Consider the following 54,203-nt stretch of genomic DNA (forward strand, 5'->3'; position numbering starts at 1 on the left):
GCGAGAAGCTGTATGTGATCGCCGACAACTACTCGCCCCACAAACATCCCCAGGTCCGCGCTTGGGCTGCCGATAGTGATGTTGAGCTGGTGTTCCTGCCGACCTACGGTTCCTGGTTGAACTGGATCGAGTCGGAGTTCGCCGCGCTGCGCTACTACGCGCTGAACGGCACCGACCATCGCAGTCATGACGAGCAGAACGCGGCGATCGGCGCCTACGTGCGATGGCGCAACGCCCGAGCCGAGCCCAAGACCAACTTCGCCGCCAGCTCACCGATCAGAAGCTGGACCAGTTACCCGGCCAAGGTTGCGTGACGGGCCACTAGCTCACGGGTTGAGGTCGGCGGCAGAGCGCTCCGCGAAGATCTCCATGGCCTTCGTGGTGATCGGGCCGGGGGCGGCGGGCAGCTCGGTGTCGTCGACGAACCTGATCGGCTGGACGTCGCGGGTGGTGGAGGTGAGGAACGCCTCCTCGGCGTCGTACAGGGCGGACAGCGGCAGGTCGGTCTCCTCGCCGCCGGCCCACTCCAGCACCAGGCCCCTGGTGACGCCGGCCAGGCAGCCGGAGGCCAGGGTGGGGGTGAGCAGCCGGCCGTCGCGGACGACGAAGACGTTGGAGCCGGTGCCCTCGCACAGGTCGCCCGCGAGGTTGCCGAAGATCGCCTCGCCCGCGCCGCGCGCCTTGGCGTGGAACAGGGCCTTGGCGTTGTCGCCGTACGAGGTGCTCTTCACCCCGGACAGGGCGCCGCGCTCGTTGCGGGGCCAGGGGACGACGGCGACCTTGGCGGTGTCGGGGAACGGCTTCTGCTCGTCGACGATGACGACGGTCGTGGTGCCTTCGTTGCCGCGGTCGGAGCCGAGCGGCCCGGGGCCGCTGGTGTAGGTGATGCGGACGCGGCCGAGCTCCCAGGCGGGCGCGGCGGCCAGGCAGCGGGCGACCCCCTCGGTGATGGCGTCGAGGTCGGGCTCGGGCAGCTCCATGCGCCGGGCCGACAGCGCGAGCCGGTCGAGGTGCCGGGTGAGCGCGAAGGTCTTCCCCTTGACGATCTTGATGGTCTCGAAGACGCCGTCGCCGACCATCAGGCCGTGGTCGAACACGGACACGGTGGCCTGGGCGGGGTCGACCAGTTCCCCGTTGACCCAGACTGGGACGTTCATTCAGTTTCCTCCTGTGGATGCGAGTGAGATGAGTCTGGACGCCTTCAGCTCGGTCTCGAGCCATTCGCGCGTGGGGTCGCTGCCCCACGTGATGCCCGCGCCCGTGCCGAACCTGATCTCGCCTTCCGAGATCCAGAACGTGCGGATGCCCACGGCCAGCTCCGCTCTGCGCCTGTCGGCGTCGACCCAGCCCACGGCCCCACAGTACGGCCCCCGCGGCTCGGGTTCGAGCTCATCGATGATGCTCAGGGCCGACGACTTGGGCGCGCCGGTGACGGAGCCGGGCGGGAAGGTGGCGGCGAACAGCTCGGGCCACCCGGCGCCGGGCGCGAGCCTGGCCCGTACGGTGGAGACGAGGTGGACCAGCCCGGGGTGCGCCTCGACCGCGCACAGGGAGGGCACCTCGACGGAGCCGACGTCCGCGACCCTGCCGAGGTCGTTGCGGACGAGATCGACGATCATGACGTTCTCGGCGTAGTCCTTCTCCAGCAGGTCGCCCGCGGTGACGCCGGTGCCCTTGATCGGCCGCGACTCGACGACGTCGCCGTCGCGGGACAGGTACAGCTCGGGCGAGGCGGTCACCACGCTCAGGCCGGGGACGCTGACGATCCCCGCGTACGGCGCGGGGTTGCCCTCGGCCAGGCGGGCGGCCAGCGCGAGCGGGTCGGCTCCGGCGGGGAGAGGAGCGGTGAGGACGCGGCACAGGTTGGCCTGGTAGACGTCGCCGCGCTCGATGCGGTCGCGGATGGCGCGCACGCCGCGCTCGTAGCCGGCCTGGTCGAGGGAGCTGCGCCACTCCCCCGGGCCCGGACCGTGCCAGGCGGAGCGGGGCGTGGGCAGGGGCGACCTGCGCACCCGCTCGAAGCGGGCGCACGTCATCTTGCCCTCGAAGTCGGCGACCACGGCCCACCAGCCGCCGCCGTCGAGCGCGGCCAGGTCGCCGGTCACCTCACTCAGCTCGGTGGCGAGCGTATGCCCTAACCAGGCGAAACCGTCGTACACGCCTCCCATTCTCTCAGCAGGGCGGTGAACTCCAGCGCGGCGGGGAGGGCGGGGTCCGGCAGGGCGGCGTAGACCCTGCGGGCGGGGGCCAGCCCGCGCAGCGGGCGCAGCACCAGCTCGGCGGGCACCGCCGCGGCGGCCAGTTCGGGCACGAGGGTCACGCCGAGCCCGGCGGCGACGAAGGCGAACTTGCCCGTCCACTCGGCCACCCGCAGGCCGCCGCGCGGCGTGAACCCGGCCGCGGCGCAGGCGGCCACGAGCAGCGTGGGCTGCCCGCGCGGCGCGGCCTCGATCCAGCTCTCCTCCGCCAGGTCGCGCAGGTCCACGTCGGGCTGGCCGGCGAGCGCGTGGCCGCGGGGCAGGGCGACGAGCAGGCGGTCCTCGCGCAGCAGGACGGTGGTGGCGCCCTCGCCCGGCAGCCCGGCCGGGTAGTCGCTGATGACGGCGACGTCCAGCGCCCCGGCGCGCAGCCGGTCGACCAGGTGGCCGCTCAACCCCTCGACGAGCCGCAGCTCGACGTCGGGGCGGGCGGCGGCGAAGCGCCGCAGCGCGGCGGGCACCAGGCCCGCGTTGGCGGTGGCGAAGGCCCCCACCCGCAGCGTGCCGCCGCTCCCCGCGTGGATGGCGGCGAGCTCCTCCCCCGCGCGGTCGAGCCGGTCGAGGACGGCCACGGCGTGCCGGTGCAGCGCCGCGCCCGCCGGGGTGAGGCGCACGCCGCGGGCCAGGCGTTCGAAGAGCGGGCCGCCCGCGGCGCGCTCCAGCGCGGCGACGCGCCGGGAGACGGCCGACTGGGTGTAGCCGAGCAGCTCGGCGGCGGCGGTGAACGAGCCGCCGCGGGCGACCTCGTCGAACAGGCGCAGCGTGGCGGCGTCGAAGGCATTCACGTCAGTCATGGCTGGCATGCAATCTAGTCGGTGGTGGAATACCTCGCATCCCTGTTCACTGTGGGACATGATTGCTTTTCTCGGACAGGGACGCATGGGCGTCCCCATGGCCCGGCGACTCGTGGAGGCCGGGCACCAGGTGACGACGTGGCGGCGTGGCGGCGGCGTGCCGGTGGAGGCCGCCGTCGAGGGCGCGGACCTGGTCATCACCGTGCTGAGCGACCCCGCCGCCGTGCGGGAGGTGCTGACGGCCGCGCTGCCGGGACTGCGCCGGGACGCCACGGTGGTGGAGATGTCCACGATCGGCCCGGAGGCGGTGCGCGAACTGCGCGACCTGCTGCCCGCCTCGGTCGGGCTGGTGGACGCGCCGGTGCTGGGCAGCGTCGGCCCCGCCGCCGCCGGCACGCTGACCGTGCTGGCCGGAGGCGACGTGTCGGGGTGCCGCGACGTGCTGTCGGCGTTCGGCGCCGTGCGGGAGCTGGGGCCGCTCGGGACGGGCGCGGCGATGAAGCTCGCCGTCATGAGCGCTCTCGTGCCCGCCCAGGTGCTCCTGGCGGAGACCTTCGCGTACGGGGAGACGCACGGGGTGGACCGCGACGCCCTCGCGGACGTGCTCGCGGCCACCCCACTCGGCGGCCTGGCGGAGCGGCTGCGCGAGCCGTCCGAGGAGACCAGGTTCGCGCTCGCGCTCGCCGCCAAGGACCTCGGCCTGGCCGCGTGGGAGGGCGGCACGCTGGCCGCCGCCGCCCGGCGCAGGCTGCAGGAGGCGCAGGCGGCGGGCCTGGGCGACCGCGACCTGACGGCCGTCGCCGCGTACCTGCGCCCCGGCGCGGAACCGGCCGCGCGGCGGTCGCGGGCGGTGCCGCTCAACCCGCCCACCGTGCCCGCCACGAACGGCTTCTACTCGCACGCCGTCCGCGTCGGCGACATGCTCTACGTCTCCGGGCAGGCCGCCTTCGACGAGCAGGGCAGGCTGGTGGGCGAGGGGTCGATGACGGCGCAGGCCGAGCACGTCTTCCAGTGCGCGCAGCGCGTGCTCGCCGACCAGGGCGCCACGTTCGAGGACGTCGTGTTCATCCGTACGTACCTGACGGACATGGACGACCGGGTCGAGCTCGGTCAGGTGCGCAGGAAGTACATCACCGGCACGCCCCCGGCCAGCACGACCGTGGAGGTGTCGCGGCTGTTCATGCCGGGGCTGCTGCTGGAGATGGACCTCATCGTGGCCCTGCCCGCGACACTGGCCGCGACACTGCCCACGTCACGCTAGCGGGCCGGTGACCGACTCCGCCGCCGCGACCACGCCGCCGTCGGCGACGAGCCGCACGGCCGACTCGATCTCGGGGGCGAGGAACCGGTCAGGGCCCGGCGCGGGCACGGTCTCGCGCAGCGCCTCGACCACGGCGGCCGTGGCGGGCGCGGGCTTGAGCGGGGCGCGCAGGTCGAGCGCGCGGGCGGCGGTCAGCACCTCGACGGCCAGCACCCTGGCCAGGCCGTCCACGGCCCTGCGCAGCTTGCGGGCGGCGGACCAGCCCATGGAGACGTGGTCCTCCTGCATGGCGGAGCTGGGGATGGAGTCGACGCTGGCGGGCACGGCGAGCCGCTTCATCTCGGACACGACGGCCGCCTGCGTGTACTGGGCGATCATGTGGCCGGAGTCGACGCCGGGGTCGTCGGCGAGGAACGCGGGCAGCCCGTGGTTGCGCGCCACGTCGAGGAAGCGGTCGGTGCGCCGCTCGGACATCGACGCCACGTCGGCGGCCACGATCGCGAGGAAGTCGAGGACGTAGGCGAGCGGCGCGCCGTGGAAGTTGCCGTTCGACTCGACCCGGCCGTCGGCCAGGACGGCGGGGTTGTCCACCGCGCTGGCCAGCTCCCTGGTGGCGACGGTGGCGGCGTGCGCGATGGTGTCGCGGGCCGCGCCGGCCACCTGGGGGGCGCAGCGCAGCGAGTACGCGTCCTGCACCCGGGTGCAGGCGGACGGGTCGCGGTGGCTCTCCATGATCCCGGAACCGGCGAGGACGCGGGTCATGTTGGCGGCGGAGTCGGCCTGGCCGGGGTGCGGGCGCAGCGCCTGCAGCTCGGGCGCGAAGACGCGGTCGGTGCCGAGCAGCGCCTCGACGCTCATCGCGGCGCTGACGTCGGCGGTGCGCACCAGCCTGGTGAGGTCGTCGATCGCGAGGACGAGCATGCCGAGCATGCCGTCGGTGCCGTTGATGAGGGCCAGGCCCTCCTTGGCGGCCAGCTCGACCGGCTCGATGCCGGCCTGCTTGAGCGCCTCGGCGGCGGGCTGGAGGCGTCCGGACGCGTCGCGGACGACGCCCTCGCCCATGAGGGTGAGCGCGACGTGCGCGAGCGGCGCGAGGTCTCCCGAGCAGCCGAGGCTGCCGTACTCGTGGACCACGGGGGTGATGCCGGAGCTGATGAGCGCGGCGAGGGTCTTGGCGGTGACCGGCCTGATGCCGGTGTGGCCGGTGGCCAGGGTGTGCAGGCGCAGCAGCATGAGGGCGCGCACCACCTCGGTCTCGACCTCGGGGCCGCTGCCGGCGGCGTGGGAGCGCACCAGCGACCGCTGGAGCTGCGCGCGCAGCGCCGGGTCGATGTGCCGGGTGGCCAGCGCCCCGAACCCGGTGGAGACGCCGTAGGCGGGCACCGGGCTCTCGGCCAGCTCCTCGACCCGCTGGCGGGAGGCCGCCATGGCGGCGACCGCGTCGTCGCTGAGCCGCACGGCGGCGCCGTGGCGGGCGACGGCGATGACGTCGTCGAAGGACAGGGGTTCAGGGCCGACGGCCACGACTCCGTTGTCGCGCATGATGGGGCGCACCTCTCGCTCAGGTAACCGGCGTAAGCGATGTTAGCTCCTTACGGGCGAACAGCGACGCCAGCCCCTCCCTGCCCTCGTCCGTGACCGTCACCGCCCTGGGCAGGGCGCCCCTGCGGACCCAGCCGCGCGCGAACAGCGCGCCGGTGAGCGCCGCCCCGAGCGCGCCGCCGAGGTGGGCCCTGCGCTCGGTCCAGTCGAGGCATTCCGTGGCGAACCTCCGCCTGGACCCCCTGACCCGTTCCAGGTCCACGCCGAGGCTCGCGACCAGTTGCTCGCCCGAGGGGGTCAGCCCCGGGCCGTCGTAATAACCGCCCTGCCTGAGGTGGTCGAACAGCTCGACGCCGGCCCGCCCCGCGAGGTGGTCGTAGCAGGTGCGGGCCTCCTCCAGCAGCCGCGCCTGACGGGACTGCCGCAGCGACCGCACGGCGGGGCGCCCGCTGATCCTCGCCAGCACCTCCAGCACCTCCGCCACCTCGTGCCCGGCGAGCCGGTAGTAGCGGTGCCTCCCCTGCCGTACGACGTCGACGAGCCGTCCCTCCAGCAGGCGGGCCAGGTGGGCGCTGGCGGTCGCGGCACTGACACCGGCCAGCCCCGCCAGTTCCCCGGCCGCCAGCGCCCGCCCGTCGAGCAGCGCGGTCAGGATGGCGGCACGGGTCGGGTCGGCGATGAGCGCCGCGACAGGCGCGATGTCGGCGTCGGCGGCGATGTGCTGCGCGGTCATGCTCCGACGCTAGCTCACAGACATTTCGTCCCGTGCCGAAGGGTTCATGCATGGTGGCCGTCCGTGGCCTTCCTGATGAGGTCCCTGGCGCGGTCGGCCAGGGCGAGCGGCCCGCCCAGGAGCAGGTTCCTCGTCGCGGACTCGGTGCCCGGGTGGGGGTGGGTCGGCGCGAGCGCCTCGGCCGCCCTGACGGCGACCGCCATCGTGCGGCGCTCCACGGCGGTGGTGGCGGCGCGCAGCCTCACGAACTCGTAACGCTCCTCCGAGCGGGCGTGCACGGTGACCGCGCGGCGCAGCCGGTCCAGGTTGTCGTGGAAGTCGGGGTGGGCCACGCCCGTCCTGTCCAGGTGCTGGAGCAGGCGCTTGGCGCGCCGCTCCTCGTCGAGGCGGTCGGCCACCAGGCCGTGCCCACCGTCGAGCTTCAGCCGCGCGTAGGGGTGGACGATCTCCTCCTCGGCGGTCTCGTGCGCCGCCAGCAGCCGGACGAGCCGGTCGAACGCCTCGCCCCGCGCGCCCGGCTCCGCGTTCCCGACCTCGTCGAACATGTCCCTGATGCGGGCGTGCTGCGCCACGAGCAGGTCGAGGACGTCCTGTTCTGCCACGCCAGCGGCGTACCCCGGGCGTGTCGGCGCACGCGCCCCGTTACCCAACCCTGGGCGTTCCGGGACGGAATACGGAAATTCCCCGGGGTAGGTGCAGCACCATGACTTTCGATCCTCTGCAGGAGCGGGGCATCCCGCTGGACAGGCAAGTGCGTAACTGGCGCGAGCTCAACGTCACGCCGATCGATCCCGACCACGCCGACCCCTACACCCGGTGCCGCATCATCACGATGAACGGGATCGAGACCGAGGCGGTCCTGTTCAGCCACCACCTCGCCCGGCACTGCCAGGACCTGGACCTCAAGCGGCAGCTCGCGCGGGTGCGCTACATCGAGGCCCAGCAGCAGAAGGCCGTCAACTGGCTGCTGCCCGGCGTCTCGTCGGTGCTGGAGACCACCATCGCGTACGAGCAGGTCGCCGTGGACCTGACGGCCTGGGTGGCGAGGATGGAGCCCGACCCCTACCTGAAGAAGGCGTACGAGTTCGGCGTCCTGGAGGACTTCGACCACCTGTACCGCTACGCCAACCTGTACGAGATGATCGAGCACCGCAAGGCAGAGAAGATCGTCGACCAGCTCACCGAGGTGATGCCGGGCAGGCCCACGTACCTGCACCACCGCGACCCCTTCGACAACGTGCGCGAGCCGTACGACAGGGGCGGCACCGAGCCGATCTCCAAGCTGCACGCCCTGACGATCATGTCGGCCGAGCAGCAGACGATGAACTTCTACATGAACGTCGGCCCCACCTACATGGAGCCGATCGCCAGGCAGCTCTACCAGGAGATCGGCCTCATCGAGGAGGAGCACGTCACCCACTACGAGTCGCTCGTCGACCCGGGCGAGAGCTGGTGGGAGATGCTGCTCAACCACGAGTACAACGAGTGCTACCTCTACCACTCCTTCATGGAGACGGAGTCCGACCCGAAGGTGAAGGCCGTCTGGGAGCTGCACCTCAACATGGAGCTGGAGCACCTGCGCCTGGCCGCCGAGCTGTTCAAGCGGCACGACGGCCGCGACCCCGACCAGGTGCTGGCCCCGGCACTGCCGCCGCCCGTCACGTTCGAGCCGAACAAGGGCTACCTGCGCGAGCTCATCGCCACGCAGATCGACTACACCACCCTGGGCACCGGCTACGTGCAGGAGGCCCACGAGCGCTTCGAGAAGATGCAGGAAGCGGTCATGGGCGGCGAGAAGGCGCCGTCGGAGCGGGTCATCGAGGACAACAGGGCGCGCTCCGGCCAGGAGTACCGCCTGGAGACGGAGGGGCGGCACCCGGTCGGCAGCCTCCAGATGAGCCGGTAGCGCGGCGGGCGGCGGGTTCAGACGATCTTGCCGACCCCGCACAGGAAGTAGTTGCGCGCGCGGCCGAGCGCGGGCTCGGTCACGCGGGTGTCGGGCCGCCACTGGTGCAGGTTGACCATGCCGGGCTCGGCCAGCTCCAGGCCGTCGAACAGGGGCGCGATCTCCTCCGACATCCGCGACACGAACTGGGCGGAGGCGTTGTCGTAGACGCGCTCGACCTCGGGGGCGACCTGCGGCCGGTCGTCCACGGCGACGTGGGAGATCGCGACGTGGCTGCCCCGGGGCAGCGCGGCCCGGATGCGGGCGACGATGCCGGCGGGGTCGTCGGAGTCGGGGACGAAGTGGAGGATCGCGAGGAGCAGGACGGCGATCGGCTGGTCGAAGTCGAGGTGGGCGCGGATCGCCTCGTTCGACATGATCTCGTCGGGCCGCCGCACGTCGCCCTGCGCGACGAGCACCTCGGGGCTCTGCTGGAGCAGCGCGCGGGCGTGCACGAGCACCTGGGGGTCGTTGTCGACGTACACGGTGCGCGAGCCCGGCGCGTACCGCGCGGCCACCTGGTGCACGTTGTCCTGCGTGGGCAGGCCGGCGCCGATGTCGAGGAACTGGCGGACGCCCTGGTCGGTGAGGAAGCGGATGGCGCGGGCGAGGAAGGCCCGGTTCTCCCTGATGCCGATGGGGATCTCGGGGACGAACTTCAGCACCCGTTCGCCCGCCTCCCGGTCGACGGGCAGGTTGTCCTTGCCGCCGAGGAAGTAGTCGTACATGCGGGCGGCGTTCGGGATGGACGCGTTGAAGCCGCCGCCGATCGAGGCCGGGTTCATCGATGCTCTCCAGTGGTTGGCGCCAGGCGGTGATCTTAACAGCGAGCGGGATTTTCCATCCATAAAGGGAAATTCCTCGTTATTCGGTGATCACGGTGCCATGATCCACCCATGACCGCTACCTCCGCGCGCCGCGTGCTGGGTGCCGAGCTGGCCGACGGCATCACCCGAGGCAACATGTGGGCGCTGCTGTCCTTCTCGACGGCCGGCACCGCGGTGATCTCCTTCCTCCCCTCCACCCAGCCGCACATCCTCACCACGATCCTCGGGGTGCCCGAGTCCGCCCAGGGCCGCGTGGTGGGGCTGCTCGGCTTCGCCGCCGAGCTCGCCATGATCCTCAGCCTGGCCTGGTACGGCGCGCTGAGCGACCGCTTCGGCAGGCGGCTCGTCGTGATCGCCGGGCTGATCCTGTGCGCGGCGGGCGTCGCCCTGTTCCCGTTCGCCGGGAACCCGGCCGTGCTCGTCGCGCTGCGCGTGGTGTTCGGGCTCGGAGTGGCGGCGCTCAACGCCATGATGTCGACGATCGCCATCGACTACGTACGGGCCCGCTCGCGCGGCAAGTCGTACGGGCTCATCGGCGTCTTCGGCGGGCTCGGCGCGCTGGTCGCGGTGCTCGTCCTGGTGCGGCTGCCGCGCACGCTGGAGGCGCAGGGCCTGGCCCCCGTGGCGGCGGCCCGCGTGTCGTTCCTCATCATCGCCGCCGGTGTCCTGGTCATGGCCGGCGTGCTGTGGCTGACCCTCTCCCCCGCCCGCACCGGCGAGGCGGAGGCGCACGTCCCGCTGCCGCGCCTGGTGAAGGAGGGCCTGGTCCTCGTCCGCGACCCCGGGGTCGCGCTGTCGTACGCCGCCTCCTTCGTCGCGCGCGCCGACCTCGCCATCGTCGTCGGCTTCATGAGCCTGTGGATCACCGACCACGCCAGGGCCGGCGGGATGTCGGGGGCCGACGCGCTGGCGAAGGCCGGGGCCGTGGTGGGCGTGTCGCAGACCGTCGCGCTGTTGTGCGCGCCCGTCTTCGGCTGGCTCGGCGACCGGGTTCGCCGCCAGGACCTCGTCATCGGCTGCCAGCTCCTCGCGGCCTGCGCGTACCTGTCGACGTTGCTCGTGCGCGACCCCCTCGGCGCCGACATGATGATCGTCGCCGTGCTGATCGGCATCGGCGAGATCGCCGGGATCACCACCGCTGGCCCCCTGCTGGCCCAGCAGGTGCCGGCCGCCGTGCGCGGCACGGCGTTCGGGGTGCACACGCTCTGCGGCGCCGCCGGCATCATGATCCTCTCGGCGCTGGGCGGCCTGCTGTACGACACCTGGCGGCCCGCGGGCCCGTTCGTGGCGGCGGGCGTGGCCGGGCTCCTCGTCGCCGCCTTCGGCCTGGTCGTACGGCGGCGGGTGAAGGCGAGCGAGCAGGCCGACCTCGGCCGCGAGGCGATGCCGGAGGAGGGCCCCGTACGGGGCTGAGCCCGCCGCGGGCACACGTCGACAGGCACGTTTCGACCGGGCGTTGAACGAGCCTCCGCCACGATGAGCGGCATGCACACCAGCGAGAACACCAACCCCGCCCTCGCCGTCGCCGCGGCGGCCGAGCACTGCCTGGAGATCGCCGCCACCTGGCTGGCGTGGGACGGCCGCCCCATCGTGACCGACGGCGAGAACGTCTGGACGCCCGCCAAGGCCGCCCGCCGCATCCAGGACCACCTGATCGACCACCTGGCCGAGGTGGAGGCCCTGCTGGCCGGGGACGTCCCCGACCCCTCCCCCTGGCAGGGCCGCGCGGTCACGCTCGACTCCGACTGGGCCCGCTTCACCGAGTCAGACCTGTCCGAGGCGCGCGCCCGCTGGCCGCGCCTGGCCCGCTCGTACGTCAACCGGTACGCCACGGCCTCCGGCGAGTGGGACGTGCCCCGCACCCCCAACTGGACGCTGCGCGAGATCGCCGAGCACGTCTCCGAGATCACCTGGTACGCCGAGCAGGTCGGACGGCTCCGGTTTGGGGACTCGGCCGAGATTCGCTAGAGTTCTCTCGTCGCCCGGCGCGAGCGGGGCACACGCGGAAGTGGCTCAGTGGTAGAGCATCACCTTGCCAAGGTGAGGGTCGCGGGTTCGAATCCCGTCTTCCGCTCGGGGCTTCCGGCTCGGTGGAGTGGCCGAGAGGCGAGGCAGCGGCCTGCAAAGCCGTCCACACGGGTTCAAATCCCGTCTCCACCTCGCGAGGACGATTAGCTCAGCGGGAGAGCGCTTCCCTGACACGGAAGAGGTCACTGGTTCAATCCCAGTATCGTCCACCATTATGTTCGTTCAAGGCCTCGGGCTCTCAGGAGCCCGGGGCCTTTCCGCGTATCCGATGGGGTGGAATATCCGGGAGGGCGTTCGCGCTAGGGTACCTGTCAAACATTCAACTGTCATGGACGGTGACTAAAGTGCAGTTCGGGATCTTCAGCGTGGGTGACGTGACCATGGATCCCACCACGGGCAGGACGCCGACCGAGCACGAGCGCGTCAAGGCGATGGTGGCCATCGCGCTCAAGGCCGAGGAGGTCGGGCTCGACGTGTTCGCCACCGGTGAGCACCACAACCCGCCCTTCGTCCCGTCGTCGCCGACGACGATGCTCGGCTACATCGCGGCCAGGACCGAGCGGCTCATCCTGTCCACCGCCACGACGCTCATCACCACCAACGACCCGGTGAAGATCGCCGAGGACTTCTCCATGCTCCAGCACCTGGCCGACGGCCGGGTGGACCTCATCCTGGGCCGCGGCAACACCGGCCCCGTCTACCCGTGGTTCGGCCAGGACATCCGGCAGGGCATCCCGCTGGCCATCGAGAACTACGCGCTGCTGCACCGGCTGTGGCGCGAGGACGTCGTGGACTGGGAGGGCAGGTTCCGCACGCCGCTGCAGGGCTTCACCTCGACGCCGCGGCCCCTCGACGGGGTGCCGCCGTTCGTCTGGCACGGCTCGATCCGCAGCCCCGAGATCGCCGAGCAGGCCGCGTACTACGGCGACGGCTTCTTCGCCAACAACATCTTCTGGCCGAAGGAGCACTTCATGCGCCTGATCAGCCTGTACAGGCAGAGGTACGCGCACTACGGCCACGGCACGCCGGAGCAGGCCGTCGTCGGGCTCGGCGGGCAGGTGTTCATGCGCAAGAACTCCCAGGACGCCGTCCGCGAGTTCCGCCCGTACTTCGACAACGCCCCCGTGTACGGCCACGGGCCGTCGCTGGAGGAGTTCATGGCCGAGACCCCGCTGACCGTGGGCAGCCCGCAGCAGGTCATCGACAGGACACTCGAGTTCCGCGAGTTCTTCGGCGACTACCAGCGCCAGCTGTTCCTCATGGACCACGCGGGCCTGCCGCTGAAGACGGTGCTGGAGCAGCTCGACATCCTCGGCGAGGAGGTCGTGCCGGTGCTGCGGGCCGAGTTCGCCAAGGACCGGCCCGCCGAGGTGCCCGACGGGCCGACCCACGCGTCCCTGGTGGCGGCCCACGAGTCCGCCCCGGCCGGCGCCTGACCCGCCACGCCTGGCCCTCGCCCGCGCCCCGGGCCGCCCGGGGCGCCCGGGGCGCGGTGATCACCCCCTCCAACGGAAGGAGACCGACATGAAGCTCGTCGTCGTCGCGGCCGGGCTGACCCAGCCGTCCTCGACCCGCCTGCTCGCCGACCGCCTCGCCGAGGCGACGTCCGGGCTGCTGCCCGAGCCGCCCGAGGTGCGCGTCGTCGAGCTGCGCGAGCTGGCCGTGGACGTCGCCAACGCCTTCGTCACCGGCTTCCCCAACACCCGGCTGCGCGAGGTGATCGAGGCGGTGACGGCGGCCGACGGCCTCATCGCGGTCACCCCGATCTTCAGCGGCTCGTACAGCGGCCTGTTCAAGTCGTTCTTCGACGTGATCGACCCCACGGCGCTCGCGGGCAAGCCCGTGCTCCTCGCGGCCACGGGCGGCACCGCCCGGCACTCGCTGGCGCTGGAGCACGCGCTGCGCCCGCTGTTCTCGTACCTGCGCGCAGTGGTCGTGCCGACCGCCGTGTACGCGGCGGCGGAGGACTGGGGAGGCGGCGGCGACCCGTTCACCGACGGGCTTGGCGAGCGCATCGCGCGCGCCGCCGGGGAGCTCGCGGACCTGCTGGCCCGCCGCGCCCCCGAGCCCCGCGAGGGCACGCGGGCGGACGGGCGGCAGGTCGAGGACCTCGAGGACCTCGAGGACGTCGTGCCGTTCGAGCAGCAGCTCGCGGCGCTCCGCCCGCCCACCGCCTAGGACCTCCCCGTGGCTCCCCTGCCGGATCGGCCCGGTCACCGATGAGTTCGGCGGCCGGGCCCGGTCCACCCCTGCGAACCGCACATCGCGGACGCGACCAGTGAGGGAGCCATGAGCACGAACGCACTACCGCCCGTCGTCGACGCCGAGACCTGGCAGCGCCGGCTCGACGAACTGCGGGCCAGGGAGAAGGCCGCGACCAGGGAGCTCGACGCCATCGCCGCCCAGCGCCGCCGCCTGCCGATGGTGAGGATGCCCGACTACGTCCTGGAGGGCGAGGACGGGCCGGTCCGGCTGGCGGACGTCTTCGACGGCAGGAGGCAGCTGATCGTCTACAACCACATGTGGTTCCCCGGCAAGGAGTGGCAGTGCCCGGGCTGCACCGGGTTCACCTCGCAGTTCACCCGCCTGGAGTTCCTGGACGACTACGACGCCAGGTTCGTCGTCGTCACCCAGGGCCCGATCGACGAGGCGCTCGCCTACAGGCGGCGGGTCGGGAACAGGATGACCTGGTACTCCACCGCGAACAGCCCGTTCGGCGCCGACGTCGGCGCGCCATCCGGAGCGGGCTTCGCCGTCAACGTGTTCCTGCGCGACGGCGACACCGTGTACCGCACCTGGCACACCGACGGGCGGGGCACCGAGCAGCTCAGCCACACCTTCGCGCTGATCGACCTGCTGCCGTACGGACGGCAGGAGGAGTGGCAGGACGTTCCCGACGGGTGGCCGCAGTCGCCCACCTACAGCCGGTGGCCCGGCTCGGAGGACATCGCCGCCCTGTACGGCGAGGACGCCGCCCAGGGACGTTGAGGCGCCGCCCTCCCGCGTGAGGTGCGCCACGAAGCGGCCCGGTTCACAGCGCGCGCACGGCGTGGGGAGGTACGGTCCGTCGGAGATCATCCCCGACGGACCGTACCTCCCCTCGACAGGAGCCCGTGTGCTGACCGCCACCCTCGTCACCCTCTCCCTCGCCCTCTCGCCGGCCCCGTCCGGCCTGGCCGAGCCGCACAAGAAGGACATCGCGATGCGGCTGGTGTCGAGCGCGGAGAACTCCTCGCTGGACTGGAAGGCCCAGTACGGCTACATCGAGGACATCGACGACGGCCGCGGCTACACGGCGGGCGTCATCGGCTTCTGCTCGGGCACCGGCGACATGCTGGAACTGGTCGAGCGCTACACCCGCCGCAGGCCGGGCAACCCGCTGGCGGCGTACCTTCCCGCGCTGCGCGAGGTCGACGGCACCGACTCCCACAAGGGCCTCGGCAAGCCGTTCATGAAGGCGTGGAAGGCCGCCGCCGCCGACCCCGTGTTCAGGAAGGCGCAGGACGACGAGCGCGACCGCGTCTACTTCGACCCCGCCGTCGCCCAGGCCAAGAGGGACGGCCTGCGCACGCTCGGCCAGTTCGCCTACTACGACGCCATGGTCATGCACGGCCCCGGCGACGGCGCGCTGAGCTTCGGCGGCATCAGGAAGCGGGCCCTGGCCAGGGCGCTGCCCCCGGCGCGCGGCGGCGACGAGGTCGCGTACCTGAACGCCTTCCTCGACGCGCGCAAGGCCGCCATGCGGGCCGAGGAGGCCCACGAGGACACCAGCCGGGTCGACACCATGCAGCGGGTGTTCCTCAGGAAGGGCAACCTCGACCTGGAGCCGCCGCTGACCTGGAAGGTGTACGGCGACCGCTACACGATCAAGCGGTGACCACTCGCCCGGTCCCCGGCCGCGGACGTGATCCTGGCAGAATGCCGGGCATGCGCGACACGACGATCTCCGGTTTCCTCGACCGGCTGGCCGACCGGGTGCCCGCCCCGGGCGGCGGCGCGAGCGCGGCCCTCCACGCCGCGCAGGCCGCCGCGCTGCTCGGCATGGTGGCCCGCTACAGCACCGGCGACCGGTACGCGGCCCACGCCGCGACGATCGCGAGCGTCACCGCCGAGGCCGACGCGCTGCGGGCGCGGGCGCTCATCCTCGCCGAGGAGGACATGGCGGCGTTCGGCGCGGTGGCGGAGGCGTACGGGCTGCCGAAGGGCGAGGAGCGGTCGGCGGCGATCGGGCGGGCGCTGGCCGGCGCGGCCGAGCCGCCCGCCGCGGTGGCCGAGTGCGCCGCCAGGCTGGTGGAGCTGTGCGAGGCGCTGCTGCCGATCGGCAACCGCAACGTGATCACCGATGTGGCCGCCGCGGCCGACGCGGCGCGCGCGGCGCTCAGCACGGCGCGGGTGAACGTGGAGGTCAACCTGAGCGGCATCGCCGACGCCGGGGCGCGCGAGGCGCTGGCCTCCCGCCTGGCGGGCGTGGACGGCGCGCTCGCGCGGGCCGACCGGGTGACCGCCGAGGTGCGTGAGGAGATCGCCAAGTGACGGCGGCGACGCTGACCGGGAAGGACCTCGCCGCCGCGATCAGGGCGGAGACGGCCGCGCGGGCCGCCGAGGGGCCGCGGCCGCGGCTGGCCGTGGTGGTGGCGACGGCCGACGAGGCGAGCCTGTGGTACGTCCGCTCGATCGCCAAGGCGGCGACCGGCGCCGGCATCGCCTGCGACCTGGTGGACCTCGGCCCCGAGGCGGCGCCCGCGCACGTCGGGGAGACGCTGGAGCGGCTGAGCGGCGACCCCTCGGTGCACGGCGTGCTGCTGCAGACGCCGCTGCCCGCGGGCGCGTCCGCCCAGGAGCTGGCCGGCGCCATCGACCCGGCCAAGGACGTCGACGGCGCGAACCCGCTCTCGCTGGGCCGCCTGGCGGCCGGGCTGCCCGCGTTCGCCCCGGCGACGGCGGCGGCCGTCATGGCGCTGCTCGACCACCACGGGGTGGAGCTCGCGGGCCGGCGGGCCGTCGTGGTCGGCCGCTCGACCGTGGTCGGCAAGCCGCTCGCGCACCTGCTGCTCGACCGCGACGCCACCGTCACGGTCTGCCACTCGCGCACCCGCGACCTCGCGTCCGTCACCTCGCAGGCGGACGTGCTCGTCGCGGCGGCGGGCCGGGCCGGGCTGATCGGCGCGGCGCACGTCGCCCCGGGAGCGGTCGTCATCGACGTCGGCACCAACCCGACGCCCGACGGCGGCCTCACCGGAGACGTGGACGCCGGCGCAGTGCGCGACGTCGCGGGCGGGCTGAGCCCGGTGCCCGGCGGCGTCGGACCCGTGACCACGGCGCTGCTGCTCCGCCACACCCTGGAGGCGGCCCGCCGTGCCTAAGGTCCTCGTCGTGCAGAACAGCAGGAGCGGCGGCCCCAGCCGCTGGGGCGCCTGGCTGGAGGAGGCGGGGCTCACGCTCGACGTGGTGCACGGCCACAAGGGCGACCCGCTGCCCGGCGGCCTCGACGACCACGACGCCATGATCATGCTGGGCGGCGGGTACCTGCCCGGCGACGACGGGCGCGCCCCCTGGCTGGCCCCCGCGCGGCGGCTGGTGGGCGAGGCCGTGGCCGAGGGCGTGCCGCTGTTCGGCATCTGCCTCGGCGGCCAGATGCTGGCCGAGGTCGCGGGCGGCGAGGTGACGGGCGACGCGGGCGCGCCGGAGAACGGCAGCGTCCCCGTCACGATCAGGCCCGAGGCCGGGAGCGACCCGCTCTTCCACGGGCTGCCGCCCGTCGTGCCGGCGATCGAGCACCACAAGGACGCCGTCACCCGCCTGCCGCCCGGCGCGGTCTGGCTGGCCGAGACGGCCGCCTGCCCCTACCAGGCGTTCCGTGTGGGCGATCGGGCGTGGGGCGTGCAGTTCCACCCCGAGGTGCTGCCCGCGCGGGTACGCGAATGGGAGGCCGACGGGTTCGACCCGGCCGAGGTGTACGCGCGCGCCGTGGCCGACGAGCCGGTGTCCACGCCCGTCTGGCGGGAGGTGGCCGGGCGGTTCGCGCTCACCGTGCGTACGCGTCGTACCCCTGCTTGACCGCCACCGCCAGGCCGCAGGCCGCGGCGAGGTGGCGCAGGCTGTGGCCGGGCAGCCTGCGGGCGATCCCCGGGCCGATCCAGCCGCCCAGCGGGAAGCCGGCCGCCAGCGGCGCCGCGGCGGCCCAGTCCACCGGGCCGAACAGCGCGAACCCGGCCGCGGCGAGCGCCGTCAGCCGGCCGAGCCTGAGCACCCGGCCGCCCTGCCCGGCCGGCTCGGGACGCGACCCCGCCGCCGCGCCCAGCCCGGTGAAGACCAGGGCGACCGTGCTGACCACCCCGGCCGCCGTCCCCACGGCCGGCAGGCCGAGCACCTCCGCCACGATCACCCCGACGTGCTGGGGGCCGCCTTCCCGGCGGGCACCGGCCGGGGTCCGGCGTCCTCAGTCGTGTCCGGGCAGCCCCAGGAGCCCGGCCGCCCGCTCGCGCATCTCCACCTTGCGGATCTTCCCGGTGACGGTCATCGGGAAGGCGTCCACGACGTGGACGTACCGGGGGATCTTGTAGTGGGCCAGCCTGCCCGCGCAGAACTCCCTGACCCGCTCGGCCGTCAGCGGCTCCGCGCCCGGCCGCATCACGATCCAGGCCATGAGCTCCTCGCCGTACTTCTCGTCCGGCACGCCGATCACCTGGACGTCCGCGATGTCCTCGTGGCGGTACAGGAACTCCTCGATCTCGCGCGGGTACACGTTCTCGCCGCCCCTGATGACCATGTCCTTGATCCGGCCGACCACGTTGACGTAGCCGTCGTCGTCCATGACGGCCAGGTCGCCGGTGCGCATCCAGCGGGCCTCGTCGATGGCCTCGGCCGTCCTGTCCGGCTCGTTCCAGTAGCCCAGCATGACCGAGTAGCCCCGGGTGCACAGCTCGCCCGGCTCGCCGCGCGGCACCGTCAGCCGCGTCTCCGGGTGCACGATCTTCACCTCGACGTGGGGCATCACCCGGCCGACCGTCTCCGTCCTGCGGGCCAGGTCGTCGTCCGTCCTCGTCATGGTGGACACCGGGGACGTCTCCGTCATGCCGTAGCAGATGGCGACCTCGCGCATGTTCATCTCGCCGACCACCCGCTTCATCACCTCCACCGGGCAGGGCGAGCCCGCCATGATGCCGGTGCGCAGCGACGACAGGTCGTAGCCCGCCGCGATGGCCAGCTCCGCGATGAACATCGTCGGCACCCCGTACAGGGAGGTGCAGCGCTCGTCCTGGACGGCGCGCAGCGTCGCGTCCGGGTCGAAGCCCGGCGACGGGATCACGATGCACGCGCCGTGCGAGGTGGCGGCCAGGTTGCCCATCACCATGCCGAAGCAGTGGTAGAAGGGCACCGGCAGGCAGACGCGGTCCTCCTCGGTGTAGTGGATCAGCTCGCCGACGAAGAAGCCGTTGTTGAGGATGTTGTGGTGCGAGAGGGTCGCGCCCTTCGGGAAGCCGGTGGTGCCCGACGTGTACTGGATGTTGATCGGGTCGTCGAAGGTGAGCCGCGCCATGCGCTCACGCAGCGCGTCCTCGCCGGCCAGGCCGGCGCGCAGGGCGTCCCAGGTGGGGTCGTCGAAGTAGACGACGTCCCCGAAGCCGATCTCGTCCACCATCGCCCGGTAGTCGCTCGACTTGTGCGTCTGCGCGCTGACCAGCAGCCGCATGCCCGACTGCCTGACCACGTACTCCAGCTCGTGGGCGCGGTAGGCCGGGTTGACGTTGACGAGGATGGCGCCGATCTTGGCGGTGGCGTACTGGACGAGCACCCACTCCGCCCGGTTCGGCGACCAGATGCCCACCCTGTCGCCCTTCGCGACGCCCCGGGCCAGCAGCGACCTCGCGAGGAGGTCCACGTCCGCGTTCAGCTCCTCGTACGTCCACCTGCGGCCCGTGGGGACGTCCACGAGCGCCTCCCTGGCGCCGAAGCGGGCGGCGGTGCGTTCGAGGTTCTCTCCGATGGTCTCGCCCAGCAGCGGCGTGCCGGCGGTGGAGCTGGAGTACGACAGCATGCCCTCAGTGTCGGGCGGAGCGGGCCGCGGCACCACCCCCGTCCGGGGGTTGCGAAGGGTCAGCCGAGCGCTCGCATGATCGCCTCCGCCGTCGCCTCCCAGATGGGCGTGCCGGGGGTGATGACGTCGAAGTGGTCGCCCGCCGTCTCCAGGTACGTCACGTCGTCGCCCGCCTCCCGCGCGGCACGGGCGTGGCGGCGGCTGAAGTCGATCAGGTCGGGGTCGTCGCCCGTGCCCTGCACGATGAGCTGGGGCACGCCGAGCGGCACCCTGAGCAGGGGCGACGAGACGGCGTACGGCTCGGCCGCCCCTCCCGGCCGGACGCGGGTCCCGGCCGCGACCTCAGCGGCGCCGTCGGGCGGCGCGGGGGCGCGGGTGCCGTGCGGCGGCGCGGGGGCGGGGGTGCCGTGCGGCGGCGCGGGGGTGCGGGTGCCGACCTCGGGGGCGGGGCTGCCGTCCAGCGGTGCCAGGGCGCGGGTGCCGAGCGCGGCGGCGACGGCGCCCGAGCTGACCCAGCGCCTGTCGCCCTCGACCAGGTCGAGCACGCCCGCGAGCGACACGGCGAGCGCGACCGGCGCGCCGTCGGCCGCCGCCCGCAGGGCGAGCTGCCCGCCCGCCGAGTGCCCCACCACCGCCACCCGCCCGAGATCGAGCCGCGCCTGGAGCATGCCGTGCGACATGGCCTGGGGCTCGCCCGGCGCGCGGGGACCGGGGCGGTCCGGGATGTCACGGAAGTCCGGGATGTCGCGGACACCAGGGATGTCGCGGACGCCAGGGATGCGGCCGCCAGGGATGTCGCGGAGGTTCGGGAGATCGGAGAGGTCGGGGAGGTGTTGGAGATGGTGGAGGTGGTGGAGTGCGGAGAGTCCGGCGGCGACGTCGTCCGTGGTGGCGCGCCAGCCGTGCAGGTCGGGGCGGCGGTACTCCAGGTTCCAGACCGCCGTGCCGCGCGCCGCGAGGTCGGCGCACAGCGCGTCCATGACATCGGCCGCCCAGATGGACCGCCAGTAGCCGCCGTGCACCAGCGCGACCACCGGCACGGGCCCCTCAGCGGGCGCGGACGGCAGATGCAGCTCGCCCCACTGCTCAGGTCCGGGTCCGTACGGGATGCGCGAGGCCCGGCGCCGGGCGCGGTGCACGGCGTGCCTGACGCCCCAGCCGAGACCCGCCAGGCCCCGCCCGTGCAGGTGCGCGGCGCCCTCGGCGGGGACGACCCCGTCGCGGCGGTGCAGGTCGACCCAGACGACCGGGCCGAGCGGGCCGGTCACCAGCTCCCCCGCCTCCGGGCCCGGCACGGCGACCACCGCGGCGCCGCCCGCGAGCCCGTCGAGGACCATGGAGCGCAGGCCGTGGACGTCGGGCGCGTGGACCACCTCGCCGCGCACGCCGAGGGCGGCGAACTCGCGGGCCGCGATCTCGCCGAGCAGGCCGGGGTCGGCGACCACGGCCGGACCGATCACCACGAGGACGTCGCTCATGGACGCCGACCCTACAGGGAAGGGCGTACGGTGGGCCCGTGCGCGTCGATCAGCTCCACCCGTGGCCGTCCACCGCCGCCGAGGCGGAGGCCGTCCAGGACGCCCTGCGCGGGCGCGTCGAGCTCACCGGTCCCGAGGAGTTCGCGCTCGTCGCCGGCCTGGACGTGCACTACCACGGCGACGACGAGGTGACCGCCGCCGTGGTCGTGCTGGACGCCGCCACGCTCGACGTGGCCGAGCAGGCCGTCGCCCACGGCAGGGCGGCCTTCCCGTACGTGCCCGGCCTGTTCGCCTTCCGGGAGCTGCCCGCGCTGGTGTCGGCGCTGGAACGCCTCACCGTCACGCCCGACCTGCTGGTGTGCGACGGCTACGGGCTGGCGCACCCGCGCGGGTTCGGCCTGGCCTGTCACATCGGGGTGCTCACCGGGCTGCCGTCGATGGGGGTGGGCAAGACGCCGTTCGTCGGCGAGAGCGAGCCGCCCGCGCCGGAGCGCGGCTCGTGGACGCCGATCACGTACGGCGGGGCGACCGTGGGCAGGGCGGTGCGCACCCGCGACGGGGTCAGGCCGGTGTACGTCTCGCAGGGTCACCGCATCAGCCTCGACACCGCGACCCGGCAGGCGCTCCTGCTCGCCCCGCGCCACCGCATCCCCGAGCCGATCCGCCGCGCCGACCACCTCGCCCGCCACCCGCCGTCCTGACCCCGTGCCACCCCACACCGCCCGACCGCCGGGGCGGTGGCCAGGACCGCCGGGCGGTGGTCAGGACCGCCGAAGCGGTGGCGGGCAGCGCCAAGGCGGCGGCCGAGACCGCCGGGGCGGTGGTCGGGACCGCTCAGGCGGTGGTCAGCGGCGCCAGGCCCAGACGAGCAGCCAGACGTTCAGTGCGCACAGCGCCATCGCGAGCGGGACGTGCACCGTCAGCACGCCCGTGCCGCCCAGCGCCGACTGGACCATCCCGAGCAGCAGCACCACCAGGCTGACCAGCGCCGGCCAGCCCGCCTCGCGGCCTGGACGCCACAGCAGCACGGCCGCCACGAGCTGCGCGAGCCCGAGGACGTGCACGGCCGTCGCCCCCACGGCGTGCGTGGCCGCCGCGCCTCCGCCGAGCAGCTGCCCGGCCGTCACCCCCTGGGCGAGCACCGACAGCGTGCCGAGCGCGGCCGCGACCTTGAACGCGGTCGCGTACCCGCTCCCCTTGACGACCTGGGTGACCACTCGACTCTCCTTCGATCTCGGACTCCGGCTGAACCGCCGACCTCCACGATCGCGCCGCACGACGCCGGCGGCATCCGCCACGGGTCGTCATGGCTCGTACACCAGCGGGCGTATCCGAGAGGATGCGGGCCCCAGCGCCCCAGGAAGGCGGCCGACGGCAGCGCCACCGTCAGGCGCGTGCGGGGCTCAGCGTGCTGGGGCGGTCAGTGGGGGCAGGATGGCCTGGGCGTCCGCGCCGGCGAACCACAGGCCGATGACGAACGCCGCCGTCGCCTCCAGCAGCGCCGCCCGGTCCAGGCGGCCCGCGTGCAGCGGCGTGCAGCCGAGGTCGGACACGAGCGTGCGGGCCGCCTCCAGCGCCGCGGGATCGTCGCCGCACAGCGGGACGGCGACGGGCCGCCCGTCGAAGGCGGGCGGGGTCATGCGCCAGACGTCCACATGGCACAGGTTGAAAGCCTTAACCACGTGAGCGCCCGTGAGCCGGGACACCGTCTGGGCCAGTGGCTGAGCGGCGTCATACCGGTCGGGGACTCCGGGGGCGTTCATCACGTCGATGAGCGGCTTGCCGCGCAGGGCCGGGCCCGCCGCCTCCAGGACGTCCGGCGCGGCCTGCGCGAGCACCGCAGCAACCGCGACGTCGCCGAACGCGGCGGCCTGCGCGAACGTCCCCGGCCTCGCTCCCATGGCGGCGGCCCGCTCCGCCGTCCTGCGGGGGTCGCGGCCTGCGACCATGACCTCGTGGCCCGCTCTGATCCACTGGGTGCCGAGCGCGTCCGCCATGCCGCCCGCGCCCAGGATGCCGATGCGCATCCGTGTCCTCCTGACATTCGAGAGGTCCCCGTGAAGGGGCTTTACTGATAGGAGGACTGTAGGAAGCGCGTCACGCACCGATCGGTGCCTAACGGAGGGTTCCGGTGTTCCTCGCCGACTGCCAGGCCAGGCTGGCCTTCGACCTGCTCGCCAACACCTGGAACGCGGTCGTCGTGTGGTCGCTCAGGCACGGGCCGCGCCGTCCGGGCGAGCTGCGCGGGCAGATCGGCGGCATCAGCCACAAGGTGCTGACCGAGACGCTGCGACGGCTGGAGTTCAACGGGCTGGTCGAGCGGCACGCGTACGCGGAGGCGCCGCCCCGGGTGGAGTACGCGCTGACCGGTCTGGGCCGCAGCCTGCTCGCGCCGATCGAGACGTTCGGCGCGTGGGCCTTCGAGCACGCCGACGAGGTGCTGGCGGCACAGGACCGCTGGGAGGAGGAGACCATCGCCTCCCCCACGCCTCCCCGGGCCGAACGCCCCTCATGAAACCCCCACCCCCACCAGAACCACGCACGCTCCTCCGCGGTGTACGCGGCGGTGCGGGGGGCGCCGCGCCGTCGCCTCCTTCAACGGGAAAGGCATGCCCAGCACAATAATAGAGCGCGCGCTCTGAAACTGTGTATGTTGGTACCAGGTCCCGGGACGTCGATCACCCACCATCAAGGAGGTTCCATGCGGAAGGTCGTCATCACGCTCATGGCCGGCATCGCCGCCGCCGTCGTACTCGCGCAGCCCGCCCTGGCAATCTGCATTCCGTACTGACGTCTCACCAGGCGGCCCTTGGAACGGGCTCCCCGTTGACGCGGGAGCCCCTTCCTCGCCGCCGGAAGCACCCCCGCTCGATGCGGCCCGGCGCCGCCCGCGCCGCCGATCTTCACTGCGCCCCCATCGCACACCTCGCGGGGCCGGTGCGGGGCGGCGCCGACGGTGAGGTCTGCCCATGCCACGGCGATGACCTCCCGGGGTCGGAGGCCGGAGCGGAGGTGAATCCCCCTGATCTCAACTCCGTACAGGCGCCGGAGCCAGGCAGCCTCCTTGGAGCCAGGGGCGCGCCTGAACCGGCCCTGGCCGAGCCGAAGGCTCGCTTGTGTCACCCGCCCGCCTGAGTCGGGGGCGCGCTTGGGACGGCGGCTCTCCCGAAGGCGGGAGGGCTTCCCGAGCGTGCCGCCCGCCGCAGTCGCGGCCTGGTCCTGGTGACGTGCCGCGGGTCACGTGGCGTGGGCGGCCTGTTCCTCCAGCCAGTCGCGTAGCACGACGGCCTGGTTGTGCTCGGTGTCCTTGGCGCCGTACAGGAGGGTGACGCGGCCCTTCCTCGCGGCGTCGAGCAGCGGGCGCACAACCTCCGGCCGGTCGGCGAGCTCGGCCCGGTACCGCTCGGCGAACGCCTCGAACCGCTCGGGCCGGTGGCCGAACCACAGCCGCAGCTCCGACGACGGCGCGACGTCGCGGGCCCACCCGTCGAGGCGCAGGTCGTCCTTGCGGATGCCGCGCGGCCACATGCGGTCCACGAGGAACACCGTGCCCCGCACCGGCTCCTTGTCGTAGACGCGCTGGATGACGATCGGTCCCATATCGGGGCCCCTACCCCGGGGCGGGCCCGGCACCCCTCAGCCGAACAGCCGCTCCAGCACGACGGCCACGCCGTCCTCGTCGTTCGACAGGGTCCGGAACGCGGCCCCGGCCAGGACGAGGTGGTGGGCGTTGGCCATGGCGTACCCGGCTCCGGCGAAGGCGAGGACGGCGAGGTCGTTCGGCATGTCGCCGAACGCCACCACCTCGTGGGGCGCGACGCCCCGCTCGGCGCACAGGCGGCCGAGGGTCCCGGCCTTCGTCACGCCGGCGGCGCTGATCTCCAGCAGCCCGGCGACGCCCGAGTGGGTGATCTCGGCCAGGCCGCCGACGGCGGCCGTCGCCGCGGCCAGCATCTCGTCGGACGTGTGCGCCGCCGACCTGGCGAGCAGCTTGACGATCGGCTCCCCCGCGCCGCACGCGGACGGGACGCGGCGGAAGAGGTCCTCCTGGTGGAGGGTGTACCGGGCCTCGGCCAGCACCTCCCAGCCGGTCTCGACGGCGAACGCCACGCCGGGCAGCGCAGTGGCCAGGGTCTCGGCGATCCGGGCGCCGAGGTCGGGGGCGAGCGTGTGCGCGGCGGCGACGTCGCCGGTCGCGAGGTCGTACAGGATGGCGCCGTTGCTGCAGATCGCGGTGCCGGCGACGCCCGCCTGCACGGCCACGGCGCGGACGGCGCGAGGCGGCCTCGCCGTGACGAAGACGATCTCCGCTCCCCCGGACGCGGCGCGGCCGAGCGCGTCCCGGGTGCGCGGGGTGATCGCGCCCGTGGACGACAGGAGGGTCCCGTCGAGGTCGGTGGCCACGATGCGAGGCGTCACGCTGCCGAGTATGCCCCGTTGTGTCCGGGTGTAAGGTGCCCCGGTGTCCTCCAATGACCGTCCGGACGATCGCGTCCCGTCCGTGTTCCGCTTTGCCACCGAGCTGGTGGCCTGGGTGGCCACCCCCTGGGCGCTCGCCCCGCACAGCGTGGCGCTGGCGGTGCTGTCCGTCGTGGTGCTGATCGGCCTGCCGACGGTGTTCGCCACGCCGGGCGACAAGCGGAACGTCCTCGTCGCCGTGCCCGGGTACGTGACGATCGCGCTGGTGGTGCTGCAACTCGTGGCGGCGGTGGCGGCCTCGTGGGCCGCGTGGCCCACGGCGGCGGCCGTCGCCGTGTCGGTGCTGGCCGCGGTGTCGGCCGTGCTGGAACTCCCCCGCTGGCGGTGGCTCACCTCCCGCTGACCGCCTTCACACGCGCCCGGCCCGTGGTGCTCGGTGCTCGGGTGCTTGGTGCTTGGGGTGCCGGCTCGCCTCCTGTTCGCTGCCGGTCGCTCAGACGCGTAGTTCGGGTGGCAGGAGGGTGGCGGCGTTGAGCAGCTCCAGGCCGAGGAGCCGTCCGGACTCGCCGAACTCCAGCACGACGTCCTCCACCGCCGCCCGGCGAAGCGCCTCACCTGGCGCGATTTCATGCTTCATCGCGATGTAGGCGACGTCATGCCGCCTGTCCAGCGTGACGTACACCGTCTGGGGCCGGCCGCCCGGCGGCGGCTCCTCCCAGACGAGCAGGCCCTCACGGGCCTCGTGCGACCCGGCGAGCGCCGCCCGCGTCACCGCCAGCGCCAGCTCCAGCGCCTGGAGCGAGTCGGGCCCGGTGACCTTGCGCTCGTGCTCCCACCCCGCGAGCCCGTCGATCCGGTACGGGCACGACCACTCGCCCGTCGGCTCCTCGTAGGGCACGCCGAGGGTGACGACGACGTCACGCGGCGGGTCGGTGCGCAGGCTCAGCACACGGTGGGCGATCTCGTACATGCCCGTGATCTACCCCGGGGCGCCGGGCGGGAAGACGAGCCGTCCCATATCGGGTGGGACGGAAACCCGGTGCCACGGGCGGGCGGGAGCTGGTCTGCCTACGGTCGTGAGGGGGCCGGGGATGGACGAGTCGTTCGGGAGGCGCCTGCGTGACAGGCTCGGCAAGCACGGGCCCCTGTGCGTGGGGCTCGAACCCGCTCCCGCGCTGCCGGCCGCCTGGGGCCTCGACGACTCCCCCGCCGGTCTCGAACGCTTCAGCCGCACCGTGATCGACGCGGTGGGCGACGTGGCGGCGGTGGTCGAGCCGCACGCGGCGTGCTACGAGCGCTGGGGCAGCCGGGGCGTCGCCGTTCTGGAACGAGCCGTCGCGGGGCTGCGGGAGTGCGGCGCGCCGTTGGTGCTCGACGCCGGGCGCGGCGGGGCGGGCGGCGCCATGGCGGCGTACGCGGAGGCGTACCTCGACCGGGGCAGCCCGCTGGCCGCCGACGCGGTGACGCTCATCCCGTACCCGGGGTTCGCGTCGCTGGCGGGCGCGATCACCTCGGCGGTGGCCGACGACGCGGGCGTCTTCGTCCGGCCCCGCACCGCCGCCCCCGCACGGCCGGCCAGGTCGCGGCGGGCGCGGCGGGCGCGGTCGGCCTGGTGCTGGACACCGGGCTCCCCGTGCTGGACGCCGCGCTCCCCGCCGCCCCGCCGCCCCCGGCCAAGAGGCAGTCCGAGGGGCCGGCCGAGGGCTGACTGAGGGGCCGGCTGAGGCGCTGGCCGGGCTCAACGGCCCCGTTTCCCACGCGACCGGTCAAACGGCGCCACGAGTTCCCGCGCGACCGGTCAAACGGCGCTGCGGGTTCCCGCCAGGCCGGTCATGTGGTGCTGCGGGGTTCCGCGCGGGCCGTGGCGGCCAGTAGGGCGCGGGCCGACGCCTCCGCGGGTGTGGCGGCCAGTCCCGCTCCCCAGTACGTGGCGCCGTCCACCCTGGCCTCGACGTACGCGACGGCGCTGCCGTCCCGTTCCGGCGCGGGCGGCTGCTCCGCGTGGGTGATGACGTCCACGGGCGTGCCACCGGCGGCGAGCGCGGCCGCCACGGCGGGCAGCGGGCCGTCGCCGGTGCCGTGCAGGTGGCGGCCCGAGGGCAGGTCCGCGGTGCACGCGTGCACCCCGGGCGTGTCCTCCTCGACGCGCCACGGCCCGGGCGGGAACCGCTCGCCCGGCGTGACGTACGTGGCGTGGAAGAGCCGCCACAGCTCCTCGGCGGTCACCTCGGCGCCGGTGTCGTCGGTGGCCTGCTGCACGACGGCGGAGAAGTCGATCTGCAGGCGGCGCGGCAGCTCCAGCCCGTACCGGGTGCGCAGCAGGTACGCGATGCCGCCCTTGCCCGACTGGCTGTTGACGCGGATCACGGCCTGGTAGTCGCGGCCCACGTCGGCGGGGTCGATCGGCAGGTACGGCACGTCCCACGGCGCCTGCTCCGGCGGCACGCCCAGCTCGGCGGCGCGCTTGGCGTGGTGGGCGAGACCCTTGCTGATGGCGTCCTGGTGGGTGCCGGAGAAGGCGGTGTGGACGAGGTCGCCCACGTACGGGTGGCGCTCGGGCACCGGCAGGCGGTTGCAGTGCTCGACGACGCGCCTGACGCCGTCGATGTCCGAGAAGTCGATCATCGGGTCGACGCCCTGGGCGTAGAGGTTGAGCGCCAGCGTGGCCAGGTCGACGTTGCCGGTGCGCTCGCCGTTGCCGAACAGGCAGCCCTCCACCCGCTGCGCCCCGGCCAGCACGGCCAGCTCGGCGCAGGCCACGCCGGTGCCCCTGTCGTTGTGCGGGTGCACGGACAGGATGACCGCGTCGCGGCGGTCCAGGTGGCGGTGCATGTACTCGATCTGGTCGGCGTACACGTTGGGGGTGGCGATCTCGACGGTGGCGGGCAGGTTGTGGATCACGGGGCGGTCGGGGGCGGCGTCCCAGAGGGCGGTCAGCGCGTTGCAGACCTCCAGGACGTAGTCGGGTTCGGTGAGGTTGAAGACCTCGGGCGAGAACTCGAAGCGCACCGGCCTGCCCTCCGCCAGCCGCGCCATCCGGGAGGCGGCGCGCAGGATGGTGCCGCGCAGCTCCTGCCTGTCCTGTCCGAGGACGACGTCGCGCCAGGTGGGCGCGGTCGCGGTGTACAGGTGGACGACGGCGCGCGGGATGCCCTCGATGGAGGCGAAGGTGCGGTCGATGAGGTCGTCCCTGGCGGCGGTGAACACGACCACGGTCACGTCGTCGGGCACGGCGCCGGGCGCGGCCAGCTCCCTGACGAAGTCGTGGTCGAGGCGGCTGGCCGAGGGGTAGCCGATCTCGATCTCCTTGAAGCCGATGCGGGTCATGAGGTCGAACATGAGGCGCTTGCGGGCGGGGTCCATCGGCTCGGCCAGGGCCTGGTTGCCGTCGCGCAGGTCCACGGGCACCCACAGCGGGGCCTGGGTGATGCGGCGCGCGGGCCAGGCGCGCTCGGCGAGCGGCAGCTCGACCCGCTCGTGGGCGGGACGGTAGCGGTGGTACGGCATGCCGCTCGGGCGCTGCCTGTTCCAGTGGTGCACGGGTCTCCTCCTCGTGGGGGCGACCGGCCGCGGGGTGGCGTCCGGTCGCGGGGCTCAGGGCCGGGAGGACCGGCGGGGACAGCTCGGCACCGCGGCGGGGTGCCGGTCCGGTCAGGCCCCGCCGCGGCGGCCGAGAAGGAGAGCCCGCGACGACATGGCGGCTACACTAACCACATCACAGGTCCTCAGACAACCTGAGAGGTTTCGATGCCCCTCGGCGCCCTCCGTCCCAGCCCGCTCGTCGAGCAGGCCACCCGGCACCTGCGCGAGCAGATCACCGACGGCCACTGGCCCGTCGGCACCCGCCTGCCGGGCGAGAACGCGCTGGCCGCGACCCTGGGGGTGGGCCGCTCGACCGTGCGCGAGGCGCTGCGGGCGCTCGCGGGCGCCGGCCTCGTGCAGGCCAGACAGGGCTCCGGCGTGTACGTGATCGCCGACCGCCCCGCCGATGACTGGCCCGCCCGGCTGCGCCGCGCCGCCATCACCGACGTGTACGAGGTCCGCGTGATGGTCGAGACCCAGGCCGCCAGGCTGGCCGCGGCCCGGCGCACCGCCGAGGACGTCGCGGCCCTGGAAGCCGCGCTGGAGGCGCGCGGCAGAGCGGCCAGCGAGGGGGACGCGGCCTTCGTCGACGCCGATGTCGCGCTGCACGCGGCCGTCGTGGCGGCGGCGGGCAACCCCGTCCTCGACGGCCTGTTCGCCGAGTTCGCGCCCCTGCTGCGGGAACGGCTCGTCGACCTGGTCCAGCTGCTGGGGCTCCGCGCCCACGACGCCGCCCCTGGCCAGGATGCCCACGCCGCGCTGGTGGACGCGATCAGGCGCGGCGACGCCGAGGCGGCCGGAGCCGTCCTCCAGGAGGAACTGGAGCAGACCCTCGCCCACCTGCACCGCGCCTGAGCGCGGGCCGAGATCAGCGTCGTCGGCGCACGGCCGGAGCCAGCCGGCCGGAGCCAGCCGGTCGAAGTCAGGCGGCCGGAGCCAGCCGGTCGAAGTCAGCCGGTCGGGCCGGCGTCGGGGCGGATCACCTCGTCCTCGGGCTGCTCCCCGCGCGCGGCGGCCTCCTCCGCCCTGCGTTCCTCTGCCCTGCGTTCCTCCGCCGCCCGAGCCTCGCCCGGCTCGTGGTCGAGCTCGTCCGGGAGGTCGGCCGGGACGGGGCGGCGGGTCCTCCGCGTCTCGCAGCCCGCGCGTTCCGCCACGACGTCGCTCTCCCCCTCCACGCCTCCGACCGCCTCCGGCAGGTCCTCGGTTGGTTCGCTCATGCCCTCCACCTGCCCGGACATCGTCCGCCGAAGCCCCGGAGGCCGCGTCCGAGAACTCCCGGAAGAAGATCCGCGATGTCCGGCCACCGGCCGGACGCCGAGTCGATCCCGGACGACCCGCGCGACCTGACGTTCGCGCCCGTCTGGAGGGAGACCGCGAAGATCGCGTTCTCCACGACGCTGCGGGAGGCGGGCTGGAACACCAGGCTCGCCGGGGGCGACCTGGCCGAGGAGGTGGCCGAGCTCAAGGCGCGGCCCGCCCAGGACATGCCGCTGCGCGGCGGAGCCCGCCTGGCGAGCGCGCTGGGCGCCCTCGGGCTGATCGGCGAGTACCACCACCCGGTGGTGCCGGGCGGGGGCCGTCCCGCGTTCCCGCCCCGCGCGGAGCGGCTGAACCTGCGCCTGGCGGAGCCGCGCACGTTCGATTCGCGCGCCGTCCTCCTCCGGTACGACCGAGCCTGAGACGCCCCGCCTGAGGCGGCCCCGCTGGGGGCGGCCCGCCCGCCCTTCATGGGGACGCAGGGATGCGCGGTGCGGGAGGACGGGCTCGTCCCAGGCGGCGGGCGGGGTCAGACCAGGCGGCGGGGCGGGGTCAGATCAGGAGGGCGGCGTCGATCTCGGCGCGGGTGGGCATGGAGGTGCTGGCGCCCTCGCGCTGCACCGACAGCGCCGCCGCGACCGACGCGAAGCGCAGCGCCTCCGCCGGAGGCAGGCCCTCGGCGCGGGCCACCGCCAGCGCGCCGACGAACGTGTCGCCCGCGGCCGTCGTGTCCACCGCCCTGACGGGGAGGGCGGGCACCCGCAGCCGCTCGCCCGAGCGCGAGCCGTACAGCGCGCCCTCGGAGCCCAGGGTGATGACGACCTCCTCGACGCGTTCGAGCAGCACGTCCAGAGCGGAGTCCGGGTCGGGGGCGGCGGTGATGGCGACGGCCTCGTGCTCGTTGGGGACGATCAGGGTGACGGCGTCGAGCAGTTCGGCGGGCAGGGGCTGGGCGGGGGCGGGGGTGAGGACGACCTGCACCCCCGAGGCGCGGGCCGCGCGGGCGGCGGCCACGACGGCCTCCAGAGGCAGTTCGAGCTGGAGGAGCAGCGCCTGCGAGGCGGCGATCGTCCGCACGTCGTCCTCGGACGGCCCGGTGACGGCGCCGTTCGCGCCGGGCACGACGATGATCGAGTTGCCGCCCTCGTCGTCGACCACGATGTGGGCGATGCCGCTGGGGCCGGGCACCTCGCGCAGGCCGCGCACGTCCACGCCGGCGGCGGAGAGCGTGGCGCGCATCTCGGCGCCGAACCCGTCGTCGCCGACCGCGCCGAGGAAGGCCACCGGCGCGCCCGCGCGGGCGGCGGCGACGGCCTGGTTGGCGCCCTTGCCCCCGGGCACGGTGCGGAAGCCGTGACCGGTGACGGTCTCGCCGCGTTTGGGGGCCTGGGCCACGTACGCGACGAGGTCCATGTTGGCGCTGCCGAAAACTGAGATCATGGCCTCATCCTCTCCTGCGTGCGTCGGGCCAGCTCACCGAGCCCCACGCCATCGAACCCGGTCAGGCTACTGGCGAGGCTGTCACGTATCCGCCACGGGTCCGGCACTCCGCCGCCGAGCGCCCCGGCGACGGCGCCGGCCGTGGCGCCCGCCGAGTCGGTGTCCCAGCCGCCGGCCACCGCTCCTGCGACGGTCGCGGTGAAGTCGCCCCTGCCGTGGACGAGCGTCGCGGCGACGAGGGCGGCGTTGTTGATCGTGTGCACCCAGTGCAGGGCGCCGTGACGCTCGTGCAGGAGGTCCACCACCCGTTCGAAGTCGGGCTCGCGGTCGGCGTCGTCGGCGGCCCGGCGTACGGCGTCGTACAGGCGGGAGCCGCGCGGCACCACCGACAGGCCAGCCTCGACCACCTCGCCGGGGGTCTCCGCGACGAGCGAGGCGGCGCACATGGCCGCCGCGAACATCGCGCCGTAGACGCCGTTGGCGGTGTGGGTGAGCGTGGCGTCGCGCCAGGCGTGCTCGGCGGCGGTGGCGGGGTCGCCCGGGTTCACCCAGCCGTACACGTCGGCCCTGATGAGGGCGCCGATCCACTCGCGGAACGGGTTGCGGCGGGTGGCGGTGCGCGGCGGCTCCACGCCGTCGAGCAGGTTGCGGTACGCGACCCGCTCGGCCGTGAACGTCCGGCCCGCGGGCAGCTCGTCCAGCCACAGCCTGGCCACGTCGTCGGTGGTGAAGCCGCGGCCGTGCCGCTCCAGCACCGACAGCGCGAGCAGCGGGTAGTTGAGGTCGTCGTCCTCGGGGATGCCGTCGATGTTCTCGGCGAGCGAGTTGACGGCGCTGCGCCGGTTCCATGGCCAGCGGCGGGCGACGTCCTCCGGCAGGCCGCGCGCGGTGAACCAGCCCTGGATGGGCCAGTTCCCGGTGGCCTCGGCGATCTCCCTGATGCCTTCGCGGGGGATCTTCTCCACCGGCTTGCCGAGGACGCACCCGGCGGCCCGGCCCTGCCAGGCGCCCAGCACCCTGGCGGGGTCGGGACGCACCGGGGCGGCCGGGGGCGCCGGCCAGTCGGGGCAGGCGGCGATGATCTCGGGCAGGCCGGTCGGCTCGTCCAGCGGCGAGGGGATCTCGGCCAGCTCGTCCAGCAGCCGTTCGGCCAGGGGCCGCAGCGCGGCGGCACCCGGCTCGGAGGCGCCGGCGCGGGGCGGGGCGTCGTGCCCGCCGGCCGCGTGCCAGCGCGCGGCGATGTCGCGCACGGCCGGGCCGTCCCTGCCGTCCTCGGCGGCCTGGCGGAGCTCGTGCCCGACCAGGTCCTCGGGCTGCACCCAGGTGAGGCGGATCATCAGCCGTCCAGCTCCGCGAACGCCGCCTCGTGGGCGCGCCGCCTGGCCACGTCGCCGGCGTGGACGCGGCGCGCCACCTCGGCGATCGCCAGGCCCGGGGCGACCAGGTCGGTACGGCTGGCCGCCGCCACCTGCTCGACCCATTCGGCGGGCACGGCCCGCAGCCCGTTCAGCGCGCCCGCGATGGCGCCGCCCATGGAGGCGATCGAGTCGGCGTCGCGGCCGTAGTTCACGCCGCCGAGCACGGTGTCGCGGTAGCCGCCCTTGGCGATGACGAGGAAGCCGAGCGCCAGCGGCAGCTCCTCGATGCTGTGGACGCGGCTGGGCCGCCGCGCGCCGAGGCCCTGGTCGCGGTAGGTGTCGGCGACGGTGTCGTACGGGCGGACGGCGGCGCGCAGCGCCTCGAACGAGCCGTCCCAGTGGCCGAAGCGGGACGCGGCCTCGCAGACCGCCTCGATCGCGGCCCTGGTGCCGTCCTTGGCGAGGCGCAGGCAGGCGGCGACGACGGAGTCGGCGGTCGCGCCCGGCCGCATGGCCTCGGCGACGGCGGCGGCCATGACGCCGGCCGCCTCCCTGCCGTAGCTCGACTGGTGGGCGCCCGTCAGGTCGATGGCCTCGGCGTACGCGGCGTCGGGGTCGGCGGCGTTGACGATGCCGACGGGCGCCACGTACATGGCGGCGCCGCAGTTGACGATGTTGCCGACGCCGGCCTCGCGCGGGTCGGCGTGGCCGTAGTGCAACCTGGCCACGATCCACTTCTCGGCCAGGAAGATCCGCTGGAGCGGCAGCGCCTCGGCCTCCAGCTCGGGGATCCAGCGCCGCTCGCCCATCAGCTCGGGCACCAGGTGCTCGGCCATCGCGTACGCGGTCAGGTGGCCGCCGGCCTTCTCGTACACGCGGATGAGGGCGTGCGTCATGAGGGTGTCGTCGGTGATGTGGCCGTCGCCCTTGTGGTACGGCGCGATGGGCCTGGCGTTGCGCCAGTCCTCGTTGAACGGCGGGACGATGCCCTCGACCTGGCCGCCGTACCGCCGCACGATCTGCTCGGGGGTCCAGCCCTCGGTGGCGCCGCCCAGCGCGTCGCCGACCGCCGCCCCCGCCACGCAGCCGGTCGCCCTGTCCTCAAGCGGCGTCATGCGATTCCCTCCGTAGATACACCCGTGGATTCACCCGTGGTTTCGGCCGTGAACCGGCCGGTGAGTTCGATGAGATCGGTGCCCGCGAGCTCGGGCAGGCAGCAGCCGGCGAGCGTGCGCGAGGCCGCCACCCAGCCCGGCGGGATCGCGGCGAGGCCGCCGCAGGCTCCCGTGAGCGCGCCGGTCAGCGCGGGCGCCGAGTCGGCCAGCGTGGACAGGCAGGCGGCGGCGGGCACGGCGGCGCGCAGGTCGCCTCCGGACGCCGCCGTCAGCGCGAGCGCGACCGGCACGGTGTGGGCGGCGCCCACGCCGTAGCTGTAGACGTGGTCGAGCAGCGCCGCGTCGAGCGCGGGGACGGCCCCGAACGGGTCGCCCGCGGCGCGGGCCGCGTCGAGCGCGACGCGGGCGTTGTGCCCGATCGCGGTGTCGCGGGGCAGCACGGCGAGCGCCGCCTCGACGGCCGACGCGGCCGAGCCCGAGGCGACCGCCTCGGACACGGCGGCGGCCATGGCGAGCGCGCCGAGCAGGCCGTCGCCGGCGTTCGTCACCTGCGCGTCCTGCGTGGGGTCGCGCCCGAGCACGCCGTACGCGACGGCGCGCACGGCGGCGGAGTCGTCGAAGTGGTGGGGGTTGTCGTGCCCGGACGCGGGCGGTTCGACCCCCTTGGTCAGGTTGTCCAGCGCGGTCGCGACCGAGATGCGCGCCCTGATCTCGGCGCGTCCCGCGAGCGCGCGGAACGCGTCGGCGCGCGGCGTGCCGATCGTGAGCGCCGTCCAGGCGAGCCATTCGGCGTCGTCGGACGGGCCGACGGCCAGCGGCGCGACGGGCTGGTTGAGCGCGAACGGCACTGGCAGCGTGGTGACGCGGTGCTCCTCGGCGAACGCGTCGAGCTCGCGGTGCAGCCTCCTGCTCCAGGGCGCGTGCAGGGCCGCGCGGTGCCTGGCCGCCGGCCAGCCCGCGGCGTCGCCCACGGCGAGCCCGGCGAAGGCCCCCCGGATTCTCTCCCCCGACATCGTGTCCTAACGTCCTCTCGCCCGCTCTCCGGCGGGATCCGGCCTGCTCGGCGGCCCGCCGGCCTCCTGTGGCCCCGGTGCCAGCTCGTCCGCGACGTCGAGGACGTGCCTGCCCGCCACCACCGGCAGGCACTTGCCGGTGACGGGGCCGATCCGCTCGGCCCAGCGGGCGGGCACGCCGCGCTCGCCGCGCATGGCGCCCGTCACGGCCCCGGCGATGGCGCCGATCGTGTCGGCGTCCCTGCCGAGGCTCACGCCGAACGTCACCGACGCCTCGACTTCGCCGCCGCCCGCGAGGACGGCGGCCAGCGCGAGGGCGACGGCCTCGGGCGCGATGTCGGTCCAGGGGTAGTGCCTGACGACCACGGCCTCGTGCAGCGCCTCGACGAGAGCATCGGCGGCGTCGTTCTCTGCCGCGTCGGACGGTCCTGAGGCGGCGACGACGTCGCGGGCGCGGGCGAGGTTGCGTGCGGTCCACGAGTCGGCGGGCACGGCGGACAGTGCCGCCCGCACCGCCTCCTCAGGTCCGGCGCCGCCCATCGCGGCGGCCACGGCGGCGGCGACCGCCCGGCCGCCGAGCACGCCCTCGCCCGACTGGCTGACGATGCCGTCCTGCTCCACCAGGCGGGCCGCCTCGGCCGGGTCGCCGGGGCAGAAGATCCCGTACGGGGCCGCCCGCATCGCCAGGCCGTCCGACCAGCCGTGCTGGTGGACCAGCCCGGTCAGCGGCGGCTCCAGGCCGCGGCGCAGCGCCTCGACCGTGCCCAGCTCGGAGAAGCCCGCGCCGCGCATCGGCCCCGTGATCGACGGGATGATCTCCTCGCGGTAGGCGGCGGCGACGTGCGCCGGGGTCAGCGCGTGCCCGTGCCGCACGAGCAGGGACGCGGCGAAGACGGCGTACTCGGTGTCGTCGGTGCCGCCGCCCTCGATCTCGGTGAGCCGTCCCCACCGCCGCCGGATCTGCGACGGGGTCAGGTTCTCGGCAGGGGCGCCGAGGGCGTCGCCGGCCGCCAGGCCGAGCAGGCACCCCCGGGCCCTGTCGTTGACCGGAATCACCGCTGGTAACGCTCCAGAACCTTGTTGCCGTCCTCGACGAGCCGCTTGGCGACGTCGTCGATGCTGATCTTGTTGGCGTAGTACTCCTGGAGCACCGGCGTGGCCACCTTGCTCTTCCACTCGTCGAAGCCCTTCACCTTGAGGAAGGGGGCCACGACCAGGTTCTTGGCGGAGGCGGTGGCGACGTCCCAGCCGTTCTCCTTGCCGGTGATCGACGGGTCGGCGGCGGCCTTCTGCGAGGTGGGCAGCAGCCAGTCGCCCTTGGCCAGCTTGGCCTGGTTCTCACCGTTGAGGAAGTAGGCGATGAACTTCATGGCCTCGTCCGGGTGCTTGCTGTCCTGCGCGATCGACAGCGTCTGCGAGACGGCGCCCTGCTCGGCCGTGGTGCCCTTCGGCGCGGGCAGCGTCACCCACTCGAAGCCCTTGGGCGCCTGCTCGGCGACCTGCTGGCGCAGGTAGACGCCGGCGGGCAGCATCGCGAACTTGTCCTGGAAGAAGGCGGGCAGCGGGTCCGCGGTGCCCTGGCCGAGCGCGGCCGGGTCGGCGGACTTGTCCTTGTAGAGCTGGTCGTGGATGCGCTGGAGCACCTCGCGCTCCTCGGGGCCGACCTTGACCGTGGTCTTGCCGTCGGCGCCCGTCTGGAAGAACGTGCCGCCGAAGTTGAGCGCCAGGTTGAGCGTCTTGTTGACCGGCGACTTCATCGCCCAGGCCACGCCGTAACCCTGGCCCGTCTCGGTCCCGGAGCCGCTGGAGGAGGTGACGATGGGACGCTTGGCGGTCATCTTCTTGGCGGCCTCGGAGAACTCGTCCCACGTCCACGGGTTGTCCGGGGTCGGGACGCGCACGCCGGAGGCGTCGAGCAGCTTCTTGTTGGCGATGATGACCTGCGACTCCTGCAGGAACGGCACGCCGTAGACGCCGTTGCCGCCCTTGCCGTCGTCGAAGGTGACGGTGTCCCAGGCGGGCTGCGGGATGTCGCTCTTCAGCTCGGCCGGCAGCTTGCCGGTGAGGTCGAGCAGGTAGCCGTCGGCGGCGAAGCCGGACAGCGCGGGCGACTCGTTGTGGATGACGTCGGGGGCGGTGCCGCCGGCGAACTGGGTGACGAGCTGGTCGTTGACGTTGTCCCAGCTCCCCTGCACGTACGTGACCTGGATGCCGGGGTTGGCCTTGTTCCAGTCGTCCACGATCTGCTTGTTCGCGGCGACCGACTCCTTCTGCCAGGCCAGGCTGAGGAAGTTCAGCTTCACCGCCTCGCCGGGAGCGGAGGACGAGGAGGAGGACGACTGGCCTCCGCCGCCTCCACTGCCGCACGCGGCGGCGAGCGCCAGCACCGCCGCGGCCGCCAGAGCGGACTTGATACGCATACGAGCCTCCTAGCCCTTCACGGCGCCGGCCATCAGGCCGGACTTCAGTCGCCGCTGGATGATTGCGAAGAAGATCAGGCTCGGGATCGTCGCCATGAGCGACGCCGCGGCCAGCGGGCCGAGCCTGGCCACCCCCTCGGGGCCGGTGAACCTCACCAGCGTGAGCGGGAGTGTCATGACGTCGGGATCCTGGAGGACCACGAGCGCGAAGAGGAACTCGTTCCATGACGAGATGAACGAGAACAGCAGCGTCGCCACCACGCCGGGGGCGAGCAGCGGCGCGACCACGCTGACGATCGAGCGGAACCGGGTGGCGCCGTCCACCGACGCGGCCTCCTCCAGCTCGGGCGGCACCGCGCGCACGTACCCCTGCAGCATCCACAGGGCGAACGGCAGCGTGAACGTCACGTGCACCGCCACCAGGCCGGGCAGCGTGTTCACCAGCTCCAGGTCCCGAAGGATCATGAAGAGCGGGATGATGATCAGGATGAACGGGAACACCTGGCTGACCAGCACCCACCCGAGCGCGATCCGGTTGAGCAGGCTCCGGTAGCGGGCCATGGCGTACGAGGCGGGCAGCGCGACCAGCACGGTGATCACGGCGCTGGCCAGGGCCACCACCAGGCTGCGCCCGGCCGCGCCGACGAGGTCCTGCTCGCCGAACGCGTCGGAGAAGTTGGAGAGGGTCGGGTCCCTCGGGATCCACGTCGGGTCGGCCAGCGCCATCTCCTGCGGCGTCTTCAGCGCCGTCGACAGCAGCCAGACCAGCGGGAACGCCAGGAAGACGATGTAGGCGGCCAGCGCCAGGTACTGCGGGACCCGTCGCGCGACGCCCTGCCTCTTCTCCCGGGGCTCCTTCTCCCCGGGCCGCGCGGTGCCCTTCATCGGGTCTCCCTCATCTGGCGCCACAGGTACAGGCCGAGCACCGCGAGCACGACGATCGCCATGGCGACGCCGAGCATCGAGGCGTAGCCCGCGAACCGGTACCTGAACGCCTCCTCGTAGGCGAACAGCATCGGCAGCCGCGTCTGGCCGCCGGGGCCGCCCTGGGTGAGCACGTACACCAGGCCGAACTGGTTGATGTTCCACACGAAGTCGAGCGACGTGATCGCCACGATGACGGGCCGCAGCTGCGGCAGCGTGATGTGCCAGAAGCGCCGCCAGGGGCTCGCGCCGTCCACCTCGACCGCCTCGTACAGCTCCTTCGGCACGCCCTGCAGGCCCGCGAGCAGCACGACCGTGGTCTGCGGCATGCCCGTCCACACGCCCACGACGATGATGGCGGGCAGCGCGAGCGAGAAGTCGGCCAGCCAGTTGACGTGGGTGCCGAGCACGCTGTTGAGGATGCCGGCGTCCGGGTGGTAGACCAGGCGCCACATCAGGCCGATGACGACCGGCGGCATCGCCCACGGCACCACCGCGAGCACCCTGGCCACGCCCCTGAAGCGCAGGTCCTGGTTGAGCAGCAGCGCCAGGCCGAGCGCCGCCGCGAACTGCAGCGCCGTCACCGAGAACGCCCAGATCATGCCGATCCTGAACGACGACCAGAAGTCGCCGTCGCTCAGCAGGTCGGTGAGGTTCTGCAGGCCGACGAAGCTCGTCTCGTGGTTGCGGGTGTTGCGGGCGTCGGTGAACGCCAGCCCGATGCCGTACAGCAGCGGGCCGACGCTGAACAGGGCCACCGGCACCAGCGCCGGCAGCATGAGCAGCCACATCTCCCTGGTGCGCCGGGCGCCCGCGCGCCGGCGGCGGCGCGTGCCCCGCCTGGGCGACGGCGGCGACGGTCTCGTGGCGGTCGCGGTCACGCGCCGTCTCCCTTCCCTGCCGCGTCCCGGCCGGCGTCGGCGCCGGGGGGCACGTTCCGGGCGGTCCGCGCGGCCTGCTCGCCCGCCGTGGAGGCGCGCACCGACAGGCGCGGCGGCACCGTCACCAGGCGGGGCTCGCGGTCGCCGTTCTGCAGCCGGTCGAGCAGCAGCTCGGCGGCGGCCTTGCCGCGCTCGGCCGAGCCGAGCGAGACGCTGGTCAGCGACGGCCACGAGGCGGCCGCCAGGTCGGTGTCGTCCATGCCGACCACGGCGACGTCCTCGGGCACGCGGCGTCCTGCGGCGCGCAGCACGTCGAGCGCGCCGAGCGCGATCAGGTCGTTGGCGCACATCAGCGCGTCCACGTCGGGGACTCGCTCCAGCAGCGCGGCCACCGCGCGGCCCCCCTCCGCGCGGTAGAAGTCGCCGATCTGGACGAGGTCCTCGTCGTAGGGCAGGCCGAGCTCCTCCAGCGCCTCCCGGTAGGCGGCCCCCCGCGAGGCGCCGGGGACGGTGTCGAGAGGGCCGTTGATCATGCCGATCCTGCGGCGGCCCAGCCCGTACAGGTGGTCGATGGCGAGCTTCACGCCGGTGCGCGAGTCGGCGCGGACGTTGTCCACGCGCGTCCCCTCGGGCACCGAGCCGATGATCACGACGGGGGCCCTGGCCGCGGACAGCGTCTCCAGGTGAGCCTCGGTGACGCGCAGCGGGCTCATGATCAGCCCGTCCACGTACCGCTCGCCGAGGCTGTGCAGCACCTCGATCTCGTCGGCGGCCACCGCGTCGGTGGAGTGCAGCACGAGCCGGTAGCCGGCCGCCTTCAGCACCGGCTGGATCTCGCGCAGCATCGCCAGGTAGGCGGGGTTGCCGACGTCGGCCATGGCGAACGCCACCTGGTGGGTGCGGCGCGACTTGAGCGACCTGGCGACGGCGTTGCGCACGTAGCCGAGCTCGTCGGCGGCGGCCATCACCTTGCGCACGGTCTCTTGCCTGGTCGGCAGGCCGTTCAGCACCCGCGAGACCGAGGCGATGGAGACGCCGGCGCGCTCGGCGATCGTGTTGATCGTGGGTCCTTGGGCCAAGGCTGTCCTTCCGTGTTCGTAAACGTTTTCAGGAAAAACTCTGTAAACGTTTACGGCGTTTGGCACATGAAATCGGTACGAAACGTTCAGGGTCAAGTCACGATCACATAACGCCAGGTCAGGCCCGGTCTCCCTGTGTGACCACACAGCCGCCGGGGGAAGACGCAGGGGGCGGACGCGCGAGAGGAGACCCCGCGGGCCCGCGCGCCGTCCGGACGCCCCCAGGAAGGCGCCCCTCCTCCCGGGAGGCGACAGGAGCCAGGAGCGTGCCGCGGGTCCTGCCGCCAGGGGGGCGGGTCAGTCGGTGGTGGCGGGCTGGGGGCACGGGGTCCGGGGCGCGGCGGGGGCGGTGAGGGCGCGGACGGCGGGGACGCCGGTCAGGGCCACCGCCGCCGCCATCAGGCACGGGATGACGAGGGCGATCTCCAGCCGCCAGTGCTGGGCCACGTACCCCAGCACGGCCGGCCCGAGCAGCAGCCCCGTGTAGCCGAACGCCGTCACCGTCGAAAGGGCCCGTCCGACCGAGCCGCCCGCCGCGCCGACGGCGCTGAAGATGACCGGCACGACGGTGGCCAGCCCGACGCCGACGAGCGCCCAGCCGGTCCAGGCCCACACGACGCGGATCGTCCCGTCCGCGAGGGGCGCGGCCAGCACGAGGACGTACCCGAACGTGGCGAAGCCCCCCGCGAGCTTCATCGTGAGGACGGGGCCGAGCCGCCCCCTGATGGGGTCGCCGAGCAGGCGGACGGTCGTCATGGCGACCGCGAAGACGGTGTAGGCGAGCGGGGCGGCGGCCGGGCCGGCGTGCAGCACCAGGCGGGCGTGCATGGCGGCCCAGTCGATGGCGGCCCCCTCGGACAGGTGCCCGGCGAACGCCGCCGCGCCGAGCAGCGCGACCAGCCCCCAGCGCAGCGCGCCCCCGCCGCCGGTGCCGCCGCCGGTGCCGCCCTCGGGGGCGCCCGCGGCGGCCTGCCGGGCACCGGCGGGCGCGGGCGGGTCGGGCAGCAGCATCCGCGCGGCGGGCAGGTACAGCAGCGGCACCGCCAGCGCCGCCACGACGAGCAGGGCCTGCGCGTGGATCCCTGCCGTCAGGACGATCGAGGTCAGCCCGCCGCCCGCCGCCCCGCCGAGGCTCCAGGCGCCGTGGAACGCCGAGATGATCGGACGCCCGTAGGCGCGCTCGACCTCCACCGAGTGGGCGTTCATGGCGACCTCGGTGACGCCGAGCCCGAGCCCGAACACGACGGCGAGCCCGGCGAGCACCGGGTACGAGGGCGCGAGCGCCGGTCCGAGCAGCACCACGGCGGAGACGGGCCCGGCGAACCAGCACACCGCGCGGCTGGAGAAGCGGTCCACGATCCGCCCGGCCAGCAGCATGGACACCAGAGCCCCGCCGGAGACCAGCAGCAGCACGGTGCCGAGCCGGCCGGGTCCGAGGCCGAGCCGGTCGTTGAGTGAGGGCAGCCCGGCGGCCCAGAGGCCCATCACGAAGCCGCTCAGGACGAAAAATCCGAAAACTCCGACACGGGCACGCCTGGCGTCTCTGAGGCTTTTGTTCACGGCTAGAGCATAAACTGAGACCGTGAACGGTGCCACGACGAGCGGCGAACTGCGCGCGCACAACCGGGTGAGGCTCCTGCGGGCGGTCCACGACGGCGGCGCGACGCGCACCAGGGCTCAGCTCACCCGCGATCTCGGCCTGGCCAGGGGCACGGCGTCCGTGCTCGTCGCCGGGCTGGCCGAGGACGCGCTGCTGCACGAGGAGCCCGCCCCCGAGCACACGCGCGGCAGGCCCACGCAGGTCGCCCGCCCCCACCCGGACGGGCCGCTCGCCCTCGCCGTGGACGTCCGCGAGGACGCCTGGGAGCTGGCGGCCTGCGAGCTGGGCGGCGACGCCCACGTCCTGGAGGTCCGGCCGCACGACGGCACGCCGCGGGGCGCGCTCGGGCCGCTCGGCGAGGCGCTGGCCGAGCAGACGCGGCGGCACGGCCACCGGGTGGTCGGCGTCGGCGTGGCGCTGGCGGGACCGGTCCGTCTCGGCGGGCTCGTGGACGTGGCCCACCTGGGCTGGCGCTCGGTGGACGTGCCCCGCCTGCTCGACCTGCCCGCCCCCGTGCCGGGAGGCGCGCCGATCGTGGGCAACGACACCGCGTTCGCGGCGCTGGCCGAGGCGCGGCGCGGGCTGCTGCGCGGCGTGCGCGTCGGCCTGCACCTGCACGTGGACTTCGACCTCGGCGGCGTGCTCGTCGTGGACGGCCGCCCCCTGGACGGCGCCAACGGCACCGGGGCGGAGTTCGGCCACATGCCGCTCGGCGGCGGCGGCCGGCCCTGCGCGTGCGGCGCGACCGGCTGCTGGGGCATGGACGTCGGCGCCAACGCGCTGCTGCGCCAGGCGGGCCTGGCCTACGGGGGCGGGCAGGGGCGGGAGCAGGCCGCGCGGGTGCTGGAGGCGGGCGGGCCGCCGCTCGCGGCCGCGGCGAGGGCCCTGGGGCGCGGCATCGCCGCGCTGGTCAACGCCCACGACCCCGAGGTGGTGACCCTGTCGGGCCTGGGCGTCGACGTGCTGGCCGCGGGCCGTGCGGCGCTGCTGGAGGCGTACGGGCCGGGGCTGATGGCCATCAGGCGGGACCGGCCTCCGCGCGTCGAGCCGTCGGCGCTGGGGTGGCGGGGCGCGCTGCTGGGGGCGATGGAGTCGGTGTTCGACGCCTTCCTCACCCCTGAGGGGCTCGATCGATGGCGCCTGTCACGGGCCTGACGGGGCGCCGACACGCCCGAACCGCGAAATGTGACGCATTCCACCCGGGACGGCGAAACCCCTCATAGATCACCGAGCGGGGACATGGCCGGGCGATCTTGCGAGGCGCCGGGCGGGCGCGGTACGGATGGAAGGGTCCGATGGGTGGTAGGCCCCGGCGATCCGAGGGGTGGGCCCGGTGAATCTCGACATCGCGTTGAGGATGACGGAAGCGGCCCTGCGGCAGGCGTCGCGCGAGGGGGCGGCGATCTGCGTGGCGGTCGTCGACGCGGGAGGACATCTGGTGTCTTTCCAGCGTATGGCGGGTGCGGGCGTCGCCGGGGCGGTGCTCGCGCCCCGCAAGGCGTACACGTCGGTGGCCCTGCGCGCGGCCACCGCCGGCCTCGCGCCGCTGCTCGCGCCGGGCGGCGAGCTGCACGGACTGAACGATGATCGTTTCGTCTTCTCGGCGGGCGGCCTGCCCCTGTGGGCGGACGACGGCGAAGGGGAGCGCGTGGCGGGCGCGGTGGGGGTCAGCGGAGGCGCCAGGGCGCAGGACGAGGCGTGCGCCGAGGCGGCCGCGCTGGTGTGGCGCACCCGCTGAGCGGGCGCTTTCAGCGACACGACCCGCGCGCATCCGCCATGATTAGCCACTGCACCACGGGTAACAGAATCCCGTCCGTCAACTCCCCGAGGAGAGAAACCGAGATGGCACTACCCACCCTCACCCCCGAGCAGCGGCAAGCGGCTCTCGCCAAGGCGGCCGAGGCCCGCGCCGCGCGCACCGCGCTGCTGGCCAAGGTCAAGGCCGGCGAGCTGACGTTCGCCCAGCTGCTGGAGCGCGACGACGACATCGCGAAGAAGATCAAGGTGTCGCAGGCGCTGCGCGCCGTCAAGGGCGTCGGCCCGGCCAAGGCCACCGCGCTCATGGAGGAGGCGGGCGTCGACGAGAAGCGCCGTCTCGGCGGCCTGGGCGCCCAGCAGCGCAAGAAGCTGGTCGACGCGCTCGGCTAGGACCGGGCGGCCGGGTCCGCGCGCAGCCCGCGCGGACCGGCCGGCGACCCGGCCGACCGTCCCGCCGCCCCGCGGAGCCGTCCGCGACCCCCACGGGCGGGAAGGTCATCTGGCCGGGAACGGGCCCGGGCGCCCTCGGCCCACCTCGGCGGCCGTCGACGCGCCCCACCCTCCGCCCGCACCCCGGAGGCGCCCCACCCCTCAGGGGCGCCGCCTCCCCCACGTCAGCCGACGCCGCGATCAGCCGACGCCGCGATCAGCCGGCGCCCCCATCGGGCGACGCCCCCAGGAGCCGGCTCTCAGGAGCGCAGGTAGGCGAGCACGGCGAGGACGCGGCGGTGCTGGTCGGAGTCCTCGGCGTACAGGCCGAGCTTGTTGAAGATGCTCCTGATGTGCTTCTCCACCGCGCCGTCGCTGATCACGAGCTGGCGGCCGATAGCCGGGTTGGACTTGCCCTCGGCCATCAGCCCGAGCACCTCCCGCTCCCGTGGCGTGAGCTGGGCCAGCGGGTCGTCCTTGCGTCTGCGCACCATCAACTGCGACACCACCTGGGGATCGAACACGGTGCCGCCCGCGGCCACGCGCCGCAGGCCCTCCAGGAACTCGTCGACGTCCACGACGCGGTCCTTCAGCAGGTAGCCCACGGCGCCCCGGGCGTCGGCGAGCAGGTCGTCGGCGTAGGAGACCTCGACGTACTGCGACAGGATCAGCACGGGCGCGCCGGGGACGCGCCGCCGCGCCTCCACCGCCGCCCGCAGCCCCTCGTCGGTGAAGGACGGCGGCATCCGCACGTCCACCACCGACACGTCGGGCCGGTGCTCGGCGATCGCCTCGACCAGGGCGTCGCCGTCGCCCACGGTCGCGACCACCTCACAGCCGAACTCCTCCAGCAGCCTGACCAGGCCCTCCCTGATCAGCACCGCGTCATCGGCCACCACTACCCGCACGGAACCTCCGCCACGATCACCGTCGGCCCGCCGTCGGGCGAGTCGACCGTGAGCTCCCCGTCGACTGCGCGGAGACGGTCGGCCAGCCCGGCCAGGCCGTGTCCCTTGGCGACGTGCGCGCCGCCGACCCCATCATCCCCGATCGTCAGCATCAGCGTGTTCCCGGTACGGGTGAGCTGGATCGTGCAGACGGTGGCGCGGCTGTGCTTGGCGACGTTGGTCAGGGTCTCGGCGACGACGAAGTAGATCGCGTTCTCGACGGCGGCCTGGTACCGCTCGGCGATCTGCACGTCCAGCTCGACGGGGACGGTGCAGCGCCCCGCCAGGGCGGCCAGCGCGGGGGCGAGCCCGCGGTCCGACAGGATGGGCGGCGCGATGCCGCGCGAGAGCGCGCGCAGCTCGTCGAGCGTCTCGCGGGTGGCGGTGATGGCGGAGCCGATCGTGGCCTGCGCGGCCTCGGGGTCCTTGGCGAGCTGGCGCTGGGCCCTGGACAGCTCCATCGCCAGCGAGACGAGCCGCTGCTGCGGGCCGTCGTGGATGTCGCGCTCCAGCTTGCGCAGCGCGTTGGCCTCGGCGGAGACGGCGGCGGCGCGGCCCTCGGCCAGGTCGTCAATGCGTTCCTGCAGCTCGGCGACGCCGGTGAGCAGTGCCCTGCCGAGCCCGGCCCGCACCAGCGCGGCCCCGCGGATCGCCACGGGCATCAGCGCGACGAAGACGACGCCCAGCGTGACGTAGAAGATCGAGTTCGCCACGTAGCCCTGGCCGATGCCGAGCAGCTCGGGCAGCCCGACCTGGCCGGGGATGCGCGAGGTGACGATGCCGTACACGGGGTACAGCAGCGCGGTGATCGGCACCGCCCAGAACACCAGGGTCAGGACGAACGCGAGGATCGCGAACGGCAGGTTGAGAATGCCGTGCAGCAGGTCGAGCCAGGACTGCCCGCTCGTCATGGGGTTGACGAGCCGGCGCACCCGCCCCGCCCCCTCGGGGGCGGGGCGGTAGCGGGGGCGTACGGGCGGGCGCTTGAGGACGTCCGACAGCCAGCCGCGCTCCGCGTCGGCGAACCCCCTGGCCAGCATGAGGGTGCCGGCCAGTATCGGCAGGCCGAACCACACGACGGACGTTCCGACGCCGGCGGAGAAACCCACGGTCAGCACCACGAAGCCGATGAGGGTGGTGGGGAAGCCGACCAGGGTGTAACGCGTGTCCAGGAGGACGCGCCTGATGAGGGAGCGCATGGCATTCACGGTAGGACGTCGGGCGGGGTGCGACGAGCAGGTGCACAGGTGTGCGGTAGTAGGGACAGCCCTACCACGCCCGGTGGTGCGATCTTGACCTGAAGAGGGAGGCTCGCGGCAGTGTGCCGCGAGCCGCTCGCGAGGAGCCTTGAGTCACCCCCTCCGACACGAATCGAGGCCCTCCATGACCGTCCTGCTGGACCGCCCGGCCGTCGCGGCTCCGCGCCGCACGACCGCGCGGGACCCGTTCATCGACCTGCTGCGGGTCGCGGGCATGGCGCTGATCGTGCTGCAGCACTGGACGATCCCGGTGCTGGCGTTCGACGGGGCCCGCCTGACGACGGGCAACGCCCTGTCCACGCCGGGCGCGTGGGTGGTGACGTGGCTCAGCCAGGTGATGCCGCTGGTGTTCTTCGCGGGCGGCGCGGCCAACGCGATCAGCCACGGCCGCTCGGGCGCGGACGGGCCGCGCTGGCTGGCGGTGCGGGTGCGGCGGCTGGCCTGGCCGCTGCTGCCGCTGGCGGCGGTGTGGATCCCGCTCCCCCACCTGCTGCTGACGCTGGGCGTGCCGGAGCAGCCGCTGGAGACGGGGGCGCGGCTGACCGGCCAGCTGCTGTGGTTCCTCGCCGTGTACCTGGTGGCGGTGGCCGCGACGCCGTGGCTGCTGCGGCTGCACGCGCGGCACGGGCTGCGGGTGCCCGCGCTGCTGGCCGCGGGCGCGGCGCTGACGGACGTGGTGCGCTTCTCCACCGGGGTCGAGGCGATCGGCTACCTGAACGTGGCGTTCGTGTGGCTCGCGGTGCACCAGCTCGGCTTCTGGTACGCCGAGGGCCGGCTGACCCGTCCGCTGCCGCTGGCGCTCGGCGGGTTCGGCGCGGCGGCGCTGCTGGTGGCGTTCGGCCCGTACCCGGGCAGCATGATCGGGCTGCCGGGGGCGGAGGTGTCGAACATGGCGCCGCCCACGCTGGCGATGCTCGCCGTCGGCGCCGGGCAAGCCGGTCTGGCCGTGCTGCTGCGGCCGCTGCTGCTGCGGCTGCCCACGGCGCGGCTGCTGGACTGGGCCGGCCCGCGGATCATGACCGTGTACCTGTGGCACATGCCGGCGCTGTTCGCCGTCACCGGGGTGGTCGTGGTGGGCCTCGGGATCGACACGCCCGCGCCGGGCAGCCTGTGGTGGTTCGCCGGGTGGCCGGTCTGGTTCGGGGCGCTGTGCCTGGTGATGTGGCCGCTGCTGAGGGTGTTCGCCAGGTTCGAGACGCCGCCCGCGCTGCCGTACGGCGAGGGGGGCTGGGCCCCGGCGCTCGTGGCGGCGGCGCTGGCCGGCGGCGGGGTGCTGGCGCTGACGGTGTGCGGGTTCGCGCCGGGCGCGGTGCCGTTCGCGGCGGTGCTCGCGGTGGTGGGCGGCCTGCTCGCGACGGGCCCGCGCGCCAGGGTGTGAGGCCCGCGAAACACGGGCGTCATCCGGGCGGAGCACAATCCTGCTCATGACCGTGATCCGCCCGGTCGCGCCGGCCGACCTGCCCGCCGTCGCCGCGATCTACGCCCACTACGTGACGACCAGCGTGGCGACGTTCGAGGAGACGCCGCCGGACGTCGCCGAGTGGCGGGCCAAGGCCGAGGGCCTGGCGCGGGCCGGGTGCCCGTTCCTGGTGGCCGAGGAGGACGGCGAGGTCGCCGGGTACTCCTTCGCCGGCCAGTACCGTCCCAGGCCCGCCTACCGCCACACCCTGGAGGACTCCGTCTACCTGGCGCCCGGCCGCACCGGACGCGGCATCGGGCGGCTGCTGCTCGGCGAGCTCGTCGCGGCGGCCCGCGCGGCGGGGGCCCGGCAGCTCGTCGCGGTGATCGCCGACGGCGGCGACCCGGCCTCGCGGCGGCTGCACGCGGCGTTCGGCTTCGAGGAGGCGGGGCGGCTGCGGGAGGTGGGATTCAAGCACGGCCGCTGGATCGACACGGTGCTCATGCAGCTCACGCTGCGCTGACGGGGGGCGGCCCGGCACCGGACTGCTCCTCAGGGCGCGACCACCCGCCGGACTTCGGCAGGATAGGGAGTGTGAGCCTTCTCGTTGACCGACTCCCGGAAGAGATCGACGCCGAACCCGACGCCATCTACGACGCCTTCGTGGCCTGGAACTCCGAACGGGGGCTCACGCTCTACCCAGCCCAGGAGGAGGCGCTGATCGAGGTCGTCTCGGGCAGCAACCTCATCCTGGCCACCCCCACCGGCTCCGGCAAGTCGCTGGTCGCAGCGGGCGCCCACTTCGCCGCGCTGACCAGGGACGTCCGCACCTTCTACACCGCGCCGATCAAGGCGCTGGTGTCGGAGAAGTTCTTCGACCTGTGCGCGGTCTTCGGCACCGAGAACGTCGGCATGATGACCGGCGACGCCAGCGTCAACCCCGGCGCGCCCATCATCTGCTGCACCGCCGAGATCCTGGCGAACGTGGCGCTGCGCGACGGCGCGAAGGCCGACATCGGCCAGGTCGTGATGGACGAGTTCCACTTCTACGCCGAGCCCGACCGCGGCTGGGCGTGGCAGGTGCCCCTGCTGGAGCTGCCGCACGTCCAGTTCATCCTGATGTCGGCGACGCTGGGCGACGTGGCGATGTTCGAGCGCGACCTCACCAGGCGCACCGGGCGGCCCACGGCCGTGGTCAAGCACGCCGAACGTCCCGTGCCGCTGATCTACTCGTACCGGATGACGCCGCTGCACGAGACGCTGGAGGAGATGCTCCACACCGGGCAGGCCCCGGTGTACGTCGTGCACTTCACGCAGGCGGCGGCGATGGAGCGGGCCCAGGCCCTCATGTCGATCAACATGGCGACGAAGGCCGAGAAGGAGGCCATCGCCGCGATGATCGGCGGCTTCCGCTTCACCACCCGCTTCGGCCGGGCGCTGTCGCGGCTGGTGCGCCACGGCATCGGCGTCCACCACGCCGGCATGCTGCCGAAGTACCGGCGGCTGGTGGAGCGGCTGGCCCAGGCGGGCCTGCTCAAGGTCATCTGCGGCACCGACACGCTCGGCGTGGGCGTGAACGTCCCGATCAGGACGGTCCTGTTCACCGCCCTGTCGAAGTACGACGGCAACCGGGTGCGCCGGCTGCGCGCCCGCGAGTTCCACCAGATCGCCGGCCGGGCCGGGCGGGCGGGCTTCGACACCATCGGCTACGTCGCCTGCCAGGCGCCCGAGCACGACATCGAGAACGCCAAGGCGCTCGCCAAGATCGGCGACGATCCGAAGCGGCGGCGCGGCTACGCGCGCAAGAAGCCCCCGGAGGGGTTCGTCGGCTGGAGCGAGGAGACGTTCCAGAAGCTGCAGCAGGCCGAGCCCGAGCCGCTGACGTCCCGGTTCCGGGTCAGCAACGCGATGCTGCTCGCCGTCATCAACCGTCCCGGCGACTGCTTCCAGGCGATGAAGCACCTGCTCACCGACAACCACGACGACCGCAAGACGCAGCGGCGGCACATCAGCCAGGCCATCGCCATCTACCGCTCGCTGCTCGCGGGCGGCATCGTGGAGCAGTTCGCCGAGCCCGACGAGCAGGGCCGCAGGGCCAGGCTCACCATCGAGCTGCAGGAGGACTTCGCGCTCAACCAGGCGCTGTCGACGTTCGCGCTGGCCGCGTTCGAGCTGCTCGACCGCGAGTCGCCCGGCTACGCCCTCGACATGGTCTCGATCGTCGAGTCCATCCTCGACGACCCGCGCCAGATCCTGTCCGCCCAGCTGAAGAAGGCCAGGGGCGAGGCCGTGGCGCAGATGAAGGCCGACGGCGTCGAGTACGAGGAGCGCATGGAGCAGCTCGCCGAGGTCATGTACCCGATGCCGCTGCAGGACCTCCTGCTGGGGGCGTACGAGACGTACCGGCGGGGGCACCCGTGGGTGGGCGACTACACGGTGAGCCCGAAGGCGGTCGTGCGCGACATGTACGAGCGGGCCATGACGTTCAGCGAGTACATCCAGTTCTACGAGCTGGCCCGCTCCGAGGGCACGGTGCTGCGCTACCTGGCCGACGCCTACCGCACGCTCTCGCGCACGGTGCCCGAGCACCTGAAGACCGACGACCTGGTCGACCTCATCGAGTGGCTGGGCGAGATGGTCCGCCAGGTCGACTCGTCGCTGATCGACGAGTGGGAGAAGCTGGCCAACCCGGCCGAGGCGCTGGAGCACCAGCAGGAGCTGGAGACGAAGGTCAGGCCGGTCACGGGCAACTCCCGCGCGTTCCGCGTGCTGGTGCGCAACGCCATGTTCCGCCTGGTCGAGCTGTGCGCGCTGGAGAAGGAGGACGAGCTGGAGGAGCTGGCGCCCGACGTCGACTGGGGCGCGGCGCTCGACGCGTACTACGCCGACCACGAGGAGGTCCTGACCGGCGCCGACGCGCGCGGCCCCGCGCTGCTGCACGTCGAGGAGGAGGACGGCCTGTGGCGGGTCCGCCAGACGATCAAGGATCCGGCCGGTGACGGCGACTGGGGCATCGACGCCCAGGTCGACCTCGCCGCCTCCGACGAGGAGGGGCGCGCGGTGCTCCACGTGCTGGGACTGAACCGGCTCGACGGCTGACGCCGGAGATGAGCCGTGTGCCGGAACGGACTGGCAAGGGCGCTCCGGCACACGCCTATTTCCTAAGTCTCCGGCTGAGAACGTGGAGGTCGTGTCATGGCCTTGTCCCAAGATCGAGACATTCCGGGCACACGGCCCGGGGTCAGCAGTCGGCGATCTGGCAGATCTTGGCGAGCATGCGGTTCGTGTCCTTCGTCTGCTGCTTGAAGTCGGCCTTGGCGGGCTTGCCCCACTCGCCCGAGACCGTGTAGAGCAGCAGCGCGTTGCCGCGGCGGGTGACCACGGCCCGCTCACCGCCGACGGCCGGCTTGCCGCCCTGATGGCTCTGGCCGGTCACGACGAGGGCCTCGTCGCCCAGCCGGGCGGGCGCCGTCGTGTACCTGTAGTCGCGGGTCGAGCAGGAGCGGGCCGCGGCGCCGAGGTCCTTCACGGCCTTGCTCGCGGCGTCCGGCGAGGCGTAGAGGATCACCTGCTCCGACTTGGAGTAGTCCGGCACCGCCGTGTAGACCAGCGTCCTCGCGGACGTACGGCCGGCCTGGGCCAGCGTGCTCTTCTGGCAGGGGTTCACGACGAGGGCGGCGGACGTCCTGCTGCTCCTCGTCCAGCTGTGCTCGGGGTTGGGGTCCTTGGTTGCGGCGGCCTTCTCGTACAGGAGGAAGTTGCCGGGAACGGCGACGGCCGAGGCCACCAACAGCGCTGCGATCATGGGACAAAATGGTACGGGTGAACGACGCAGAGATCAGGAAAGTGCTCGGTCTGCTCTCCCAGGACGACACGGTGCGCGCGTTCGCCGCGCTGGTGCTCGGCGACGCCACAGGACTGCCGCCCAAGGCCCTCGACCGGCTGGCCGCCGGCGGGCTGGCCGGACGCGACGCCGACGGCCGGTGGCGGGCGCGCCCCGAGCGCTTCAGGGAGCTGCTGCGCGCCCACGCCGAGCCGCAGCCGGAGCTGAGCGCGGAGGAGCGGGTGCTGCGGACGTTCCTGGTCGACGGCCGGCTGACCACGATGGGCATGCGCCGCGACAAGCGGCTGGTGGTGCTGCGGTACGTCGCCCGCGTGTTCGAGCCGGGCGTGCGCTACCCGGAGAAGGACGTCAACGTGGCGCTGCGCGCCTTCCACGACGACTACGCCGCCCTGCGCCGCTACCTGGTGGACGAGGGGCTGCTGTCGCGGGAGGGCAACGTCTACTGGCGCAGCGGCGGCCCCGTGGACGTCTGACCCCGTCCCGTCAGGCGGGCGCGCAGGAGGCGCACGTCGTCCGGTGACAGGCCGGCGTCGCGCAGGTACGCCTCCGCGCCGCCGTGGCGGCCGCGCAGGTGCTCCAGGGTGGCCGCCATCGTGGCGGCGGTCACCTCGGCGAACAGCCGCCTCGACCGGGCACGGGCGGCCTCCCCCGGCAGCGCGGCCAGGTGGCCGTCCAGGCTGAGGCAGGCGGCGGTGAGCGCGTAGTCGGCGGCGATCTCGTCCTCGGGCACGCCCGCCACCGACAGCGCCAGCGCCACGACCAGCCCCGTGCGGTCCTTGCCCGAGTGGCAGTGCACGAGGACGCCGCCCGGCGGGGCCTGCGCGAGGGCGGCCAGGGCGGCGGCGAACAGCGGTGCGCCCTCGTCCAGGATGCGGCGGTAGATCTCCGGCAGGGTGTCGCCCATCTCCTCCAGGACGGCGTCCTCGTCGCGCAGCACCGGCAGGCGCCGCCACCCCGGCAGCCCCTCCCCGCCCGGGACAGACCCGTCGCCGCCCGCTTCCGCTCGGGCGAGGGGGCCGGGGTCGGCGGCGCATTCGGCGGCCAGGCGCAGGTCGGCCACCAGGCGGATCCCGTACCCGGTCAGGGCGGGCAGGGTGGCGGCGGCCGGGCGGGCGGAGCGCACCAGCGCGCCCCTTCGCACCCGCCCGCCCCACGACGTGGGCAGCCCGCCCAGGTCCCGCACGTTCTGGCACCCGGCCCAGCGCAGGATCCGCCCCTCGGCGGAGTGCGGCCCGGTCATCACGGGGTCGGCCTCTCGGTGGAGCGGTGCTGCTCGGGCCCGGTCATCGCAGGTGCCTCAGGTTGCTGGTCCACGCGTCGATGGTGGCGCGCCACTCGTCCGGGTCCTCGGGCCGGCCCGGCACGCCGGGACGGGTCTGCCAGGGCAGCGGCCCCTCCTCGCGCCGGTACTCCACGCCCACGGCGTCGAGGCGGCGCAGGTGCGCCGACAGCCGGGCGCGGAACGCCGCCAGGTCCCGTTCCGGCCCGCACCACACGGTCTCGGCGAAGGCGGCCAGCCGCGGGAAGGCCATGTAGTCGACCCGCCGGTTGGAGTCGATGAGCTCCGTCCAGACGCCGCACTGCGCGCCGAGGACGTGCCGGGCGGCCGGGTCGCCGCGCAGCTCGGCGGGCACCGGCTCGAACGCGTAGACGTCCTCCAGGGTCAGCACGGTGCCGAAGGGGACGGGCTCGTCGTCCCCGGGGGCCTGCCGGTAGTCGAAGTAGACGGACGTGTTCGCGCAGTTGACCACGTCGTGCCCCCTCCTGGCGGCGGCGACGGACCCGAGGTCGCCGCGCCAGGAGGCGACGACGGCCCCGGGGGCGAGGCCGCCCTCCAGGATCTCGTCCCAGCCGAGGAGCCGGCGTCCGCGCTCCGACAGGTAGCTGTCGAAGCGGTGGACGAACCAGCTCTGCAGCTCCTCCTCGTCCCGCAGCCCCAGCTCGCGGATGCGCCGCTGCGCCGCCGGGCTGGCCTTCCACTGGTCCTTGCGGCACTCGTCGCCGCCCACGCACACGTACGGCGAGGGGAACAGCTCCATCACCTCGTCCAGGACCTCCTGGAAGAACGTGATCGTGGACTCCTCGACGTTGAGCACGTTCTCGCCGATGCCCCAGGTGGTGCCCACCTCCACCGGCACGTCCAGATTGCCCAGCTCGGGGTAGGCGGCGATGGCGGCCTGGGTGTGGCCGGGCATGTCGATCTCGGGGACGACCATGATGTGGCGGGCCGCGGCGTACGCCACGATCTCCCTGATGTCGTCCTGCGTGTAGTGGCCGCCGTGGGGGCGGCCGTCCATGGCGCCGTTCCAGCCGGTCTGGCTCTCCCTGCGCCAGGCGCCCACCTCGGTCAGGCGGGGGTGGCGGCGGATCTCCAGCCGCCACCCCTGGTCGTCGGTGAGGTGCAGGTGCAGCACGTTCAGCTTGTGCATCGCCATGAGGTCGATGAAACGCAGCAGGTCGTGCTTGGTCATGAAGTGGCGGGCGACGTCGAGGAGGCAGCCGCGCCAGCCGAAGCGCGGCCCGTCCTCGACGAACGCGCCGGCCGCCTCCAGCGGCCCGCCCGCCCCGGCCTTCC

General features: G+C 73.9%; 57 protein-coding genes and 3 tRNA genes (1 of these 60 running past the window's edge). 28 read left to right on the plus strand and 32 right to left on the minus strand.

The genetic code is table 11. The features are described 5' to 3' along the window. On the plus strand, positions 1 to 314 hold a 314-nt coding region (locus BMX74_RS05940), incomplete at its 5' end, for a transposase (protein WP_177227257.1). A 12-nt stretch (positions 315 to 326) separates the two neighbouring features. Here BMX74_RS05940 and BMX74_RS05945 read toward each other — a convergent pair. From BMX74_RS05945 to BMX74_RS05955, 3 genes are read right to left on the minus strand one after another with little or no spacing between them, the layout of a single operon-like run. Then, positions 327 to 1,157, minus strand: a complete 831-nt coding sequence (locus BMX74_RS05945) for an aminotransferase class IV (RefSeq protein WP_055505591.1) — start codon at positions 1,155 to 1,157, stop codon at positions 327 to 329. Next, positions 1,158 to 2,168 carry a chorismate-binding protein gene (locus tag BMX74_RS05950; RefSeq protein WP_091098929.1) on the minus strand — a complete coding sequence of 337 codons (1,011 nt, stop codon included), beginning with the start codon at positions 2,166 to 2,168 and terminating at the stop codon, positions 1,158 to 1,160. Then, positions 2,135 to 3,052 carry a LysR family transcriptional regulator gene (locus BMX74_RS05955; protein ID WP_256256800.1) on the minus strand — a complete coding sequence of 306 codons (918 nt, stop codon included), beginning with the start codon at positions 3,050 to 3,052 and terminating at the stop codon, positions 2,135 to 2,137. The genes BMX74_RS05950 and BMX74_RS05955 overlap by 34 nt, the downstream gene beginning before the upstream one ends. Positions 3,053 to 3,110: 58 nt before the next feature. Between BMX74_RS05955 and BMX74_RS05960 the strand changes: the two genes are divergently transcribed. Next, on the plus strand, positions 3,111 to 4,313 hold the full coding sequence (locus BMX74_RS05960) for a Rid family hydrolase (RefSeq protein ID WP_091098933.1): 1,203 nt from the start codon (positions 3,111 to 3,113) through the stop codon (positions 4,311 to 4,313). Here the strand turns inward: BMX74_RS05960 and hutH are convergent. From hutH to BMX74_RS05975, 3 genes are read right to left on the minus strand one after another with little or no spacing between them, the layout of a single operon-like run. Continuing rightward, the gene (hutH, locus tag BMX74_RS05965) at positions 4,305 to 5,855 is read right to left on the minus strand and encodes a histidine ammonia-lyase (protein ID WP_091099489.1); all 1,551 of its coding nucleotides are present in this window, start codon (positions 5,853 to 5,855) and stop codon (positions 4,305 to 4,307) included. The genes BMX74_RS05960 and hutH overlap by 9 nt on opposite strands. A 19-nt stretch (positions 5,856 to 5,874) precedes the next feature. Continuing rightward, positions 5,875 to 6,588, minus strand: coding sequence for an ArsR/SmtB family transcription factor (locus BMX74_RS05970; RefSeq protein ID WP_055505595.1), 714 nt, complete (start codon positions 6,586 to 6,588; stop codon positions 5,875 to 5,877). Positions 6,589 to 6,632: 44 nt separating this feature from the next. Continuing rightward, positions 6,633 to 7,190 carry a hemerythrin domain-containing protein gene (locus BMX74_RS05975; RefSeq protein WP_091098936.1) on the minus strand — a complete coding sequence of 186 codons (558 nt, stop codon included), beginning with the start codon at positions 7,188 to 7,190 and terminating at the stop codon, positions 6,633 to 6,635. 101 nt (positions 7,191 to 7,291) lie between these two features. Between BMX74_RS05975 and BMX74_RS05980 the strand changes: the two genes are divergently transcribed. Beyond that, positions 7,292 to 8,494, plus strand: a complete 1,203-nt coding sequence (locus BMX74_RS05980; RefSeq protein WP_091098938.1) for a hypothetical protein — start codon at positions 7,292 to 7,294, stop codon at positions 8,492 to 8,494. A gap of 17 nt (positions 8,495 to 8,511) precedes the next feature. Here the strand turns inward: BMX74_RS05980 and BMX74_RS05985 are convergent, their stop codons facing one another. Beyond that, positions 8,512 to 9,318, minus strand: coding sequence for an SAM-dependent methyltransferase (locus BMX74_RS05985; protein ID WP_055505598.1), 807 nt, complete (start codon positions 9,316 to 9,318; stop codon positions 8,512 to 8,514). A gap of 111 nt (positions 9,319 to 9,429) precedes the next feature. On the opposite strand from BMX74_RS05985, the gene BMX74_RS05990 reads away from it, so the two are divergent. The 12 genes from BMX74_RS05990 (at position 9,430) to BMX74_RS06045 (ending at position 17,445) form a co-directional block, all read left to right on the plus strand. Further along, positions 9,430 to 10,773: an MFS transporter gene (locus tag BMX74_RS05990; protein ID WP_091098940.1), complete on the plus strand. Its 1,344-nt coding sequence runs from the start codon at positions 9,430 to 9,432 to the stop codon at positions 10,771 to 10,773. A gap of 72 nt (positions 10,774 to 10,845) precedes the next feature. After that, the gene (locus tag BMX74_RS05995; protein ID WP_055505600.1) at positions 10,846 to 11,328 is read left to right on the plus strand and encodes a hypothetical protein; all 483 of its coding nucleotides are present in this window, start codon (positions 10,846 to 10,848) and stop codon (positions 11,326 to 11,328) included. 34 nt (positions 11,329 to 11,362) lie between these two features. After that, a tRNA-Gly gene (locus BMX74_RS06000) sits at positions 11,363 to 11,434 on the plus strand. A gap of 15 nt (positions 11,435 to 11,449) precedes the next feature. Further along, a tRNA-Cys gene (locus tag BMX74_RS06005) sits at positions 11,450 to 11,520 on the plus strand. Between the two features lie 5 nt (positions 11,521 to 11,525). After that, a tRNA-Val gene (locus tag BMX74_RS06010) sits at positions 11,526 to 11,600 on the plus strand. A gap of 132 nt (positions 11,601 to 11,732) precedes the next feature. Beyond that, positions 11,733 to 12,824, plus strand: a complete 1,092-nt coding sequence (locus BMX74_RS06015) for an LLM class flavin-dependent oxidoreductase (protein WP_305728622.1) — start codon at positions 11,733 to 11,735, stop codon at positions 12,822 to 12,824. Positions 12,825 to 12,912: 88 nt separating this feature from the next. Continuing rightward, positions 12,913 to 13,566: an FMN reductase gene (locus BMX74_RS06020; RefSeq protein ID WP_055505602.1), complete on the plus strand. Its 654-nt coding sequence runs from the start codon at positions 12,913 to 12,915 to the stop codon at positions 13,564 to 13,566. 111 nt (positions 13,567 to 13,677) lie between these two features. Beyond that, positions 13,678 to 14,376 carry a DUF899 domain-containing protein gene (locus BMX74_RS06025; protein ID WP_091098942.1) on the plus strand — a complete coding sequence of 233 codons (699 nt, stop codon included), beginning with the start codon at positions 13,678 to 13,680 and terminating at the stop codon, positions 14,374 to 14,376. Between the two features lie 127 nt (positions 14,377 to 14,503). Beyond that, on the plus strand, positions 14,504 to 15,265 hold the full coding sequence (locus BMX74_RS06030; RefSeq protein ID WP_305728623.1) for a chitosanase: 762 nt from the start codon (positions 14,504 to 14,506) through the stop codon (positions 15,263 to 15,265). Between the two features lie 50 nt (positions 15,266 to 15,315). Next, positions 15,316 to 15,921, plus strand: coding sequence for a cyclodeaminase/cyclohydrolase family protein (locus BMX74_RS06035; protein WP_091099490.1), 606 nt, complete (start codon positions 15,316 to 15,318; stop codon positions 15,919 to 15,921). After that, a complete protein-coding gene (locus BMX74_RS06040) occupies positions 15,918 to 16,751 on the plus strand; it encodes a bifunctional 5,10-methylenetetrahydrofolate dehydrogenase/5,10-methenyltetrahydrofolate cyclohydrolase (RefSeq protein WP_091098945.1) in 834 nt (277 codons plus the stop codon). The genes BMX74_RS06035 and BMX74_RS06040 overlap by 4 nt, the downstream gene beginning before the upstream one ends. Further along, positions 16,744 to 17,445: a type 1 glutamine amidotransferase gene (locus BMX74_RS06045; RefSeq protein ID WP_055505605.1), complete on the plus strand. Its 702-nt coding sequence runs from the start codon at positions 16,744 to 16,746 to the stop codon at positions 17,443 to 17,445. The genes BMX74_RS06040 and BMX74_RS06045 overlap by 8 nt, the downstream gene beginning before the upstream one ends. On the opposite strand, the gene BMX74_RS06050 is transcribed toward BMX74_RS06045, so the two are convergent. Genes BMX74_RS06050 through BMX74_RS44885 form a run of 3 tightly spaced genes read right to left on the minus strand, consistent with a single transcriptional unit; the run spans position 17,414 to position 20,904 of the window. After that, complete coding sequence (locus tag BMX74_RS06050; RefSeq protein ID WP_055505606.1) at positions 17,414 to 17,773, minus strand: hypothetical protein; 360 nt, start codon at positions 17,771 to 17,773, stop codon at positions 17,414 to 17,416. The two genes, BMX74_RS06045 and BMX74_RS06050, sit on opposite strands and share 32 nt — an antisense overlap. 54 nt (positions 17,774 to 17,827) lie before the next feature. Further along, positions 17,828 to 19,426, minus strand: coding sequence for an AMP-binding protein (locus BMX74_RS06055; protein ID WP_091098947.1), 1,599 nt, complete (start codon positions 19,424 to 19,426; stop codon positions 17,828 to 17,830). A gap of 59 nt (positions 19,427 to 19,485) precedes the next feature. Continuing rightward, entirely contained in the window at positions 19,486 to 20,904 is a 1,419-nt protein-coding gene (locus tag BMX74_RS44885) for an alpha/beta hydrolase fold domain-containing protein (RefSeq protein WP_218153901.1), read from the minus strand. A gap of 38 nt (positions 20,905 to 20,942) precedes the next feature. Between BMX74_RS44885 and BMX74_RS06065 the strand changes: the two genes are divergently transcribed. After that, positions 20,943 to 21,605: an endonuclease V gene (locus BMX74_RS06065; protein WP_091098950.1), complete on the plus strand. Its 663-nt coding sequence runs from the start codon at positions 20,943 to 20,945 to the stop codon at positions 21,603 to 21,605. A gap of 144 nt (positions 21,606 to 21,749) precedes the next feature. On the opposite strand, the gene BMX74_RS06070 is transcribed toward BMX74_RS06065, so the two are convergent. Together BMX74_RS06070 and BMX74_RS06075 are read right to left on the minus strand one after the other, a co-directional pair. Then, positions 21,750 to 22,121, minus strand: coding sequence for a hypothetical protein (locus BMX74_RS06070; RefSeq protein WP_055505610.1), 372 nt, complete (start codon positions 22,119 to 22,121; stop codon positions 21,750 to 21,752). A gap of 186 nt (positions 22,122 to 22,307) precedes the next feature. Continuing rightward, on the minus strand, positions 22,308 to 22,931 hold the full coding sequence (locus tag BMX74_RS06075) for an NADPH-dependent F420 reductase (RefSeq protein WP_091098953.1): 624 nt from the start codon (positions 22,929 to 22,931) through the stop codon (positions 22,308 to 22,310). 104 nt (positions 22,932 to 23,035) lie between these two features. Between BMX74_RS06075 and BMX74_RS06080 the strand changes: the two genes are divergently transcribed. Then, positions 23,036 to 23,419 (plus strand): winged helix-turn-helix transcriptional regulator, encoded by a 384-nt coding sequence (locus BMX74_RS06080; protein WP_091098954.1) that lies wholly within the window; start codon positions 23,036 to 23,038, stop codon positions 23,417 to 23,419. A 722-nt stretch (positions 23,420 to 24,141) separates the two neighbouring features. Here the strand turns inward: BMX74_RS06080 and BMX74_RS06085 are convergent. After that, positions 24,142 to 24,504 (minus strand): DUF488 domain-containing protein, encoded by a 363-nt coding sequence (locus BMX74_RS06085; RefSeq protein WP_055505613.1) that lies wholly within the window; start codon positions 24,502 to 24,504, stop codon positions 24,142 to 24,144. A gap of 36 nt (positions 24,505 to 24,540) precedes the next feature. After that, positions 24,541 to 25,323, minus strand: coding sequence for an HAD family hydrolase (locus BMX74_RS06090; protein ID WP_201784671.1), 783 nt, complete (start codon positions 25,321 to 25,323; stop codon positions 24,541 to 24,543). Between the two features lie 43 nt (positions 25,324 to 25,366). Here BMX74_RS06090 and BMX74_RS06095 point away from each other — a divergent pair, with 43 nt between their 5' ends. After that, entirely contained in the window at positions 25,367 to 25,726 is a 360-nt protein-coding gene (locus BMX74_RS06095) for a hypothetical protein (RefSeq protein ID WP_055505614.1), read from the plus strand. Positions 25,727 to 25,816: 90 nt separating this feature from the next. On the opposite strand, the gene BMX74_RS06100 is transcribed toward BMX74_RS06095, so the two are convergent. Continuing rightward, positions 25,817 to 26,293, minus strand: a complete 477-nt coding sequence (locus BMX74_RS06100; RefSeq protein ID WP_082535270.1) for a DUF2283 domain-containing protein — start codon at positions 26,291 to 26,293, stop codon at positions 25,817 to 25,819. Positions 26,294 to 26,414: 121 nt separating this feature from the next. Here BMX74_RS06100 and pyrF point away from each other — a divergent pair, with 121 nt between their 5' ends. After that, positions 26,415 to 27,035 (plus strand): orotidine-5'-phosphate decarboxylase, encoded by a 621-nt coding sequence (gene pyrF, locus BMX74_RS06105; protein WP_091098957.1) that lies wholly within the window; start codon positions 26,415 to 26,417, stop codon positions 27,033 to 27,035. 118 nt (positions 27,036 to 27,153) lie between these two features. Here pyrF and BMX74_RS06110 read toward each other — a convergent pair whose 3' ends face one another. Further along, positions 27,154 to 28,830 carry a 2-isopropylmalate synthase gene (locus BMX74_RS06110; RefSeq protein WP_055506298.1) on the minus strand — a complete coding sequence of 559 codons (1,677 nt, stop codon included), beginning with the start codon at positions 28,828 to 28,830 and terminating at the stop codon, positions 27,154 to 27,156. 240 nt (positions 28,831 to 29,070) lie between these two features. Here BMX74_RS06110 and BMX74_RS06115 point away from each other — a divergent pair, with 240 nt between their 5' ends. Then, on the plus strand, positions 29,071 to 29,760 hold the full coding sequence (locus tag BMX74_RS06115) for a FadR/GntR family transcriptional regulator (RefSeq protein WP_091098958.1): 690 nt from the start codon (positions 29,071 to 29,073) through the stop codon (positions 29,758 to 29,760). A gap of 95 nt (positions 29,761 to 29,855) precedes the next feature. On the opposite strand, the gene BMX74_RS06120 is transcribed toward BMX74_RS06115, so the two are convergent. Then, on the minus strand, positions 29,856 to 30,122 hold the full coding sequence (locus BMX74_RS06120) for a hypothetical protein (protein ID WP_143078570.1): 267 nt from the start codon (positions 30,120 to 30,122) through the stop codon (positions 29,856 to 29,858). Positions 30,123 to 30,197: 75 nt separating this feature from the next. On the opposite strand from BMX74_RS06120, the gene BMX74_RS06125 reads away from it, so the two are divergent. Then, positions 30,198 to 30,584: a dihydrofolate reductase family protein gene (locus BMX74_RS06125; protein WP_091098964.1), complete on the plus strand. Its 387-nt coding sequence runs from the start codon at positions 30,198 to 30,200 to the stop codon at positions 30,582 to 30,584. 130 nt (positions 30,585 to 30,714) lie between these two features. Here BMX74_RS06125 and rbsK read toward each other — a convergent pair whose 3' ends face one another. The 10 genes from rbsK to BMX74_RS06175 form a co-directional block, all read right to left on the minus strand. Then, positions 30,715 to 31,602 (minus strand): ribokinase, encoded by an 888-nt coding sequence (gene rbsK, locus BMX74_RS06130; RefSeq protein ID WP_091098966.1) that lies wholly within the window; start codon positions 31,600 to 31,602, stop codon positions 30,715 to 30,717. Continuing rightward, entirely contained in the window at positions 31,599 to 32,939 is a 1,341-nt protein-coding gene (locus tag BMX74_RS06135; protein ID WP_091098969.1) for an ADP-ribosylglycohydrolase family protein, read from the minus strand. The genes rbsK and BMX74_RS06135 overlap by 4 nt, the downstream gene beginning before the upstream one ends. Then, positions 32,939 to 34,075: an ADP-ribosylglycohydrolase family protein gene (locus BMX74_RS06140; protein ID WP_091098971.1), complete on the minus strand. Its 1,137-nt coding sequence runs from the start codon at positions 34,073 to 34,075 to the stop codon at positions 32,939 to 32,941. The genes BMX74_RS06135 and BMX74_RS06140 overlap by 1 nt, the downstream gene beginning before the upstream one ends. Beyond that, entirely contained in the window at positions 34,072 to 35,088 is a 1,017-nt protein-coding gene (locus BMX74_RS06145; protein WP_091098973.1) for an ADP-ribosylglycohydrolase family protein, read from the minus strand. The genes BMX74_RS06140 and BMX74_RS06145 overlap by 4 nt, the downstream gene beginning before the upstream one ends. 6 nt (positions 35,089 to 35,094) lie before the next feature. Next, on the minus strand, positions 35,095 to 36,144 hold the full coding sequence (locus BMX74_RS06150; RefSeq protein ID WP_091098975.1) for an ADP-ribosylglycohydrolase family protein: 1,050 nt from the start codon (positions 36,142 to 36,144) through the stop codon (positions 35,095 to 35,097). Next, positions 36,141 to 37,508: an ABC transporter substrate-binding protein gene (locus BMX74_RS06155; RefSeq protein WP_091098977.1), complete on the minus strand. Its 1,368-nt coding sequence runs from the start codon at positions 37,506 to 37,508 to the stop codon at positions 36,141 to 36,143. The genes BMX74_RS06150 and BMX74_RS06155 overlap by 4 nt, the downstream gene beginning before the upstream one ends. A 9-nt stretch (positions 37,509 to 37,517) precedes the next feature. Then, entirely contained in the window at positions 37,518 to 38,393 is an 876-nt protein-coding gene (locus tag BMX74_RS06160; protein ID WP_055505624.1) for a carbohydrate ABC transporter permease, read from the minus strand. After that, complete coding sequence (locus tag BMX74_RS06165) at positions 38,390 to 39,313, minus strand: carbohydrate ABC transporter permease (RefSeq protein ID WP_055505625.1); 924 nt, start codon at positions 39,311 to 39,313, stop codon at positions 38,390 to 38,392. The genes BMX74_RS06160 and BMX74_RS06165 overlap by 4 nt, the downstream gene beginning before the upstream one ends. Further along, on the minus strand, positions 39,310 to 40,392 hold the full coding sequence (locus BMX74_RS06170; protein ID WP_082535272.1) for a LacI family DNA-binding transcriptional regulator: 1,083 nt from the start codon (positions 40,390 to 40,392) through the stop codon (positions 39,310 to 39,312). The genes BMX74_RS06165 and BMX74_RS06170 overlap by 4 nt, the downstream gene beginning before the upstream one ends. A 297-nt stretch (positions 40,393 to 40,689) precedes the next feature. Further along, positions 40,690 to 42,063 (minus strand): MFS transporter, encoded by a 1,374-nt coding sequence (locus BMX74_RS06175; protein ID WP_337959836.1) that lies wholly within the window; start codon positions 42,061 to 42,063, stop codon positions 40,690 to 40,692. Between BMX74_RS06175 and BMX74_RS06180 the strand changes: the two genes are divergently transcribed. From BMX74_RS06180 to mihF, 3 genes are all read left to right on the plus strand, one after another. Further along, on the plus strand, positions 41,975 to 43,147 hold the full coding sequence (locus BMX74_RS06180; protein ID WP_091098981.1) for an ROK family protein: 1,173 nt from the start codon (positions 41,975 to 41,977) through the stop codon (positions 43,145 to 43,147). The two genes, BMX74_RS06175 and BMX74_RS06180, sit on opposite strands and share 89 nt — an antisense overlap. 178 nt (positions 43,148 to 43,325) lie before the next feature. Further along, complete coding sequence (locus BMX74_RS06185; protein ID WP_055506299.1) at positions 43,326 to 43,730, plus strand: GlcG/HbpS family heme-binding protein; 405 nt, start codon at positions 43,326 to 43,328, stop codon at positions 43,728 to 43,730. Between the two features lie 104 nt (positions 43,731 to 43,834). After that, positions 43,835 to 44,140 (plus strand): integration host factor, actinobacterial type, encoded by a 306-nt coding sequence (gene mihF, locus BMX74_RS06190; protein ID WP_043641121.1) that lies wholly within the window; start codon positions 43,835 to 43,837, stop codon positions 44,138 to 44,140. Between the two features lie 299 nt (positions 44,141 to 44,439). On the opposite strand, the gene BMX74_RS06195 is transcribed toward mihF, so the two are convergent. Together BMX74_RS06195 and BMX74_RS06200 are read right to left on the minus strand one after the other, a co-directional pair. Further along, positions 44,440 to 45,087 carry a response regulator transcription factor gene (locus tag BMX74_RS06195; RefSeq protein ID WP_055505628.1) on the minus strand — a complete coding sequence of 216 codons (648 nt, stop codon included), beginning with the start codon at positions 45,085 to 45,087 and terminating at the stop codon, positions 44,440 to 44,442. Beyond that, a complete protein-coding gene (locus BMX74_RS06200) occupies positions 45,078 to 46,325 on the minus strand; it encodes a sensor histidine kinase (RefSeq protein WP_055505629.1) in 1,248 nt (415 codons plus the stop codon). Before BMX74_RS06200 ends, BMX74_RS06195 begins: the two co-directional genes overlap by 10 nt. 184 nt (positions 46,326 to 46,509) lie before the next feature. Between BMX74_RS06200 and BMX74_RS06205 the strand changes: the two genes are divergently transcribed. The 3 genes from BMX74_RS06205 to BMX74_RS06215 all read left to right on the plus strand — a co-directional run bounded on the left by BMX74_RS06205 (position 46,510) and on the right by BMX74_RS06215 (position 50,883). Beyond that, a complete protein-coding gene (locus BMX74_RS06205) occupies positions 46,510 to 47,763 on the plus strand; it encodes an acyltransferase family protein (RefSeq protein WP_055505630.1) in 1,254 nt (417 codons plus the stop codon). 46 nt (positions 47,764 to 47,809) lie between these two features. Next, complete coding sequence (locus BMX74_RS06210) at positions 47,810 to 48,307, plus strand: GNAT family N-acetyltransferase (RefSeq protein WP_091098984.1); 498 nt, start codon at positions 47,810 to 47,812, stop codon at positions 48,305 to 48,307. A 62-nt stretch (positions 48,308 to 48,369) separates the two neighbouring features. Continuing rightward, positions 48,370 to 50,883, plus strand: coding sequence for a DEAD/DEAH box helicase (locus BMX74_RS06215; protein ID WP_091099493.1), 2,514 nt, complete (start codon positions 48,370 to 48,372; stop codon positions 50,881 to 50,883). A 142-nt stretch (positions 50,884 to 51,025) separates the two neighbouring features. On the opposite strand, the gene BMX74_RS06220 is transcribed toward BMX74_RS06215, so the two are convergent. Next, positions 51,026 to 51,589: a hypothetical protein gene (locus BMX74_RS06220; protein WP_143078571.1), complete on the minus strand. Its 564-nt coding sequence runs from the start codon at positions 51,587 to 51,589 to the stop codon at positions 51,026 to 51,028. 8 nt (positions 51,590 to 51,597) lie between these two features. On the opposite strand from BMX74_RS06220, the gene BMX74_RS06225 reads away from it, so the two are divergent. Next, entirely contained in the window at positions 51,598 to 52,101 is a 504-nt protein-coding gene (locus BMX74_RS06225; protein WP_055505633.1) for a DUF2087 domain-containing protein, read from the plus strand. On the opposite strand, the gene BMX74_RS06230 is transcribed toward BMX74_RS06225, so the two are convergent. Both BMX74_RS06230 and BMX74_RS06235 read right to left on the minus strand, forming a co-directional pair. After that, complete coding sequence (locus BMX74_RS06230; protein WP_091098986.1) at positions 52,068 to 52,868, minus strand: tyrosine-protein phosphatase; 801 nt, start codon at positions 52,866 to 52,868, stop codon at positions 52,068 to 52,070. The two genes, BMX74_RS06225 and BMX74_RS06230, sit on opposite strands and share 34 nt — an antisense overlap. A 43-nt stretch (positions 52,869 to 52,911) precedes the next feature. Continuing rightward, a protein-coding gene (locus BMX74_RS06235; protein WP_055505635.1) for a beta-N-acetylhexosaminidase crosses the window boundary here: on the minus strand, positions 52,912 to 54,203 show its 3' portion. It continues 319 nt past the right edge of the window; 1,292 of the gene's 1,611 nt are visible here — the last part of the coding sequence; the start codon falls outside the window, past its right edge; it ends in the stop codon at positions 52,912 to 52,914.

It is taken from the genome of Nonomuraea pusilla (assembly GCF_900109355.1).
In the GTDB taxonomy this organism is placed as follows: Bacteria; Actinomycetota; Actinomycetes; order Streptosporangiales; family Streptosporangiaceae; genus Nonomuraea; species Nonomuraea pusilla.

What these genes read in the sequence shown, in the direction of transcription:
- pyrF (WP_091098957.1), top strand. Translation starts at nt 26,415, where the DNA reads ATGGACGAGTCGTTCGGGAGGCGCCTGCGTGACAGGCTCGGCAAGCAC.
- BMX74_RS06125 (WP_091098964.1), top strand. Translation starts at nt 30,198, where the DNA reads ATGTCCGGCCACCGGCCGGACGCCGAGTCGATCCCGGACGACCCGCGC.
- BMX74_RS06200 (WP_055505629.1), bottom strand. Translation starts at nt 46,325, where the DNA reads ATGCGCTCCCTCATCAGGCGCGTCCTCCTGGACACGCGTTACACCCTG.
- BMX74_RS06085 (WP_055505613.1), bottom strand. Translation starts at nt 24,504, where the DNA reads ATGGGACCGATCGTCATCCAGCGCGTCTACGACAAGGAGCCGGTGCGG.
- BMX74_RS06020 (WP_055505602.1), top strand. Translation starts at nt 12,913, where the DNA reads ATGAAGCTCGTCGTCGTCGCGGCCGGGCTGACCCAGCCGTCCTCGACC.
- BMX74_RS06205 (WP_055505630.1), top strand. Translation starts at nt 46,510, where the DNA reads ATGACCGTCCTGCTGGACCGCCCGGCCGTCGCGGCTCCGCGCCGCACG.
- BMX74_RS06100 (WP_082535270.1), bottom strand. Translation starts at nt 26,293, where the DNA reads ATGTACGAGATCGCCCACCGTGTGCTGAGCCTGCGCACCGACCCGCCG.
- BMX74_RS05985 (WP_055505598.1), bottom strand. Translation starts at nt 9,318, where the DNA reads ATGAACCCGGCCTCGATCGGCGGCGGCTTCAACGCGTCCATCCCGAAC.
- BMX74_RS05945 (WP_055505591.1), bottom strand. Translation starts at nt 1,157, where the DNA reads ATGAACGTCCCAGTCTGGGTCAACGGGGAACTGGTCGACCCCGCCCAG.
- BMX74_RS06025 (WP_091098942.1), top strand. Translation starts at nt 13,678, where the DNA reads ATGAGCACGAACGCACTACCGCCCGTCGTCGACGCCGAGACCTGGCAG.
- BMX74_RS05995 (WP_055505600.1), top strand. Translation starts at nt 10,846, where the DNA reads ATGCACACCAGCGAGAACACCAACCCCGCCCTCGCCGTCGCCGCGGCG.
- BMX74_RS06110 (WP_055506298.1), bottom strand. Translation starts at nt 28,830, where the DNA reads ATGCCGTACCACCGCTACCGTCCCGCCCACGAGCGGGTCGAGCTGCCG.
- BMX74_RS06135 (WP_091098969.1), bottom strand. Translation starts at nt 32,939, where the DNA reads ATGATCCGCCTCACCTGGGTGCAGCCCGAGGACCTGGTCGGGCACGAG.
- BMX74_RS05990 (WP_091098940.1), top strand. Translation starts at nt 9,430, where the DNA reads ATGACCGCTACCTCCGCGCGCCGCGTGCTGGGTGCCGAGCTGGCCGAC.
- BMX74_RS05955 (WP_256256800.1), bottom strand. Translation starts at nt 3,052, where the DNA reads ATGACTGACGTGAATGCCTTCGACGCCGCCACGCTGCGCCTGTTCGAC.
- BMX74_RS06230 (WP_091098986.1), bottom strand. Translation starts at nt 52,868, where the DNA reads ATGACCGGGCCGCACTCCGCCGAGGGGCGGATCCTGCGCTGGGCCGGG.
- BMX74_RS06210 (WP_091098984.1), top strand. Translation starts at nt 47,810, where the DNA reads ATGACCGTGATCCGCCCGGTCGCGCCGGCCGACCTGCCCGCCGTCGCC.
- BMX74_RS05970 (WP_055505595.1), bottom strand. Translation starts at nt 6,588, where the DNA reads ATGACCGCGCAGCACATCGCCGCCGACGCCGACATCGCGCCTGTCGCG.
- BMX74_RS05960 (WP_091098933.1), top strand. Translation starts at nt 3,111, where the DNA reads ATGATTGCTTTTCTCGGACAGGGACGCATGGGCGTCCCCATGGCCCGG.
- BMX74_RS06145 (WP_091098973.1), bottom strand. Translation starts at nt 35,088, where the DNA reads ATGTCGGGGGAGAGAATCCGGGGGGCCTTCGCCGGGCTCGCCGTGGGC.
- BMX74_RS06140 (WP_091098971.1), bottom strand. Translation starts at nt 34,075, where the DNA reads ATGACGCCGCTTGAGGACAGGGCGACCGGCTGCGTGGCGGGGGCGGCG.
- BMX74_RS06120 (WP_143078570.1), bottom strand. Translation starts at nt 30,122, where the DNA reads ATGAGCGAACCAACCGAGGACCTGCCGGAGGCGGTCGGAGGCGTGGAG.
- BMX74_RS06160 (WP_055505624.1), bottom strand. Translation starts at nt 38,393, where the DNA reads ATGAAGGGCACCGCGCGGCCCGGGGAGAAGGAGCCCCGGGAGAAGAGG.
- BMX74_RS44885 (WP_218153901.1), bottom strand. Translation starts at nt 20,904, where the DNA reads ATGAGCGACGTCCTCGTGGTGATCGGTCCGGCCGTGGTCGCCGACCCC.
- BMX74_RS06220 (WP_143078571.1), bottom strand. Translation starts at nt 51,589, where the DNA reads ATGATCGCAGCGCTGTTGGTGGCCTCGGCCGTCGCCGTTCCCGGCAAC.
- mihF (WP_043641121.1), top strand. Translation starts at nt 43,835, where the DNA reads ATGGCACTACCCACCCTCACCCCCGAGCAGCGGCAAGCGGCTCTCGCC.
- BMX74_RS06055 (WP_091098947.1), bottom strand. Translation starts at nt 19,426, where the DNA reads ATGCTGTCGTACTCCAGCTCCACCGCCGGCACGCCGCTGCTGGGCGAG.
- BMX74_RS06075 (WP_091098953.1), bottom strand. Translation starts at nt 22,931, where the DNA reads ATGCGCATCGGCATCCTGGGCGCGGGCGGCATGGCGGACGCGCTCGGC.
- BMX74_RS06225 (WP_055505633.1), top strand. Translation starts at nt 51,598, where the DNA reads ATGGTACGGGTGAACGACGCAGAGATCAGGAAAGTGCTCGGTCTGCTC.
- BMX74_RS06115 (WP_091098958.1), top strand. Translation starts at nt 29,071, where the DNA reads ATGCCCCTCGGCGCCCTCCGTCCCAGCCCGCTCGTCGAGCAGGCCACC.
- BMX74_RS06035 (WP_091099490.1), top strand. Translation starts at nt 15,316, where the DNA reads ATGCGCGACACGACGATCTCCGGTTTCCTCGACCGGCTGGCCGACCGG.
- rbsK (WP_091098966.1), bottom strand. Translation starts at nt 31,602, where the DNA reads ATGATCTCAGTTTTCGGCAGCGCCAACATGGACCTCGTCGCGTACGTG.
- BMX74_RS06155 (WP_091098977.1), bottom strand. Translation starts at nt 37,508, where the DNA reads ATGCGTATCAAGTCCGCTCTGGCGGCCGCGGCGGTGCTGGCGCTCGCC.
- hutH (WP_091099489.1), bottom strand. Translation starts at nt 5,855, where the DNA reads ATGCGCGACAACGGAGTCGTGGCCGTCGGCCCTGAACCCCTGTCCTTC.
- BMX74_RS05980 (WP_091098938.1), top strand. Translation starts at nt 7,292, where the DNA reads ATGACTTTCGATCCTCTGCAGGAGCGGGGCATCCCGCTGGACAGGCAA.
- BMX74_RS05950 (WP_091098929.1), bottom strand. Translation starts at nt 2,168, where the DNA reads ATGGGAGGCGTGTACGACGGTTTCGCCTGGTTAGGGCATACGCTCGCC.